Raw genomic sequence first — 47525 nt, 5'->3', positions numbered from 1 at the left:
CGGGGTCGGGAGTGGTGTATATGGGCCAGTTCAGGGTTTGATCCTTAACATTCAGCGGCTTATGTCCGCGAATACGCCCGAGCTGCTGGATGCGTGGCGCATGGTCGCGAACCGGCGCAGCTTCGAAGGCCGCCTGCCGTTGTCTGCCATGACCCGCCTGCAGGGCCTTCTGGCCGATACCGAAGGCGACGTGCGCTACACGGTGGAGTTCGACCACGATGCGTTGCGGGTCCCGTACCTGGAACTGCACATCGAGGCCGGCCTGCCGTTGGTATGCCAGCGCAGCCTGCGGCGTTTCGTGCTGCCGGTGGTACTGACGCAGCGGTTGGGTCTGGTGCGCAGCGAGGAGGAAGAGGCCGCGCTGCCGCCCGACTACGAGGCATTGCTGGTGCCGGAAGACGGCATGCTGCGCCCCGCCGACCTGGTGGAGGACGAACTGGTCCTCGCCGTGCCGGTGGTGGCGGTGGACCCGGCGTCCGACGCGGTGGAACGCGAATGGGCGGCGGACGAAGAAGAGGTGGCGAAGACCAGTCCGTTCGCGGCACTGGCCTCGCTGAAGAAGAACTAGCCGCTACGGCGGTCTGGCAACACGAACCGCAAGGTTCACCAACAGATACGAGAGCTGGAGCAATCCCATGGCTGTGCAGAAATCCCGCGTCACCCCGTCCCGTCGTGGCCAGCGTCGTTCGCACGACGCGCTGACCGCCAAGCAGCTGTCCACCGACCCGACCACGGGCGAGACGCACCTGCGCCACCACGTGACCGCCGACGGTTACTACCGCGGCAAGAAGGTCATCGCCACCAAGACCTCGGCGGTCGAGGAAGATTGATCCATGCAGCGCGCCCGCCCACTGGCCGGGCGCGCCTTCCGCATGATCGATGACAACCTGGGCCCGCGGTCGGGCCGGCAATGGGAGCGTGCATGAGCGAGCCGGGCAACAAGGGGCGCATTTACGCGCGCATCGCCGGAACGGGCAGCTATCTGCCTGAAAAGGTGCTGACCAACGAAGACTTGGCCAAGCTGGTCGACACCAGCGACGAATGGATCCAGTCCCGTACCGGCATCCGCGAACGCCACATCGCCGCCGAAGGCCAGACCGCTGGCGACCTGGGTTACCAGGCCGCGCTGCGCGCGCTCGAAGCCGCAGGCGTGGATGCCTCCGATATCGACCTGATCGTCGTCGGCACCACCACCCCCGATCTCATCTTTCCGTCCACCGCCTGCCTTATCCAGGCGCGCCTCGGTGCGACCGGCTGCGCTGCGATGGACGTCAACGCCGCCTGCTCGGGCTTCATCTACGCGCTGAGCGTGGCGGAGAAGTTCATCCGCTGCGGCGACGCCAAGACCGCGCTGGTCATCGGTACCGAAACCCTCAGCCGCATCGTCGACTGGACCGAGCGCACCACCTGCGTGCTGTTCGGCGACGGCGCCGGCGCTGCCGTGCTCAAGGCCGACACCGAGACGGGCGTGCTCAGCACGCACCTGCACGCCGACGGCAGCAAGAAGGAACTGCTGTGGAACCCGGTGGGCGTGTCGGCCGGTTTCAACAAGGACGAGCCGAACAACGGCATCCGCATCCACATGAAGGGCAACGACGTCTTCAAGTACGCCGTGAAGGCCCTGGATGGCGTGGTCGACGAGACGCTCCAGGCCAATGGTCTGGACAAGCACGACCTGGACTGGCTGATCCCGCACCAGGCCAACCTGCGCATCATCGAGGCCACGGCCAAGCGCCTGGACATGTCGATGGACCAGGTGATCGTGACGGTCGACAAGCACGGCAACACGTCGTCCGGTTCGGTGCCGCTGGCGCTGGATACGGCGATCCGCTCCGGGCGTGTCGAACGCGGCCAGTTGCTGCTGCTGGAAGCGTTCGGCGGTGGCTTCCCCTGGGGTTCCGTGCTGCTGCGTTACTGAGCCGCGCGCACGCACCTCCCGCCTGAGGAAAGGCGACGCTTCGCAGCGTCGCCTTTCGCGTTTTTGGCGACTTCATCGTGCGTTCGCGCGGTGCCCGCCATGGCGTGCGACACCTTGCCGCAGGCGCGTGCGCAATACGCCCCGGTACAGACAATCCGGCAGGTTCGCCCGTATCATCGCGGCCTGTTTTCACGCAGGGTGTCCTAGTGACTTCCACGCATCTCGCTTTCGTGTTCCCGGGCCAGGGTTCGCAGTCCGTCGGCATGCTGGCCGAACTGTCCGAGCTGCATCCGATCGTGCGCGAGACGTTCGCCGAAGCCTCCGACGGCGCGGGTGTGGACTTGTGGGCGCTGTCGCAGGGTGGCCCCGAGGAAATGCTCAACCGCACCGAATACACCCAGCCTGCGCTGCTGGCCGCCGGCATCGCCGTGTGGCGTGCATGGCAGCAGCAGGGCGGCCCCGCGCCGGCGCTGCTGGCCGGGCACAGCCTGGGCGAGTACACCGCACTGGTCGCCGCGGGTGCGCTCTCGCTGAAGGATGGCGCGCACCTGGTGCGCCTGCGCGGGCAGCTGATGCAGGACGCCGCACCGACGGGCGTCGGCGCGATGGCGGCCGTGCTGGGCGCCGAGGAGGCGCTGGTGGCCGAGGTGTGCGCCTTGGCCTCCGACAGCAAGGTGGTCGTACCGGCGAACTACAACTCGCCCGGCCAGATCGTGATCGGCGGCGACAGCGAAGCGGTCGAGCGCGCCATCGCACTGCTCACCGAGCGTGGCATCCGCAAGGTGGTGAAACTGGCCGTCAGCGTGCCGTCGCATACGCCCCTGATGCGGGAAGCGGCGAATCGACTCGCCGAGGTGATGGCGGGCCTGTCATGGCAGGCGCCGTCGCTGCCGGTGGTGCAGAACGTCGATGCGAAGGTGCACGATGGCGTGGACGCGATCCGCGACGCGCTGGTGCGCCAGCTGTACCTGCCGGTGCGCTGGACCGAATGCGTGCAGGTGTTGGCCTCGCACGGTGCCACGCGTATCGCCGAATGCGGCCCCGGCAAGGTGCTCGCGGGACTGGTCAAGCGCATCGACAAGGGCCTGGATGCGCGAGCCATCGGGGGGGTGGGCGACTTCGAAGGCGCGCTCGCCGAGTGGCGCGCCTGACCTTCGCCGCACCCGATCCCTTATCCTGATTCGCCGCGTCCGCGCGGACCGTTCCGAGGACATCACATGAGCAAGCCCCTGCAGGGTGAAGTCGCGCTGGTCACCGGCGCCAGCCGCGGCATCGGCGCCGCCATCGCCGATGAACTGGCGGCACAGGGCGCAACCGTCATCGGCACCGCGACCACGGCGTCCGGTGCGCAGGCCATCGGCGAACGCATGGCGGGCATGGGCGGCCATGGCCGCCAGCTCGACGTGACCGAAGCGGCCGCGGTGGATGCGCTGATCGACGCCATCGCCAAGGAATTCGGCGCCATCTCCATCCTGGTCAACAACGCGGGCATCACCCGCGACAACCTGCTGATGCGCATGAAGGACGAGGACTGGCAGGCCATCCTCGACACCAACCTTACCAGCGTCTACCGCACGTCCAAGGCGGTGATGCGCGGCATGATGAAGGCGCGCAAGGGCCGCATCATCAACATCGCCTCGGTGATCGGCGTGACCGGCAATGCGGGCCAGGCGACCTACGCCGCGGCCAAGGCCGGTATCATCGCGTTCTCCAAGTCGCTGGCCAAGGAAATCGGCAGCCGCGGCGTGACCGCCAACGTGGTCGCTCCCGGTTTCATCGCCACCGACATGACCAAGGACCTGCCGGAAGAGACCAAGAAGGCGCTCGGCGAGCAGATCGCGCTGGGCCGCCTGGGCGAGCCTTCCGACATCGCCCACGCGGTGGCCTTCCTTGCGGGTCCGGCGGCCGGCTACATCACCGGCGAGACCCTGCACGTCAACGGCGGCATGTACATGCCGTAAGAATTAGCTGTAAGTGGTTGATTAGGTGGCGTTTGGCGATACCTGCCCGGCGTCCCCGGTTTCCACTACACTATCCCCGGTTTGCCTTCGCCCGGCGTCGGCAGAATCCAACAAGTCACCCATCTCCGTCTGGAGCGAATCCATGAGCAGCATCGAAGAACGCGTCAAGAAAATCGTCGTCGAACAACTCGGCGTGAAGGAAGAGGAAGTCACCACCAGCGCATCGTTCGTCGATGATCTGGGCGCCGACTCGCTGGACACCGTTGAACTGGTGATGGCGCTGGAAGAAGAGTTCGAATGCGAAATTCCGGACGAGGAAGCCGAGAAGATCACTTCGGTGCAGCAGGCCATCGACTACGTCAAGGCGCACGTCAAGGCGTAAGTCCGGCGTCTGCAGCAAACCGTGTCGGGGCCGCGCATGCGGCCCCGCGCGTATCCGGCCCCCATGCGCCCGCGTAGGGCGCGGCCGCCAAGAGTCATGAGGAATCCGATATGAGCCAGCGTCGTCGCGTCGTCATCACCGGCATGGGCCTGGTGTCCCCCCTGGGCAATGACATGGCCACCAGCTGGGACGGCATCGTCAACGGGCGTTCGGGCCTGGGCCCGATCACCACCTTCGACACCGAGGGCTACAGCACGAAGATCGCGGGCGAGATCCGCGGTTTCGACCCGACCGCCTTCGTGCCGCCGAAGGACGTGAAGAAGATGGACTCCTTCATCCATTACGGCCTGGCCGCGTCGCTGATGGCGATGGAAGACGCCGGGCTGGAAGTGACGGAGGCCAATGCCGAGCGCATCGGCGCCATCATCGGCGCGGGCATCGGCGGCATCCTCGGCATCGAGGAAACCGCGGTGAAGCTGCACGAGGGCGGCCCGCGCAAGATTTCCCCGTTCTACATCCCCAGCACCATCATCAACATGCTGCCGGGCCACCTGAGCATCATGAAGGGTCTGAAAGGCCCCGGTTATTCGGCGGTCTCGGCGTGCGCCACGTCGAACCACTCCATCGGCATCGCCATGCGCACCATCCAGTACGGCGATGCCGACGTGATGATCGCCGGCGGTGCCGAGCGCGGTTCGTCGCCGACCTCGGTGGGCGGTTTCTGCGCGATGAAGGCCATGTCCACCCGCAACGACGATCCTGCACGCGCCTCGCGTCCGTGGGACAAGGACCGCGACGGCTTCGTGCTGGGCGACGGCGCCGGCATCCTGGTGCTGGAGGAATACGAACACGCCAAGGCGCGTGGCGCCCGCATCTACTGCGAGCTGGCGGGCTTCGGCGCCTCGCAGGACGCCTTCCATATGACCGCGCCCAGCGAGAACGGCGAAGGCCCGTCGCGCTGCATGCTGTCGGCGCTGAAGGACGCCGGCCTGAATGTCGACCAGGTGGAATATCTCAACGCGCACGGCACCTCCACGCCGCTGGGCGACCTGGCCGAAACGCTGGCCATGAAGCGCGCGCTGGGCGACCACGCGTACAAGATCATGGTCAGCTCCACCAAGTCGATGACCGGCCACCTGCTGGGTGCGGCGGGCGGCGCGGAAGCCATCTTCTCCGTGCTGGCCATCCACCACGGCATCATCCCGCCGACCATCAACCTGGACGAGCCGGGGGAAGGCTGCGACCTGGACTACGTGCCGCATACGGCGCGCGAGAAGAAGATCGACGTGGCGATGTCGAACGGCTTCGGCTTCGGCGGCACCAACGGCACGCTGGTGTTCAGGCGGATCTGAAGCGGTGCCGGAAAAATCGACGACGTCACCCCGGCGAAAGCCGGGGCCCAGCGTCTTACGCTTCTACTGCAGGACAAGGCACTGGGTCCGGCTTTCGCCGGGATGACGAAGCCATGATCGAAACGCGCGCTCTTCCGTCGGACACCGACCTGCTGGCCGTGCATCGGCTGGATCCGCAGCGCTATCCGGTGCTGCTGGAATCGGTCGCGTCGGGCACCGCCCAGGGCCGTTGGGACATCCTGTTGGTGGCCGATGGCACGGGGCTGCGGCTGGATGCTGACGGCGTCACCCGCGATCTGCAGGGCAACGCGGAGACCGGCGACTTCCTTGCCGCGCTCGATCGGCACTGGCTGGCCGAGCGCATGCCGCGCGAGGAGCCACGCTGGCCGTTCCGAGGCGGCTGGGCCTTGCTGCTGGCGTATGAGTTGGCGCAGCAGGTGGAGCCGGTGCTGCAATTGCCCCGTGGGGCCGCGGCGCACCCCGTCGCCCTCGCACTGCGCTGTCCCGCCGCCGTACTGCGCGATCGCAGCACCGGCGATTGCGTGGTCGTGGCGGAAGCGGGGCAGGGCGACCTGATGGCACGCACGGTGGCCGACGTGGCGGTAGCGACGCGACAGCCGGACCTGCTCATGTGGCAGCCGCCGTCACGCATCGACGAGGACGCGCCGGAGCGCTTCACCGCAGGCGTGCAGCGCATCCTCGATTACCTCCGTGCCGGCGACATCTCCCAGGTCACTCTCTCGCGCCCCTGGCATGCGCGCTTCGAGGCGGACCTGGATCCGGCCGCGCTGTACGCCCGCCTGCGCACCGCCAATCCCGCGCCGTTTGCAGGCCTGTTCGCCACGCCGGGCTGGACGGTGGTGAGTTCATCGCCCGAGAGGCTGGTCTCGGTGCGTGGCGAGGTGGTGGAGACGCGCCCGATCGCCGGCACCCGCCCGCGCTTCGAGGGCGACGACGACGCGGCACGCATCCGCGAACTCGTCGGCCACCCGAAGGAACGCGCCGAACACGTCCTGCTGATCGACCTGGAACGCAACGACCTGGGCCGCGTCTGCACCCCGGGCAGCGTGCAGGTGGACGAGCTGATGACGGTGGAGAGCTACGCGCACGTGCACCACATCGTCAGCAACGTGCGCGGTCACCTGCGTGCGGATGCGACGGCCGGCGACGTGATCCGTGCCACCTTCCCCGGGGGCACCATCACCGGCTGCCCGAAGGTGCGCTGCATGCAGATCATCGCGGAACTGGAACAGGTCCCGCGCGGCGCCTACACCGGCGCCTTCGGCTGGCTCAACCGCGACGGCGATCTGGACCTGAACATCCTGATCCGCAGTGCCGAAATCCTCGCCGAGGGAACGGGCAGCGTGGCCCGCTTCCGCACCGGGGCCGGCATCGTCGCCGATTCGGTCCCGGAAAAGGAGCTGGACGAGACCCGCGCCAAGGCCCGTGGCGTGCTGAAGGCGCTGGAAGGCTGACCCCGCGCCTACAGCCTGAGACGGCGACCGGGTATCCTGCACAACCCGCTTCAAGCACCGAGGACTACGTGGCGTCAGCTCTCAAGCGCGGTTGCCGCTTCATCGTCATCCTGTTCGCCCTGCTGCTGGCCGTGGCGGTGGGTGCCGGCCTCTGGCTGGGGCAGGGGCATCGGGGGTTCGCGGATGCGCCCATCGGCGGCACGACGGCCGATGCGACGGTGGAAGTGGCCTCGGGCGATGCCTTCCCCACGGTCCTGCGCAAGCTGCGCGAGAGTGGGGTGTCGCATGGCACCGACCTGCAGTGGCGCCTGCTGGCGCGCCAGACGAACACCGCCAGCCAGCTGAAGGTCGGCGAGTACGCCCTGGCGCCCACGCTGACCCCGCGCGAACTGCTGCAGCGCATGCGGGAGGGCCGCACGCTCCAGTACCGGTTCACGCTGGTGGAGGGCTGGAACATCCGCCAGGTCCGCGCGGCGCTGCGCAACGCCTCGCCCCTGCAGCAGAAGACCGCGCAGATGAGCGATGCCGAACTGATGGCCGCGCTGGGCCACCCCGACCAGCATCCGGAGGGACGCTTCCTGCCCGAGACCTACGTCTATACGCGCAGCGAGTCCGACCTGGACGTGCTCAAGCGTGCCTACGCCGCCATGGAGAAGGCACTGGCCGCGGCCTGGGAAGCGCGAGCGCCCGGCATCCCGCTGCAGTCGGCGGAGGAGGCGCTGATCCTGGCCTCGATCATCGAGAAGGAAACCGGCATCGCCGAGGAACGTCCCGCCATCGCCGGCGTGTTCGCGCGCCGGCTGAAGATCGGCATGCCGCTGCAGACCGATCCCACCGTCATCTACGGCATCGGCAGCGGCTACGACGGCAACATTCGCCGCCGCGACCTGACCACCGACACGCCCTACAACACGTATACCCGCAAGGGGCTGACGCCCACGCCGATCGCCATGCCCGGTGCGGATGCGCTGCGGGCGGCAGTGAATCCGGCCGACGGCGATGCGCTGTATTTCGTCGCAGTCGGCGACGGCAGCGGCCGGCACATCTTTTCGGCCACGCTCGCCGAGCACAACGCCGCCGTCGCGCGCTACCTGGTCACCCGCCGCGAGACCCTGCGCAAGGCGGAAGCGCCATGAGCGAGGCCGTGCTGACCCAGCCGCGCCTGGTCACGCTGGAAGGCGGCGAGGGCGCCGGCAAGACCAGCGCCATCGCGGCCATCCGCGACCGCCTGCAGGCGGCCGGCCACGAGGTGGTGCTGACGCGCGAACCCGGCGGTACGCCGCTGGCCGAGCGCATCCGCGAGTTGCTGCTCAATCCGCAGGACGAAGCGCTGGCGCCGGAGACCGAGCTGCTGCTGATGTTCGCCTCGCGCGCGCAGCACGTGCGCGAAGTGGTGCGCCCTGCGCTGCGTCGCGGCGCGTTCGTCGTCAGCGACCGTTTCACCGATTCCAGCTATGCCTACCAGGGCGCGGGCCGCGGCCTGGACCCCGAGTGGATCGCCGCCCTCGAGCGCCGCGCCGTGGGCGTGAAGCCGGGGCTGACCCTGCTGCTCGACCTGGACGTGCGCGAAGGCCGAGCGCGCACCGCCGGCCGCGACCTGTGGCCGGACCGGATCGAGAGCGAGCAGGACGACTTCTTCGAGCGCGTGCGCGCCGGCTTCCGCGCGCGCGCCGCTGCCGAGCCGCAACGCTTCCGCGTGATCGATGCGGCGCAGCCGCCGGCAGGCGTCGCGGCCGCGGTGGAAGCGGCCATCACCGCCTATCTGCGTACGCTGACGGACAGCGACCTGGCATGAGCACGGCGTTCTCCCCCTGGCAGCAGCGTGCGTACGACCACGCGGTCGCGGCGCTGGAGGCTGGCCGCCTCGGCCACGGCCTGCTGGTCTGCGGCCCTGCGGGGTTGGGCAAGCGCGCGGTGGTGGACCGCCTGGCGCGCCGCGTGCTGGCGCAGCAGCGCGATGCACGCGGCGAACCCGCGCCGAACGACCGCAGTGCGCACCTGATCGAGGCCGGCACCCATCCCGACCTGCAGGTGGTGTCGTTCGCGCCCACCAAGGACGGCAGCAAGCTGCGTACCGAGATCGTCATCGACCAGGTGCGCGAGGTCGCGCAGAAGCTGGCGCTGACACCGCAATACGGCCAGGCGCAGGTGGCGATCCTCGATCCCGCCGACGCCATCAACCGCGCGGCCTGCAACGCACTGCTGAAGACGCTCGAGGAACCCGCCCCGGGCCGCTATCTGTGGCTGGTCAGCGCGCAACCCGCGCGCCTGCCGGCGACGATCCGCAGCCGTTGCCAGCGCATCGAGTTCCGCCTGCCCCCGCACGATGAGGCACTCGCCTGGCTGCGGGCGCAGGGCCATGCCGAGGCCGACGCCCAGCGCGCCCTGGACGCCGCGCGCGGCCATCCCGGCCTGGCGGACGACTGGCTGCGCCACGATGGCCTGGCCCTGCGCGAAGCCGTCGCGCGGGACCTCAAGCGGCTGGAGCAGGGCGAGATCGGCGTGGTGGAGACCGCGCAGCGCTGGGCCAACGATGAACTGGCCGATGCGCGCCTGCGCCATGCCGCCGATCTTGCGCTGGAGCAGGCGGGTCGCATCGGCTTGACCGATCCGGCCCGATTGAACAAGCTGGCCACCTGGTTCGACGCCGCCAATCGTACCCGCGACCTGTTGCGGACCACGGTGCGCGCCGACCTGGCCATGGTGGAACTGCTGCTGGCGTGGGCCGGCAGCGACCGCGGGCGCGCCGTCGGCGCGCGGCGCGGCTGACCGACACGCACGGAGACGGGGAATGAATGCAGCAGGTGGACGGCAGGGCATCCTGTCACTGGCAGTGAAGGACAAGGCCGCGCTGTACAACGCCTATATGCCGTTCGTGAAGGGTGGCGGCATCTTCGTGCCCACGCCCAAGCGCTACTTCCTCGGCGACGAGGTCTTCCTGCTGCTCACGCTGCCCGAGTCCAGCGACCGCCTGCCGGTGGCCGGCAAGGTGGTCTGGGTGACGCCAGCGGGCGCCCAGGGCAACCGCGCGGCCGGCATCGGCGTGCAGTTCGCCGAGACCAGCGAAGGCGAAGCGATCAAGAACCGCATCGAGACCATGCTGGCCGGCAGCCTCAGCGGCGAGAAGCCCACGCACACCATGTGAGGCGCGTCCGCGTCGCGCGCGGACACCCGCTTTCACGCAGGCTTTCGTCCCGGCTGGCCAGCATGCAGGCCTCGTTTCCCGTGGCAGGCATTCCATGGCGCGCCCCATCTGGACCGGTACCCTGTCGTTCGGTCTGCTCAACATCCCCGTGTCGCTGATGTCCGGCGAGCGCAAGGTCGACATCAGCTTCCGTATGCTGGACTCGCGCGACAGAAAGCCCATCCGCTTCGAGCGCGTGAACGCCGAGACCGGCGAGGAAGTCCCGTGGAAGGACATCGTCAAGGCGTTCGAGTACGACAAGGGCAGTTACGTGGTGGTGGAGAAAGACGACATCGCGTCGGCCGCCCCGCAGACGCACGAGTCGGTGGAGGTGGAGGCCTTCGTCGACCGTGACGACATCGGCATCCGCTTCTACGAAAAGCCCTACATCCTGGTGCCCGGCAAGAAGGCCGAGAAGGGCTATGTGCTGCTGCGCGACACCCTGGCCAGCACCGGCAAGGTGGGCGTGGCGCGGGTGGTGATCCGCACCCGCGAATACCTGTGCGCGGTGATTCCGGAGGGTGATGCACTGGTCCTGATGATGCTGCGCTATCCGCAGGAACTGGTGGAACCGGACGAATACAAGCTGCCCGCCGGCAAGGCATCGGACTACCGCATCACCGCCAAGGAGCGCGAGATGGCCGAGAGCCTGATCGGCTCGATGTCGGCCAAGTGGGCGCCGGACGACTATCACGACGAGTTCCGCCAGCGGCTGGAAGCCATCATCAAGAAACGCATCAAGGCCCGCGGCGCCACCACGAAGATCACGGACGACGACGCGCCCGAGCGCGAGGACGCCGCCACCAACGTGGTCGATTTCATGGCGCTGCTGCAGAAGAGCCTGGACACCAAGAAGCGCACGCCGGCGAAGACGCCTGCGAAGAAGACGCCCGCGAAGAAGGCCCCGCGCAAGGCGGCCAAGGCCGCGAAGAAGGCCGCCGCGAAGAAGGCGGCGCGCAAGGCCGCGTCGCGCTGACGCATGGCGGGCGGGCGCCGCGTCGTGCCGGTGGAAGGCGTCGGCACCGGCGCCAGCGGACGCGCCTTCCTGTACGTGCTGCCCTGCGCCTACGAAGACCACGCCAAGCTGGGCATCGCCACCGATCCGCTGCGGCGCATGCAGGCGTTCTCGCCGCGCTACTACGCGTTCTTCGACCTCGACCGCGGCTGGCTGGCCGAGGCAGCCAGCGTGCGCGAGGCCCGCAGCTGGGAGACCCGTCTGAAGCGCGATCTGCACCTGCACGCCGCGCCGCCGCCGCTCATCGTGCCCGCGCGTGCGGCGGGCCGGACCGAATGGTTCCGTGGCGCGGAAACCGCTTTGAGCGCCGCACGCACTGCCCTCGAGGACGCGGGTTTCGCCCTCCATCCGCTGCGGGGCTGGGTGGCGGAGCGGCTGGCCGCGCAGCGCGAGCACCTGGGCGCGGGCGAGCAGGCCGCCATCGCACGCTACGGTCCCGTGGACGGGTGGCCGCTGGCACGGTCGGGCACGCCCTGGGCCGTGCTGCGCGACGCGCTCGATGCCTACCGGGTGCTCGAGGTGCCGCTGGACGATGCCGTTTCGCCGGCCCTGCGTGCGTGGCATGCACGCAACAGCCTGTCGCCCGGCTGACCCCGCGCGCGGCTCGGCCGCTACTTGCACGCGCTGTTGACGGCCGTGGCGTCATAACGGAGGCGAGGAGCGTCCATGAGCCTGCAGGAATACCGTCGCAAGCGCCATTTCGACCGCACTCCCGAGCCGGACGCGGACGCGCCGCGCGGGCGCGGCAAGCGACCCATCTTCGTCGTACAGCTGCACCACGCCAGCCGGCGCCATTACGACTTCCGCCTGCAGGTGGGCGACACGCTAAAGAGCTGGGCGGTGCCGAAGGGCCCCAGCTTCGATCCCGACGTGAAACGTCTGGCCGCCGAAGTCGAGGATCACCCCATCGACTACGCCCAGTTTGAAGGCGAGATACCGAAAGGGCAGTACGGCGGCGGCCATGTCGCCACCTTCGACCGCGGCCTGTGGAGCACCGATGGCGATGCCGAGGCGCAGCTGGCGAAGGGGCATCTGCGCTGCCGCATGTTCGGCGACAAGCTCAAGGGCAGCTGGCACCTGGTGCGCACGCATGTGCCGGCGCGCCAGCCGCAGTGGTTGCTGTTCAAGGAGCGCGACGCTTTCGCCGGCCCGCGCGAGGCCGACGATCTGCTCGAAGACGTCACGCCGCCACCGGACACGCGTCCCGCCCGGCGCAGGCGCGCAGCGGCGAAAGCCGGCGCACGCGCAGCATCCCGCGCCACGCAGGCCGCCGCGCCCCGTGAGCGCTGGGCGCATCGCGCTGCCCGGCTCGATGGCGCGCGCGCCACGTCGAAGCATCCGGGATTCCGCGCCCCGCAACTGGCGAAGCTCCAGCAGGAGGTGCCTGCCGGCGACGACTGGCTGCACGAAGCGAAATGGGACGGCTACCGCCTGATCGCCGAAATCCGGCGCGGCCGCGTGCGTCTGTGGTCGCGCAACGAACGCGAATGGACCAGCCAGGCGCCGGAGATCGTCAGTGCGCTCGAAGCGCTCGATCTGGACGAGGCGGTGCTCGACGGCGAACTGGTCGCCGGCGCGGGACGGCAGGAGGACTTCGGCCTGTTGCAGGCCACGCTGGCGGGCGAGAAGAACGCCACGCTGTCCTACGTCCTGTTCGACATCCTGCAGGTCGATGGCGTGGACCTGGCCGGCAGCCCTCAGTACCAGCGCAAGGCGCTGCTGGCGGAAATCCTGAAGTCTCCGCCGGACCACCTGGTCTACAGCTCGCACATCGTCGGCCGTGGCGACGAGGCATTGAAGATGGCGATCGAGAGGGGGCTGGAGGGCATCATCTCCAAGCGCGCCGACGCGCCCTATCATGCCGGCCGCGGCGCTGCCTGGCGGAAGATCAAGCAACGCGATGCCGAAGAGTTCGCCGTGGTCGGCTTCACGGCGCCGAAGGGTCGGCGTGCCGGATTGGGTGCACTGCTGCTGGCCGCACCCGACGGCGCCCGCGGCTGGCGCTATGCCGGGCGCGTCGGCACGGGCATGAGCGATGCGCTGCTCGAATCCTTGGCCAAGCAGCTGGCAAAGGGCGCGCGCGCTACGCCCACCGCCCGGGTGGACGTGGACGATCCCGAACTGCGCCGCGCGCGCTGGGTCGTGCCGCGCCTGGTCGCCGAGGTGTTCCATCATGGCCGCGGCAATCAGGGTCTGCTGCGCCAGCCCGCGCTGAAGACCCTCCGCCGTGACAAGCGGCCGGCGGACCTGCGCGAAGCACGTCCCTCTGCCGGAGATACCGCCATGCCCGCCACGCGCACGCACGCCCGCGACGCCACGATCGAGTTGACTCATCCCGGGCGCGTGGTCTTTCCGGACAGCGGCATCACCAAGCAGCAGGTGTTCGACTACTACCGTGCGATGGCGCGCTGGCTGCTGCCCGAGTTGGATGGGCGCCCGCTGTCGGTGGTGCGATGCCCGCAGGGCGCAGGGCGGCCGTGCTTCTTCCAGAAGCATCACACGGCCGGCATGGATCGGGTGGAGGCCGTGCCGCTGGAAGAGGAGGGCGGCACGCGTGCGGATTACCTGGTGGTGCGCGATGAGGCCGGTCTGCTCGAACTGGTGCAGTTCAACGCGCTGGAATTCCATCCTTGGGGGGCGCGGGCCGACGCCCCGGACCAGGCGGACCGCATCGTCTTCGATCTCGACCCGGGCCCCGACGTGGCGTGGCCGCGCGTGGTGGAGGCCGCGCGCCTGGTACGCAAACGCCTGCGTGCCCTGGGGCTCACGTCGTTCGTCCGCACCTCGGGTGGCAAGGGCCTGCACGTGGTGGTACCGCTGAAGCCTCCATGTCCCTGGCTGCAGGTGAAGGCGTTCGCACACGCCTTCGCCGACGCGATGGCCGCCTCCGATCCGCTTGCCTATGTGGCCACCGCGACCAAGAAGTTCCGCAAGGGCAGGATCTTCATCGACTACCTGCGCAATGGGCGCGGCGCCACCAGCGTGGCGTCCTTTTCGCTGCGGGCGCGCGAAGGCGCACCGGTCGCCATGCCGTTGCGCTGGGAAGAACTGGGGCGCATCAAGGGCGGCGATGCCTATACGTTGACCAGCACTCCGCGCCGCATGGGCCGGCTGCGGGCGCATCCGTGGGGCGACTATGGCCGGCGCAGGCAGGACCTGGCATCGGTCAGCAAGGCGCTCTCCGCACTGGAGGAATCACCCGTGCCGGAAAAGCGGCGCCGCAAGCGATCATGATCCGCGGCGCGTGCGCTTGAGGAAGCGGGTCGCCGCCTGTTCCCATTGCCGGGGGCCACGCGCATTCGCCGCCACGCGCTGCAGGCGGCCGTCTTCCCAGCCTTCGAACACGCGCGGGTCCACGTAGCAGCGCTCGCAGATGCGCGGGGTGTTGCCGAGGATGGCGGCGGTGTCGCGCAGGACCTGCATGCGGACCTGCCGACGGGCCGCTTCCGCCTCGGGCACCTCCGTCGTCGCCAGTGTGCGGAAGGCGTACAGCGTGGCGCCCCAGGTACGGAAATCCTTCGCGGTGAACGGGCCGCCCACACATCCTGCAGATAGGCGTTGACGTCGCCGGAACCGATGCGTTGCACGGTGTCGCCATCGCGGTACTGGAACAGCGCCTGCCCGGGCAGTTGCCGGCAACGGCGCACCAGCCGCACCAGGCGCGCATCGTCGACGCGCGCTTCCAGCGTCTTGCCGCCCTTGCCGCGGAAGGCGAAGCGTACTTCGCTGCCGGCGATGAAGCGCGCATGCACGTTGCGCAGCGTGGTGATGCCGTAGGAGCCGTTGGCCTTCTGGTAGCTGGCGTTGCCCACGCGCAGCAGGGTCTGCCCCAGCAGGGCCACCACCAGCGCCACGACCTTGCCGCGCGGAAACCCTGGCAGTGCCAGGTCTGCGCGGACGCGTCGGCGCAGGCGGGGCAGGGCGTCGGCGAAGGCGAGCAGGCGGTCGCACTTGCGTGCGCCGCGTTCGGCATGCCAGTCGCGATGGTAGCGGTACTGCTTGCGGCCGCGCGCGTCGCGGCCGGTGGCCTGCAGGTGTCGTTGGCCTGCGCGCAGATCCACACGTCGGTATAGGCCGGCGGAATGGCCAGGCGACGGATGCGCGCCAGCGTGGCGGGCGCGCGCACGGGGCGCCCACGCGCGTCCAGGTACACGAAACCGCGCCCGCGTCGCTGCCGTCGCAGGCCGGGCATCGCATCCGAGGTATGCAGCAGCCCGGCCATCGCGCCTCAGAAGTCGTCCACGAATTCCAGCACCAGACCGTACTGGCCTGCGATGTCGGCGGCAGCCTCGCGTACCAGGTCCGCGTGCGGCGACAGCACTTCGATCTCCAGGGCGCGCACATCGCCGCCGCGGTCGTCCATCAGTCCGGCGGAACTGGAATCCTCATCATCCATGTGCGGCATGAGGTCGGCCAGTTCCTCGGCCCGCTCCACGCCCTCCATGCCGTGCAGGTCGGCCAGCAGGGCATCGAATCCGGTACGCGGACCGGTGGCCCGCAGTCTGATCATGGTCATGGCGTTCCTCTGCGCGTGGCGCGTAGGGTCCGCCCCGAACTTAGGCGTGGCCGGGTCACGCTTTCGTGAAGCCGATGCCGCCGCGCCCGATGGTGTTCAGGCACGGCATGGCGTCCGACATCGCCGCGCATCGCGCTACCATCCGAACCGGCTACTGCTTCTTGTGGGGAGCAAGGATGAAGGAGATGCACGGAATGGCACGATGGCGGCTGGGCGCCCTGCTGTGCCTGATGTTGCTGTGCGTGTCGTTGCGGGCGCACACGCAGGCGCTGGTCGGCCTGCGTGTACTGCCGCATGCGGGTGCCGACACATCGTTCTCGGGGTGGCGGCATGAAGGACCGGTGCCGGCCCTGCTGACGGTCCCGCTGGAGCTGGGTGACGAGGTGTATGGCGCCACCCTGCAATTGCAGCCCGCGCAGCCGGGTGAAACCTGGCGCGTGCGCGTGCAGTACGAAACCAGCCTGGGCCTGAGCGCGGAAGGGCCGCATCTGGACCTGACCGGCTGGAAGCACTGCGTCTCCGGCTGGGAAGCGGCGGAGGCGGTGGATGCCGTCTCGTTCGTCCTGCCGACGCCGTCGGCCGAGCAGCACGCGTGCTTTCCGCCCTACACCCAGGCGGAGTTGGAGCAGGCGGTACGCGCGCACGCCACCGCTCAGGGCGACCCGTCGCGGGCGGATGACTGGATTCCGCGCATCGGCCAGGACGATGTGCTGGGCACGGTGCTGCCGTTCGTGGCGATCAGCACGGTGCGGGTGCGGGTGGAGGTGCTGCGGAAGGGCAGATGGGTGGTGGTATCGACGGTATCGTTCCTGCCGCCGATGGGGTGTTGAGACACGTTCGCGCGCTCGACGCCGCCTACGCCCGCTTCCACACGAAAGGACACGCCGCATGGGGCCGTCACGCGATCTCGGATTTCGTGTCGCAATCTCCTGCACGCACGCAAGGACTGTGAGGCGCTGCTTGGCGCGACTGCGAACCGGTTCAACAAAACGATGGATTCTTCCGAACAAGCGCCGCGAGGCTCGCCGCTGCGATCTTCACGGCGTGTCTACGTACTCCAACCTAAGCTGAAGTGGACTTGCGGCTACCGCTGAAAAGGCCGCTATATTCCGGGGCCCCAGACGAAGGAGGATTGGAATGTTTACGACCAACAAGAAGAAACACCTGGCGATGGCGCGTGTGCTCGGCGTGGCGATCGTCGCGGGCGTGGGCCTTGCCGGCTGCGCCACCTACGACGACGAGTTCGCCACCATCAACTCGCGCCTCGACCAGCTCGACACCAAGGTGCAGGGCGCTGCGCAGAGTGCCGAATCCGCCAACCAGTCCGCGCAGCAGGCCAACCAGCGTCTGGACCAGATGGAAAGCCGCGTCCGGCAGCTCGAGGAGGCACCGCGCCGCGTGCCGCGCGGTTGATCGTTCTCGCCACGTTGTGACGAACGGTTTCAACCCGGGATCCGGTGACTTCTTGTGGTCACCGGTTTCTTTGCTTTGCCCATTTATCGTTTCAAGGACCCGTCCCATCCGCATGTTCATGCACCCTGCAATCCGGAGCGCCTGTGGCGCACTGCTGTTGGCACTGGCTTTCGCGAGCAGCGATGTGGTGCGCGCCGAGGAGAGCACAGCATCCTCCGTCGCGTCCGTCGACCTGCTTCCGCCCGAACAGGACGTGTCCGAGACGGTGATCGAGCTCGCCGGTTGGGTGGTCGCCGCCAAGGACAGCGAAGGTTTTCCGTTCGCGGTCATCGACAAGGCCGCTGCGCAGATCCTGGTGTTCGGCGGCGATGGACGCCTTCGCGGTGCGGCGCCCGGTCTCTTCGGTTCGGCCATCGGCGATCACACGGCGCCGGGCATCAGCGGCCTCGCGCTTCGCGAGATTCCCGGTCGGGACCGCACGACACCCGCCGGACGCTTCGTGGGCGGTTATGGCCCGTCGATCGATGCGGGCCGCGTGCTGTGGGTGGATTACGATTCCGCAGTCTCGATCCATCCGACGGCGACCGGCGTCCCGGCCGAGAGGCGCGTCGAGCGCTTGGCCTCGCCTTCGCCGGACGACAACCGCGTCACCCATGGCTGCATCAACGTCGCACCCGAGTTCTACGAGCAGGTCATCCGCCCGACGTTCGAGCGGGGCGGGGTGTTCTACATCCTGCCGGACAAGGACTCATTGGCGGACACCTTCCCGGAGTTCGTGCGCAGTCGCGCCACCGCGCAGAGCAGCAAGGGAAGACGCGCACGGTCCGCGCGCCGCTGAAGAGCGCGTTGGCGTAACGCCTTTGGCGGTAAATTCACCTGATCCGGCCGTTGGGGCGCACAATGCGCTCCCTCATTCGATCTGGATCACGCATGGACACCGAAACCATCCTCAGCGCCGCCCTGCGGGAAGCGGGTTACGGGCCTGACGCCATCGGCTCGGCCTTGCCGAGGATCCTGCGCATCCTGGAAGCCGAGGACGTACGCATCGAAATGGGGCGCCCGCTGTCGCGCAAGGAACGCGAGTACGTGCGCCTGCAGCTCGAACTCGGGCTTGGGGTGTCCGAGATCGTGGCGGCCATGAAGAAATGAGCGGCGGCGCGACCTGCGGACGGGGAGCCTTATGAAGCCTGTCGCCGATCCGCGCTGTCGGCATGCCGGTGCCGCAGGTAGGGCAGGGCGAACAGGTACAGGCCGGTGAACAGCTGCAGGAACAGCGGTGGCAGCGGCGCGTACGTCACCCACGCCGGCGGTTCGCCCTGTGCGGCCGCGCGCCAGGCGAAGTTCAGCGCGACCGTCAGTGTGAACACGATCGAGAGCCCGCGGTGGCTCTGTCGTGAGAAGCGCGCGAGGCTCATGCCGTCTCCTTGCGCTGGCGTTCGATCATCTTCCAGCCGTTGCCGGACGGATCACGAAAGCCGGCGTCGACTTGGCCGTAGCGGCGGATGGGTTCCTGGATGAATTCCACGCCCTTCGCGCTCAGCGCCTCGTAAGCCGCACGACAGTCCTTCACCTGCAGCACTAGGGGCGGCATGGCGCCCTTCGCCACCAGTCCGTGCAAAGCATCGGCGGTGGCGGCGTCGTGCACCGGCGGGCCGGGCCGGAACAGGCCCAGCTGCAGGGTCGGTTGTTCCGGGTGCTGCACCGTCAGCCAGCGATAGTCGCCGTTGCGCACGTCCGCCTGGACGCGGAAGCCCAGCCTGTCCACGTAGAACGCCAGCGCCTCGTCCTGGTCGCGCACATAGATGCCTATTACCTCGATGCCTTCGCTCATGGAGCCTCCTCGGTCGGGGCAGCCACCTTAGTCGCGCCCGCTCGCCGGCGCTTCTCCAGAACTGCGCTCTTCAGGTCCGGACGTTCCGCCGCGCGCACCACGCACTCGGGCATGCCTCCGCGGGTGTCCAGGGCGTTGCGCGCACGCAGGCGGCATTCGCCCGGGCTTTCGCCGGTGATGTCGCGGAAGATGCGGCCGAAGGTGCCGATGCTGCGCCAGCCGGTCTGCAGCGCGATGTCGATGACGGGCGCATCGGTGTCGCGCAGCAGCGCCGCGGCGCGCTCGATGCGCCGCGTCAGCAGGTAGCGATGCGGCGGCAGTCCGAAGGCCTGTCTGAAGGCGCGGGCGAAATGCGCCGGCGAAACCGCGCTGAGCTCGGCCAGCCGGGGGATGGGCCAGTCCTGGTCGGGAGCGGCATCCATGCGGTCCTTCGCGCGCAGCAGCCGGCGCAGCAGATCAGGGCGGGGTTTCACCGTGGAGGACGCTTCGCGGGTACGGGCGGCCATTGTGCCGCGTCCACCCCGTCGAGCCGGGATGGCGATAATGGCCGGGCCCGCCGGCCCGGCATCGATGAGGTATTCGGCATGATCCTTCGCACGACGTTTCTCCTGGTGTGGCTGCTGGCCGTCGTGATGCCTGCGGCGTGGGCGGCGCCGCCCGTGCCTGCCGCCCCGGACGGTGCGGGCGTGCAGGGCCCGCTGGCGCACCTGCCAGCGCTGAAGGGCGACTATTTCCCGCTGACGGACCGCGGTTCTGGGCGCGAGCACCACATCTTCGTACGCTACCCCGAGGGCTACGACGCCGCCGCGCCGACGCGCTACCCGGTGGTGTACGTCCTGGACGGGGACAGCCTGTTCCCGCTGCTGGCGCCAACGCACCTGTTCCTGCATTACGACGAGCAGTTGCCCGAGGCGATCATCGTCGGCATCGCCTACGGCGGCTTCGACCCGGCCGTCAACTGGCGCAATACCGACTTCACCGCGCCGGGGCCGGACGCCACCCCGGAGCAGGGTGGGGCATCGGGGTTCCTGGCCTTCCTGCGCGACCAACTGGTGCCCGAAGTGGAGCGCCGCTACGCCGCCGACCCCGCACGGCGCATCCTGCTGGGGCAGTCGCGTGGCGGTTACTTCGTGCTGTGGTCGGCGCGCGAGGCGCCGGACCTGTTCTGGGGACGCATCGCCAGCAATCCGGCGCAGGGCCCGGCGCGGGAGCAGCTGTTCGCGCCGGCCTCGGCCCATGCCCGCCAGGACCTGCGGGTGGCGGTGGTCAGCGGCACCCGCGATACCGAGGCGCGCCGGCAGATCGCACGCGAGTGGGCCAGTGCCTGGTCCGCGCAGCCACCGGCGCCCTGGCAGGTGGCGCTGATCGAGATCGAAGGCGGCACGCACGCCGCCACCATCGGCGAGGCCTACCGGCGTGCGATGCGCTGGCTGTTCGAACCGGCTGGCGCGACGCCGCGCGGAAAGCCGGGACCGTAACCGCGTTCACGGTTTTGCGCCGATCGTCGGACGGTCGGGGCTCATGTAACACAATCGGCATGCACGGCCCTTACCCTGCGCGCATGGACACGTTGGCCGACATCCGGGCCGCACTGGCCGCCGCCGGGGAGCGCATCGAACGCGGAGCGCTGCGCGAGGAGCCGCGCATGTTCATGGACCGGCTGTGGCGGCAGGTGTACGACACCGCCCCCGACGACCTGCAGCCCTACGTGTGGGCGCGGCTGGCGGATTTCTCCGCGCAGCTGGGGCTGGTGGGCGAGCTGTCCGCGCATCGCAGCCCGGTACGCGCGCCGCCCGAGGTGTTCGCTCGGCGCTGACCCGCACTACGGTGTCGGCGGATCCCACAGGCGCTCGTCCACCGGGGCTTCCGACAAGCCCCGCAGCAGCGTCATCACCATCTCGTTCTCGCTGACGCCGTTCTGCCGGGCCAGTTGCTTGAACACGTCTTCGCTCATGGTGGTCAGCGGGATGAGATTGAAACGCCAGCCGCCCGGTTCGCGCTCGAACTCGAAATCGACCGGCAGCTCGGTGGCGCCGATCTTCAGCCGCGCCGCCGCGCGGTCGCCGTCCACCTGCACGGTGCCCAGCTCGCTGCGCTCCACGCCTTCGCGGCCGATCCAGCCACGATCCACCGCATGGGTGAACACCCGGCGTCCGTCCATCGCGCGCAGATCGGCGACAGGTACGCGGGCACGGATGATCAGCACCTGCAGGCACTCGGTCATGGGCAACGCTTCCAGCGCGGCACGCGGCGCAGAGAGGGCCAGTTCGCGGTAGCGCGCGTACTCGCGCAGCGTACCGGTGGTGACGTTGTCGGCGGCGCGCTCGCCCTGCTGCGCCAGCACGGCCGCCTTGTACGCCGCGAAGGTGGCACGCACGGCGGCTTCGTCGCCGGCCGCGCGCGCATCGAAAAGCGGAATGAGCAGCAGGCTCAGGATCAGCCAGCGGAGCATGGGTACATCCGGAACAAAGGGGGGCCATGGTAGGCGATGGGCGCCCGCAAGACTCACATTGGCCTCATCCGCACGGTCTCCGCGTTCTTTCACGGCATGGAAGCACGTACCATGCACGGTGCATGAAAACCGAAATCCGACCCGCGCGGCTGTCCGAAGCCGCTGAACTGTCCGCGATGATGCGGCGCACCTTCCTGGCCGCCAACGGCCATTGCAGCACACCCGAGAACGTCGCGGCGTTCGTTGCGCAGGCCTATACGCCCGAGCGACAGGCGCAGGAGATCCGCGACCCGGACACGCTCACGTTGATCGTGGAGCAGGACGGTGTGTGGGCGGGCTTCGCGCAACTGCGCTGGGGCACGCTGCCGCCGACCGACGTGGGCCTGCAACCCACGGTGGAACTGGCGCGCATCTACCTGGACGAAGCCTTCCATGGTCGTGGCATTGCGGCGGTGCTGGTCTCGCACCTGCTGGCCGCCGCACGCCTGCGCGGCTCGCGCTCGGTGTGGCTGACGGTGTGGCAGGAGTCGTCGCAGGCGATCCGCTTCTGGCGCAAGCACGGCTTCCAGATCGTCGGCCGGTCGATCTTCCACGTGGGCGACGACCCGAAGGAAGACTGGGTGATGGCGCAGGTGCTGCCGGAGGGCTGAGCCGCCGCGCGGTGGTCGTCAGGACTCCGCGCGCCTGAGCTGCAGAGTGTAGTCGCCGGGCGGCAGGCCTTCGATGTGCAGGCGCAGGTTGACCGGGCGGATGCAGGCGGGAACGGGGCGGCCGGGTTCGGTTTCCGCGACGTGTACGTTCACCGTCGCACTGAGCGTGGTGCCCTCGCGCGCGACCTGGAGGACGTCGATCGGGTCGAGGAACTCGCGCGAGGACAGCCAGATGTCCTGCTCGAAGGTCGTGCGCGAGCCTTCCACATGCGTGCGCAGGGCGGTGTCGGCCTCGCCGCCGCAGCCGCCCGCACGCTCATGGACTTCCAGCACGCCGGACAGCATGGCGGCATCCGGCGCGGCGGCGGAGGGCGCCGCCGCGAGCGCCAGGGCCAGCAGCAGGTCGGCGAAGGCCATGGTGCTCGCTTCCGGTCAGACCGTGGCCGTGCGCAGCGCCGGATTGTCCCAGCCCGGGCGCGGCGCGAAACGGTCGCCGTGGCGCGCCTGCAGCGCCTTGAGCTTTTCCAGCAGCGCGTCGGGGCCGACCGCCTTCACATGCTCGATCGGGCCGCCGCGGAACGGGGCGAAGCCGGTGCCGAAGATCACGCCGGCATCGAGCAGGTCGCTGTCGGCGACCACGCCGTCGTGCAGGCAGGCGACGGCCTCGTTGAGCAGCGGCAGGATCAGGCGGTCTTCCAGGTCGTCCGGCGCCTTGTAGTCCTGCGGGACCTCCGGCTTCACGGCTTTGCCGTTCTCCCACCTGTACAGACCCTGGCCATCCTTCTTGCCGCGCTTGCCGGGCCCTACCGTCGCCAGCGCCGCCGGCAATGTCAGGCCCAGGAACGGCGACAGCTCCGCGCCCACGCTCTGCGCCACGTCCAGGCCGACGGTATCGATCAGTTCGATCGGGCCCATCGGCATGCCGAACTTCACCGCGGCCCTGTCGATGACCGGACCGGGGATGCCTTCGGCGTAGGCGGTGGCGGCTTCCAGCATGTACGGGAACAGCACGCGGTTGACCAGGAAGCCCGGCGTGCCGGCGACCGGCACCGGGAACTTGTCCAGCGCCTTGCAGAACGCGGCCAGGCGCCTGACGTTGGCTTCGTCGAGCGCGTCGTGCTGGACGATTTCCACCAGCGGCATCAGCGCCACCGGATTGAAGTAGTGCAGGCCGGCGAACTGCGCCGGACGCTGGATGTGTTCGCGCAGTTCGGTCAGCGGGATCGACGAGGTGTTGGTGGTCAGCAGCGCGTCGGCCTTCAGGCGCGGCTCGACGGTCTGGTACAGATCGCGCTTGGCTTCGGGGTTCTCGATGATCGCCTCGATCACCAGGTCCGCCTGCGGCACGCCGTCGCCGGCCAGGTCGCCCTTCAGGCGCGCGGACACGGCGGGGCGCTTGCCCTCGGCCTTCCCCTTCTTGGGGAACAATTCCTGCGCACGCGACAACGCGCCCTCGCTGAAGCGCTGCTCGCGGTCCTGCAGGGTGACGTTGAAGCCCTTGTAGGCGGACCACGCCGCGATGTCGCCACCCATCACGCCGGCGCCGACGACGTGCACGTTCGCGATGCCGTGGTCTTTCCCGCCAAGGCCCTTCAAGCGTTCTGTCAGGAAGAAGATGCGGATCAGGTTGCGCGCGGTCGGCGTGCCCGCCAGTTTCACCACCGCCCTGCGCTCGGCATCCAGACGCGCCTGGATGCCCTTGCCGCCGGCGGTCTTCCACACGTTGATCAGCGCGTACGGCGCCGGGTAGTGCGCCTTCGGCGCCTTGCGTGCGACTTGCTTGAGCATCTGCGGCGCTAGCAGTTGGCGCGCCAGCCAGCTGTTGCTTATCCAGCCGGTGAAGCGCTGCTTGAATGCGCGCGGCGGGCGCGGGCCGATCAGCGCGACCGCGGCGTCCACCAGCACCGCCGGCTCGGCAATCTTGTCGACCAGGCCCATGGCCTTGGCCGAACTCGCCGACAGCGTGCGGCCGGTGAGCATCATGTCCATCGCCTTCGGTGCGCCCGCCAGGCGCGGCAGGCGGGCGCTGCCACCCCAGCCGGGGAAGATGCCCAGCTTCACTTCGGGCAGGCCGATGCGGGTGGACGGATCGCTGCTGGCCACGCGGGAGTCGCAGGCCAGTGAGATCTCGGTGCCGCCTCCCATGCAAAAGCCGTGGATCGCGGCCACGGTGGGGCAGGGCAGCTCGGCCAGTTTCTGGAACACCGCCTGGCCGCGGCGGATCGCATCGTTGACGGTGCCCTTGCGGTCGAACTCCTGGAATTCCTTCAGGTCCGCGCCGGCGATGAAGCCGCTGGCCTTGGCCGAGCGCAGCACCACGCCCTTGGGCGGATCGATGGAGAGGCGTTCCAGGATGTCGGCCAGTTCGATCAGCACGTCCTGCGAGAACGCATTGACGCTGGTGCCCTGGCGGTCGAAAGCCAGCACGACGATGCCGTCGGCGCGCAGCTCCGTCTGCCAGTGACTGAATCGCAGCCCATCGAAGTTCGCGGCCATGCAGGGACCATCCGTTCACGTATGGATAAGGCCGCTATCATCCCGAGGTTGTTTCATCCCCGTCAAATCCACATATCAACGAGAACGTCGTCACGGGCGTGACCGGCGGCAGGGGGATGTTCCCGCTGCTCCGGTTAAATTCTTGATAGGGCAACGGTTTGGACAAGGCGTTGAACTTTCCTCCGCTAGCGCGGTCACAGGGCACGGCCACCGCCGAGCCGACAGGAGTGCGGCCCGGCATGGCCGAAACAGATCCAACCCAGGAGCTGGACCTCGAGCTGGTCAGGCGCGTGCAACGCGGCGACAGCGCGGCCTTCGACCTGCTGGTGCGCAAGTACCAGCATCGCGTGGTGGCGCTGATCGGGCGTTACATCCATGACTGGAGCGAGTGCCAGGACGTGGCCCAGGAGACGTTCCTGCGCGCTTACCGCGCGCTGGGCAATTTCCGGGGCGATTCCCAGTTCTATACGTGGCTGCACCGTATCGCCGTGAACACCGCCAAGAACCACCTGGTCGCGCACAACCGACGTCCTCCGACGGCGGACGTGGATGCCGCCGACGCCGAGCAGTACGACATCGGCGCCCGGCTGCGCGACACCGACACCCCCGAGCGCGAACTGATGCGCCAGGAGATGGAGGCCACGGTGATGAAGGCGGTGGACGGGCTGCCGGAAGAACTGCGCACCGCGATCACCCTGCGCGAGGTGGAAGGCCTCAGCTACGAGGAGATCGCGCAGAAGATGGATTGCCCGATCGGCACGGTGCGCTCGCGCATCTTCCGGGCGCGCGAGGCCATCGACGAACAACTGCGTCCCCTGCTCGACACCGACAGTGCAACCCGGGAGCGTGCCCGCTCATGACTGCCCGCAACGAGACACCCACCATCGACAAGCTCGACATCCATCATCGCCAGCAGCTGTCCGCCCTGATGGACGGCGAGTTGCTGGCCGACGAAGCCCGCTTCCTGCTGCGACGCCTCCAGCACGACCGCGACCTGGCCGGCTGCTGGGAGCGCTGGCAGCTGTGCGGCGACGTGCTGCGTGGCCGCGCCCAAGCGCCGGCACCGGCCGGATTCGCCGAGCGCGTGGCGCTGGCGATCGCCGGCGACGCGGCCGCATCGAATGCAGCGCAGGCCGCACCGTCGGCTCCGGTCGCGCGTCCGCGCAACCTGCTGGCCCGCTGGGGCGGGGGGGCTTTGGCGGCTTCGGTGGCGCTGGTCGCCCTGTTCATGGCCCGCCAGCAGTCCCCGCAGGAAGTGCCGGTCGGCGATGGCGCCCAGGTCGCTTCCACCCAGACCACCACGCCTGCGACGGCTCCGGCATCGCCGGCCGATCCCGCTCCCGATGCCGAAGCCTACGCGGCGGCAGCCGTCGCCGTGGCCGCCACTGTGCCGCGGCGCCAGGACGCCACGCGCCGCAGTGCGACGCGCAGCCAGCAGGCGGCGCGCAGCGCCCAGCGCGTGGCACGTGCCGATGCGCCGGTGCGCGCAACCGGCAACGTCAGCGCCCAGCGCGCGCCGCTGGAAGCGATGGCGACGCTCTCGGCCGCAACTGCGCTGCCAGCGGCCAGCGATCCGTTCTCGCATCGCGCGCAGGACGCCGTCGTCGCCTCGCGTCCCTGGCCACGCTCCGCCCTGTCGGGCTATCCGTCGGCCACGGGTGCGCTGACCACCGGGTACAGCGCGGATGCGGCAGCGCGGACGTTCTATCCGTTCGAACCGCGTCCCCAGTCCGCCCCGTCGGTGGCGGTACCCGCCGACGCGCCGCGCGAATGACCTTCCGGCACCCGGTCGCACGCCGGGTGCCCTCTCAACCCCGTTTCCCCTTTCTATCGAGGCATGCATTCGATGACTCCTCACGCCCGTAACGGCCTGCTGGCCGTGTTGATGCTGACCACGCCGCTGGCCGCCTGCGCGCAGCAGGCCGAGGCGCCTGTCCCCGTGGCCGCCTCCGCGCCCGCGGTGGCGCAATCGGCCGCCCCGCAGCTGGTGACCGGTCTGCCAGACTTCACCCAACTGGTGGAACAGGTCGGGCCGGGCGTGGTGAACGTGGAGGCCACCGTCGGCTCTCGCCGCAGCGCGCAGGCCAGCGAGGAGGAAGCGGACATCCCCGAGATCTTCCGGCGCATGCTGCCGCCCGGCTTCCAGATGCCCGGCCCGGGCCAGCAGGGGCCCCAGCGGCGCGGCACCTCGATGGGCTCGGGCTTCATCATCTCCGCCGATGGCTACGTGCTGACCAACCATCATGTGGTCGACGGTGCCGACGAAGTGAAGGTGACGCTGCCCGACCGCCGCGAGCTGACGGCCAAGGTGGTCGGCAGCGACCAGCAGTACGACGTGGCCCTGCTGAAGGTGGAGGCCAAGGGCCTGCCGACGGTGCGCATCGGCAATTCCGCCGCGCTCAAGCCCGGCCAGTGGGTGGTCGCCATCGGCTCGCCGCTGGGACTGGACCATTCGGTGACCGCGGGCATCGTCAGTGCCGTGGGGCGCAGTGCCTCGCCGGAGCAGCGCTACGTGCCCTTCATCCAGACCGACGTGGCGATCAATCAGGGCAATTCGGGCGGTCCGCTGCTCAATACGCGCGGTGAGGTGGTCGGCATCAACTCACAGATCTTCTCGGTCTCCGGCGGGTACATGGGCATCAGCTTCGCCATCCCGATCGACCTGGCGATGGGTGCGGTGGAGCAGCTCAAGTCCACCGGTCGCGTGAGCCGCGGCCAGCTGGGTGTGCAGGTGGGCGCGGTCACGTCGGATGCGGTGAAGGGCTTCGGCCTTCCCGACAACCGTGGCGCGCTGGTCAACGACGTGGTCAGCGGCAGTCCGGCGGAGAAGGCTGGCATTGGCCCGGGCGATGTCATCCGGTCCGTGAACGGCCGGCCTATCAACGATTCAAGCGAACTTCCGCCCGTCATCGGCGCGATGGCGCCCGGCACCAAGGTGACCCTGGGTCTGCTGCGGGACGGGAAGTCGCGCGATGTCGCCGTCACCCTGAGCGAACTCGACGAAGGCGAAACCGCTGCGCGCGCCCTGCCGGCCACACCCGATACCCCCGCCGCACCCGCCGGCCGCAACGTGCTGGGCATCCAGACGCAGCCGCTGGACGCCGACAGCCGCAAGCGCTTGGGCCTGGAGTCCGGCGACGGCGTGCTGGTCAGCCGGGTGGAAAGCGCCGCCGCGCGCGAAGCCGGCCTGTCGCCCGGCATGGTCATCCTGCAGGTGGGTCGGAACAAGGTGAACAGCCCGGCGGCACTGGACCGCGAACTGGCGGCCGCCAAACCCGGCGACACCGTCATGCTGCTGGTGCGCAGCCGCGGCGTGACCCGCTTCGTGGCGGTGACGGTCGAAAAGGACTGACCCGCCCCGACATCCGCGCATTGCCCCGCGCCAGCGGGGCAATGCCGTTGAGGGCCGGGCCCATCCCATCCCTGGGTGAGACAGGCCGCGGCCCGGCCGTGCGATAATGTCGCGTTCTCCTGACGACGGCACAGGCCGCCGCCCCCATGTCTTCTGATTCCATGCGGAATATCCGCAACTTCTCCATCATCGCGCACGTCGACCACGGCAAGTCGACCTTGGCCGACCGCATCATCCAGCTCTGTGGCGGCCTCGAGGCCCGCGAGATGGAAGCGCAGGTGCTCGACTCCAATCCCATCGAGCGCGAGCGCGGCATCACCATCAAGGCCCAGTCCGTGTCCCTGCCGTACAAGGCCAAGGACGGGCAGGTCTACCAGCTCAACTTCATCGACACCCCCGGCCACGTCGACTTCAGTTACGAAGTCAGCCGTTCGCTGGCCGCCTGCGAAGGCGCGCTGCTGGTGGTGGACGCCGCCCAGGGCGTGGAAGCGCAGTCCGTCGCCAACTGCTACACCGCGGTGGAGCAGGGCCTGGAAGTGGTGCCGGTGCTCAACAAGATCGACCTGCCGACGGCCGACATCGAACGCGCCAAGGCCGAGATCGAGGCCGTCATCGGCATCGACGCCGACGACGCCGTCGCCGTCAGCGCCAAGACGGGCCTCAATGTCGACCTGGTGCTGGAAGCCATCGTCCAGCGCATCCCGCCGCCGACGCCGCGCGACACCGACAAGCTGCAGGCGCTGATCATCGACTCCTGGTTCGACAACTACCTGGGCGTGGTCTCGCTGGTGCGCGTGATGCAGGGCGAGATCGGCCCGAAGAGCAAGATCCTGGTGATGTCCACCGGCCGCACCCACGAGGTGGACAAGGTCGGCGTGTTCACCCCCAAGCGCAAGGAGCTGAAGAAGCTCGGCGCGGGCGAGGTGGGCTGGATCACCGCCTCGATCAAGGACGTGCACGGCGCCCCGGTGGGCGACACGCTGACCCTGGCCGGCGATCCGGCGCCGGGCCCGCTGCCCGGCTTCCAGGAAATGCAGCCGCGCGTGTTCGCCGGCCTGTTCCCGGTCAACGCAGAAGACTACCCGGCGCTGCGCGAGGCGCTGGAGAAGCTGCGCCTGAACGATGCCGCGCTGCGGTTCGAACCGGAAAGTTCGGAGGCCATGGGCTTCGGCTTCCGCTGCGGCTTCCTCGGAATGCTGCACATGGAGATCGTGCAGGAGCGTCTGGAGCGCGAGTACGACCTGGACCTGATCACCACCGCGCCTACCGTCGTGTATGAAGTCCTCAAGACCGATGGCACGGTGCTTTCGCTGGACAACCCGGCCAAACTGCCGCAGTCCAACCTGATCGACGAGGTGCGCGAACCCATCATCCGCGCGAACATCCTGACGCCCGAGACCTATATCGGCGCCATCATCAAGCTGTGCGAGGAAAAGCGCGGCGTGCAGATCGGCATCCAGTACCTGGCCAGCCAGGTGCAGATCAGCTACGAGCTGCCGATGGCCGAGGTGGTGCTGGACTTCTTCGACAAGCTGAAGTCGGTCAGCCGCGGCTACGCGTCGCTGGACTATTCGTTCCTGCGCTTCCAGCCCGGCCCGTTTGTGCGCCTGGACACGCTGATCAACGGCGACAAGGTGGACGCGCTCAGCCTGATCGTGCACCGCAGCCACGCCGACCGGCGCGGCCGCGAGCTGTGCGAGAAGATGAAGGACCTGATCCCGCGGCAGATGTTCGACGTGGCCATCCAGGCCGCGGTGGGCTCGCAGATCATCGCGCGCAGCACGGTCAAGGCCATGCGCAAGAACGTGCTGGCCAAATGCTATGGTGGCGACATCACCCGCAAGAAGAAGCTCCTCGAGAAGCAGAAAGAGGGCAAGAAGCGGATGAAGCAGGTGGGCCGCGTGGAGATTCCGCAGGAAGCCTTCCTGGCGGTGCTGCAGGTGGACAGCAAGTAATCCGGTGCAGGGACCGGCGGCGGCAGCGCCGTCGCCGGCCGGCACGTGCAATCCAAAGGACGCTCGATGAGTTTGATGACCTGGTTCGAAACGTTGCTGGTGGTGGCCACGCTGGGCAGCGGCGCGGTGTGGCTGCTGGATGCCCTGTTCTTCGCCAAGCGCCGCAAGGCCCAGGGCGGGCTGCTGGACGAGGAACCGGTGCTGGTCGACTACTCGCGCGCCTTCTTCCCGGTGCTGGCGGTGGTCCTGGTGCTGCGCAGCTTCATCGCCGAGCCGTACAAGATCCCGTCCAGCTCGATGATGCCCAACCTGCTGATCGGCGACTTCATCCTGGTCAACAAGTTCTCCTACGGCCTGCGCCTGCCGATCACCAACCAGAAGTTCGTGGCCATCGGCGAACCGGCGCGCGGCGACGTGGTGGTGTTCAAGCCGCCGCACGACCCCGAGAACAACTGGATCAAGCGGGTGATCGGCCTGCCCGGCGACAAGGTGGGCTTCCATGGCGACACCGTCTACCTGAACGGCCAGCCGCTGAAGTACGAGACCCTGGGCGAGTACGACGGCGCCGACGGGCGGGCCGAGGCGTTCGGCGCCACCCTGCTGCGCGAGGACCTGCCCGGTCGGCCGCACACCATCCTGGAAAGCGTGGGCGTGCCCCCGCCGGGGGGCGGCGAGGGGGACTGGGTGGTTCCGCCGGGCCACTATTTCGTGATGGGCGACAACCGCGACAACAGCCTGGACGGCCGTTTCTGGGACTACCATTTCCTGCCGGAGCAGAACCTGCGCGGCAAGGCGTTCCTGGTCTGGCTGAACTGCCAGGGCTGGTTCTGCAAGAATGGCTTCGATGCCTCGCGCATCGGCAACGGCATCGAGTAAGCGGTCCAACATCCACGGGGCAAGCACGGGGGAAGCACGATGAAGCGAAACCAGAGTGGCATGACGTTGTTGGGATTCCTGCTGGTACTGGTGGTGGTGGGCTTCGCCGCCTTCATCGCCATGCGGCTGTTCCCGATGTACCAGGAGTTCTACGCGGTCAAATCCTCGCTCAAGGGCGTGGCGGCCGAACCCGGCGAGTCCGACATGGACCCGGCCAAGATCCAGGACCTGTTCTTCCGCCGGCTGTACATCAACTATTCCGAGAGCGTGAAGCCTTCCCACGTGAAGATCGAGCGCATGGACGGTGGCTGGAAGATGAGCGTCAGCTACGAAGTGCGTCGTCCGCTGGTGGGCAACCTGGACGTGGTCGGCAAGTTCGACGCGTCCGAGCCGCTGACGCGGCGCGCGCCGGAATAAGGAGTTGGCGGTTGACCGCATCGGCCATGCCTTCGTCGACCAGGGCCTGCTCGCGCAGGCCCTGACGCATCGCAGCGCGGGTGCGCCGCACAACGAGCGGCTGGAGTTCCTGGGCGACGGCGTGGTCAATCTGCTGATCGCCGAGGCGCTGTTCCAGCGTTGGCCCAAGGCGGACGAAGGTGCCATGACCCGGGCACGGGCCGAACTGGTCCGCGAGGCGTCGCTGGCCACCATCGCGCGCGCGCTGCAGCTGGGCGAGCGCCTGACGATGGGCCCGGGCGAAATGAAATCCGGCGGCCACCGCCGCGATTCCATCCTGGCCGATGCGCTGGAGGCGGTGGTCGCGGCCATCTACCTGGACAGCGGCTATGAGACCTGCCGGGCCGTGGTGCTGCCGTGGTTCGAGACCGCGCTGGCGGCGCTGCCGGTCGGACGGCCGGAGAAGGACGCCAAGACCCGGCTGCAGGAATGGCTGCAGGGACGCCAGCGTCCTTTGCCCCTCTACGAACTGGTGCTGGAAAGCGGCGACGACCACGCCAAGCAGTTCGTCGCCCGGTGCACCACGCTGGATCCACCGCTGACGGCGGACGGCGAAGGCACTTCCCGTCGCAACGCCGAACAGGCCGCCGCCGCGGCCCTGCTCGAGAAGCTCGACATTTCCAGATGAGTACCCCCCGGTGAGCGATTCCCCTTCCCACCGCAGCGGCAGCGTTGCCGTGATCGGTCGCCCCAACGTGGGCAAGTCCACCCTGACCAACGCCCTGGTGGGCGCCAAGGTCAGCATCACTTCCAACCGGCCGCAGACCACCCGGCACCGCCTGCTCGGCATTGCCACGTTCGCCGCCGGCAAGGGCCGGCCGGCCGGGCAGATCGTGCTGGTCGACACCCCCGGCCTGCACAAGCAGCAGGGCAAGTTCTCGGCATCGGCCATGAGCCGGGTGATGAACCGGGCCGCGCGCGGTGCGCTGGAAGAGGTCGATGCCGCGCTGATGGTGGTCGAAGCCGGCCGCTGGGACGAAGAAGACACGCTGGCCTACAACGTGCTGCGCGACGCCGGCATCCCGGTGGTGCTGGTGGTCAACAAGGTCGATCGGCTGAAGGACAAGGCCGCGCTGCTGCCGTTCCTGGCCCAGGTGGGCCAGGAGCGCGAATTCGCCGCGGTGCATCCGGTATCGGCGCTCAAGCGCAATGGCCTGGAGGCCCTGGTCAAGGACGTGCTGGGCCTGTTGCCGGAAGCGCCGCCCGCGTTCGGCGAGGACGAGATCACCGACCGCAGCGAGCGTTTCCTCGCCGCCGAACTGGTGCGCGAGCAGCTGATGCGCCAGCTCGGTGCGGAACTGCCGTACGCCACCACGGTCGAGATCGAGCACTTCACCACCGAGGATTCGCCCAAGGGCGAACTGGCCCGCATCGGTGCGGTGATCTGGGTGGAACGCGAAAGCCAGAAGGCCAGCGTGATCGGCAAGGGCGGCGCACGCCTGAAGGACATCGGCAGCAAGGCGCGCCAGCAGATGGAGCATCTGTTCGGCCGCAAGGTCTTCCTGGAAACCTGGGTGCGCGTGCGCGAAGGCTGGTCGGACGACGAGACCGCGTTGAAGGCCTTCGGCTACGAATAAGGTGTCGCACCCCTGATGCGCATCACGGGCGAGCCCGCCTTCGTCCTGCACGCGCGCCCCTGGCGCGAGACCAGCCTGCTGGTCGAAGTGCTGGGCAACGACCACGGGCGCATCGGTCTGGTCGCACGCGGGGTGCAGGGCCCGAAGCGGCATGTGCTGCGCGCCGCGCTGCAGCCCCTGCAGTGCATCCGGCTGGACGTCGACCTGCGCGGCGAGCTGGGCCGGCTGGTCGCCGCCGAGGCGCTGGACGCTGCACCACAGCCGGCCGGGGACGCGATGCTGGCGGCGTTCTACCTCAACGAACTGGTGCTGCGCCTGGCGCCACGGCACGACCCGCTTCCTGCCCTGTTCGAAGCCTATGCGGACGCGCGCGAGGGCCTGCGGCAGCGCGAAGGCCTGGCGTGGACCCTGCGACGCTTCGAGCGCGACCTGCTGGAGGCGCTGGGCGTGGGCTTTGCGCTGGACGAGGACGCCGAGGGCGATCCCATCGATCCTGCGGCACGTTACCGGCTCGATCCCGAGCAGGGGCCGCGCCGCCTGCTCAGCGACCGCGGGCACGAAGAGCGGAGTCGGGCCGCGACCGGTCGGGCGTTGCTCGCGCTTGCCCGTGATGTGCGGCCGTCGGCGGACGACCTGGCCAGCCTGCGCCTGCCGCTGCGGTCCGTGCTGGCGCACCACCTGGGCCCGCGCGGGCTGAAGTCGTGGGAAATGATCGGCGACCTGGGCCGGCTGAAGCGCGCGGGCCCGTCGGCCGGGTAGGGCTCAGGACGCGGGCGCGAGCAGGCGGGCGCAGGCCGCAGCGAAGGCCGCGCGAAGGTCCCGATCCGCCGGCGCGGCGTGCCAGCGCGAGGCGATCGCCGCCAACGCGGTTGCACCCGCGAAACCGCAGCTGGCCTGCAGCCGATGCAACTGGGCGCGCAGCGCGGCATGGTCGCTGCGGTCGAAGGCCGCCAGGCAGGCGCTGCGGGTGGTGGGCAGTTCGGACAGGAACAGCTGCCGCACGCTGGCCACGTGCTCCGGGTTGCCGGCCAGCGCCGTCAGCGCCGCACGATCGTCCCAGTCGGCAGCGTCGCTTGGCTCGTCACTCCCGCCGCGCAGGGCAGCGCGCAGCGCATCAACCAGCGCCTGTGCCGACAGGGGTTTGATCAGGACCTCCGCGAAACCCGCCTGCAGTAGCGCGTCGCGCGTGGCTGCCGTGGCGTCGGCGGTGTGCGCCAGCGCGCTGGCGGCCGCATCGGTCTCACGCAGGTGCTGCAGCAGCCAGGTGCCGCTGCCATCCGGCAGGTTGGCGTCGATCAGCCAGGCGTCGAACGGTCCGCTCGCCGCCAGCGCCTGCGCGCAGTCCTCCGCGACATGCACCCGTGCCGGCAGTGTCGCCAGCGCGGCCGACAGGAAGGCCGCACTGATGCGATCGTCTTCCACCAAGAGGATCGACGGCATCGTACCGGGAGCGGAGTTCATGGCGGGGCTTCCTGCGGATCGGGGCCATTCTAGCCTCGGAGTGCCATTCGGCCGCCATGCGACAATACGGCCCCTTCCGACTCACGCAGCCTGACGCCACGTGGCACGCACCCGTTCCCCCCGCATCGACAAGACCCCCTTCGAAGCCATCATCACCGACCTGACCCACGACGGCCGCGGCGTCGCCCGCCGCGATGGCAAGGCGGTATTCGTGTCGGGGGCGCTGCCGGGCGAGCGCGTGATGGCCGAGCAGACCGCGAAGAACCGCCACTTCGACGAGGCCAGGACGCTGGACGTGCTGGAGGCCTCGCCCGACCGCGTGGCACCGCGCTGCCGGCATTTCGGAACCTGCGGCGGTTGCGTCCTGCAGCACATGGACGAGACGCGGCAGATCGAAGCCAAGCAGCGCGTGCTGATGGAGAACCTGGAGCGCATCGGCCATGTGTCGCCGAAGTCCGTGCTGCCGCCGTTGACCGGCGCCAGCTGGGGCTACCGCCGGAAGGGGCGTTTCTCCGTGCGCCGAGTCAACAAGAAGGACAGGACGCTGGTCGGTTTCCGTGAACAGGATCCGCGCTTCGTCGCCGACCTGTCCGAATGCCACACGGTCATTCCGGAGATCGGCGGCAAGGTGGCGCAGCTGGCCGCCCTGGTCGAAAGCCTGGACGCGCGCGAGCACATCCCGCAGATCGAATTCATCGCCGGCGACGCGGGCGAAGATTTCAGCGGCGTCGCGCTGGTGTTCCGCCACCTGCAGCCGCTGAGCGAGGGCGACCGCGCCAGGCTGGCCACATTCGGCCAGGCCAATGCTTTCGCCATTTTCCTGCAGCCGGGAGGCGTGGAAAGCGTCCACGCACTGTGGCCCGATGCACCGCAACTGGCATTCGCACTGGCGCCCTGGGACGTGTCGCTGGCGTTCCGGCCGCTGGATTTCATCCAGGTCAATGCCGCGCTCAACGAGAAGATGATCGCGCGCACGTTCGAGCTGCTCGATCCGCAACCACAGGACCGCGTGCTGGACCTGTTCTGCGGCCTGGGCAATTTCACCCTGCCGATGGCACGCCTGGTGGGCGAGGTCGTCGGCGTGGAGGGCGAGGCCGGGCTGGTAACGCGCGCCCGCGACAACGCGCAGCGCAACGGCCTGTCGAACGCGCAGTTCCATGCCGCGGACCTGACCCAGGACCAGCGCGGCACGGCGTGGATGCGTCAGGGCTTCGACAAGCTGCTGCTGGATCCGCCGCGCTCGGGTGCCATCGAAGTGCTGCAGCAGCTGCCGCTGAAACAGTTCGACCGCATCGTGTACGTCAGCTGCCACCCCGGCTCGCTGGCGCGCGATGCCGGCTACCTGGTCAACGAGCAGGGATACGCGCTGGTGTCGGCGGGCGTGATGGACATGTTCCCGCATACGGCGCACGTGGAGTCCATTGCCCTGGTCGAGAGGCGCTGATGGGCATCGAAATCGAACGCAAGTTCCTGGTCGCCGGCGACGGCTGGCGCGCGGCCGCGCACGCGGTCGTGCCCATGGCCCAGGGGTACATCAACGACATGGGCGCGATGGACCGCGGCGAGCAGAAGGCCTCGGTGCGGGTACGCATCCAGGGCGACGAAGCATTCCTCAACCTGAAGTCGCGCGAGCTGGGCCACACCCGCCAGGAATTCGACTACCGCATTCCGGTGGACGATGCGCGCGCGTTGCTGGCGCTGTGCGGCGGTGGGTTGGTGGACAAACGGCGGCATCTGGTCCGGTACGGTGGCCATCTGTGGGAAGTGGATGAGTTCCTGGGCGAGAACGCCGGCCTGGTGGTCGCCGAGATCGAACTGGATCATGCCGACGAGGCATTCGAGCGGCCGGACTGGCTGGGAAGCGAAGTGACCGACGATCCGCGCTACTACAATCTGGCGCTGGCCAGCCATCCGTACACGCGCTGGGCCAGGTGATCGCGTATCGCACGGGCGCATCCGTGCGGGAGGGTGGCGCGTAGGAGGCGGTAAACCGCTGCCACAGCCGCCATGCGCCGCAAGTCCGACCTGCCCAGCAAGCCCTGCCGCACCTGCGGTCGCCCATTCACCTGGCGCCGCAAGTGGCGCGACATCTGGGATGAGGTGGCGCATTGTTCGGAACGCTGCCGACGGCAGCGGGGCCAGCGGAAGTGACGCCCTCGGAACACGGGCGGAGCGCGCCGCCCGCCCACACGCTCCGCCTGATCCTCGGCGACCAGCTGGACCCGCAGCATCCCTGGTTCGCGCGGGTGGATCCCGGCGTCCTGCACGTGATGATGGAGATGCGGCAGGAAACCGACTACGTGCTGCACCACGCGCAGAAGATCCTGGCGATCTTCGCGGCCATGCGTGCCTTCGCCGCCCGCCTGCGCGCGCAGGGTCACCGGGTCCGCTATGTCGCCATCGACGACCCCAGCAACCGCCAACGGCTGACGGAGAACCTGGACGCGCTGCTCGCGCTCCACGGCGCCTCTACGTTCGCCTACCAGCCCGCCGACGAGTGGCGACTGGACACGCAATTGCGCGACTGGGCGGCCACGCTCCCCATCGCGGTGGAACGCGCGGCGGACGCGCACTTCCTCGCCGCGCGCGACGAGGCGGGTCGGCTGTTCGGTGCACGCCGGCAATGGCGCATGGAAACCTTCTACCGCCACATGCGACGCCGGCTGGGCGTGTTGCTGGAACCCGACGGGACGCCGGCCGGTGGACGCTGGAACTTCGACCAGGACAACCGTGCCGCCTGGCCCGGCACGCCGCCTGCGCCCGCGGACTGGCGCAGGCCACACGATCACCGCGCCCTGTGGCACACCATCGAGGCCGCGGGCGTGGCCAGCTTCGGCGCTCCGCAGGCCGATGCGCTGCGCTGGCCGCTGGACCGCGACGAGGCGCTGGCCGATCTGGACGCCTTCGTCGAACAGGCATTGCCCCGGTTCGGCCAGTACCAGGATGCGATGAACACCCAGGCGCCGCGCCTGTTCCACTCGCTGCTCTCGTTCGCCCTGAACACGAAGATGCTGCGTCCGGCCGAGGTGATCGCGCGCGCCGAGGCGGCATGGCGCGCGGGACATGCGCCGCTGCCCGCGGTGGAGGGCTTCATCCGCCAGATCCTGGGGTGGCGCGAATACGTACGTGGCGTGTACTGGGCGAAGATGCCCGGCTACGTGGCGCTCAATCACTTCGGCCACGACACGCCGTTGCCGGACTGGTTCTGGACCGGCCGCGTGCGCATGCGCTGCCTGGCCGATGCCATCGGACAGTCCTTGGCGCAGGCGCATGCGCACCACATCCAGCGCCTGATGGTGATCGGCAATTTCTCGCTGCTGGCCGGCCTGGACCCGCAGGCTTTGCATCGCTGGTACCTGGGCGTGTACATCGATGCGTTCGAGTGGGTGGAGCTGCCCAACACGCTGGGAATGAGCCAGTTCGCCGATGGCGGACGGCTGGCCAGCAAGCCCTACGTCAGTGGCAGCGCCTATCTGCATCGCATGAGCGACTACTGCAACGGTTGTCCTTACGACCGCCGGCAGCGCACGGGCGCGCGCGCCTGTCCGTTCAATGCCCTGTACTGGGACTTCCTGGACCGGCACCAGGTCGTCCTGCAAAGCAATCCCCGCATGGCGCTGGCCTACCGCCAGCTGGCGCGGATGGACGGCGCCGTGCGCGAGGCGCTGTCGGCGCAGGCCCGGCAGGCCCGCGGCACGCTGGGAGCCCTGTGAGGCCGCACGCCGGCGCTGGCGCGTGAAAGCCCGCATCTGACGGCCGCGCGGGCTTCTGCGACAATGCGGGCTCCGCGCCCCTTGGCGCCGCTTCGAGGCTTTCCCCGCAATGCTCGTCATCGGCATCGCCGGCACCGAACTCACCGCGCAGGAGCGCGACTGGCTGCAGCACGACGCCGTGGCCGGCGTCATCCTGTTCACCCGCAACTTCGCCTCGCGTAGCCCGGTGGCCGAGCTGTCGCAGGCCATCCGCGCTGCCGCGCCGCGCCCGCAGCTGGTCTGCGTGGACCAGGAAGGCGGGCGCGTGCAGCGCTTCCGCGACGGCTACAGCGATCTGCCGGCCCTGGAGGGCTTCGGCAAGCTGTATGCGCAGGATCCGACGCTGGCCCTGCAGCGTGCCGAAGAGCACGCCTGGCTGATGGCCAGCGAGATCATCGCCAGCGGCGTGGACTTGAGCTTCGCCCCGGTCGTGGACCTGGCCCGCGGCAACCGCGCGATCGGCAACCGTGCGTTCGACGCCGATCCCCAGGTGGTCGCCGACTTCACGCGCGCCTACGTGCGCGGCATGCACAGCGCCGGCATGGCGGCCACGCTGAAGCATTTCCCCGGCCACGGCACCGTGCTGGAAGACACCCATTTCGACGATGCCGTCGATCCGCGCCCGCTCGACGTGTTGCGTGCCGAGGACCTGGTGCCGTTCGTGGCGGGCATCGAGGCCAAGGCCGACGCCGTGATGATGGGGCACGTCAAATACCCCGCCGTCGCCCCGGAGCCGGCCGGCTATTCGCCGTTCTGGATCCAGAAGATCCTGCGCGAGGAAATGGGTTTCCGCGGCGTGGTGTTCTCCGACGACATCGGCATGGCCGCGGCGTTCTCCGCTGGTGGCGTGAAGCAGCGCATCCACGACCATCTGGATGCGGGCTGCGATGTGGTGCTGGTCTGCTCGCCCAAGCTGGTCGAGGAATCGCTGAAGGCGGTGGAAGGCCGCGCGCTGAATACCGCCGCCGTTCTCGGCGTGCTGGGTCGCGGTGCGCTGGGATGGGATGGGTTGATCGCGGATGCGCGCTACGGCCAGACGCAGTCGCGCGTGATCGAAAGTCTGAAAGGAGTGGCTTGATGGAATCGCTGGGCAATCCGCGGCCGAAGCTGGCCGATGCGCTGGCCAACGCCGACCTGCTGGTCGATCGCGCGACGATCGACCGGACCATCGCGCAGATGGCCGCGCCCATCGCGCGCGACTACGCCGGTGAGGTGCCGGTCTACCTGACCATCATGCACGGTGCGCTGCCGTTCGCCGGCCAGCTGGCGCTGGAACTCGGCGCGCGCGGCCTGAACCTGGAGTTCGACTACCTGCACGCCACCCGTTACCGCGGCGAGACCACCGGCGGCGAACTGGTGTGGAAGCACCGACCGGTGACCGCGCTGTACGGCCGCCGCGTGCTGCTGGTGGACGACATCCTGGACGAAGGCCATACGCTGCTGGCGGTGAAGCAGTGGTGCCTGGAGCAGGGCGCCACCGACGTGCGGATCGCCGCGCTGACCACCAAGCAGCACGACCGCTGCGTGGAGGGCATCAGTGCCGATTACGTGGGCATGCAGGTCCCCGACCGCTATGTGTTCGGTTTCGGCATGGACTACCACGAGCAGGGACGCAACCTGCCGGGCATCTACGCGCTGAAGGACTGAGCCATGGCCGACATCGCGCTTGCCGTCATCGGCGGCACCGGCGTCTACCGGCTGGCCGACCTGCAGGACGTGGAGACGCGGGTGCTGGACACGCGCTTCGGCGCGCCTTCCGGACCGGTCCGCATCGGCACGCTCGAAGGCCGGCGCGTGGCGTTCCTGGCCCGTCATGGCGAGGGGCATTCGGTACCCCCGCACCAGGTCAACTACCGCGCCAACCTGCAGGTCCTGAAGGACATCGGCGCCACCCGCGTGCTGGCGCTCAACACCGTGGGCGGCATCACCGATGCCTACGGCCCGCGCGTGCTGGCCTGTCCCGACCAGCTGATCGACTACACCTGGGGCCGTATCTCGACGATCTGCGAAGAACCGGGCAGCGACGTTCTGCATGTCGATTTCGGTGATCCCTACACGCATTTACTTCGCCGGCAGGTGGTGGACGCGGCGCGCGCCTGCGGCGTGGAACTGGTCGATGGCGGCTGCTATGGCGCCACCCAGGGGCCGCGGCTGGAGACGCGTGCGGAGATCCGCCGGATGCGGCGCGACGGCTGCGATCTGGTCGGCATGACAGGCATGCCGGAGGCGGGCCTGGCCCGCGAAATGGGCCTGGAATACGCATGCCTGGCCATCGTCGCCAACTGGGCGGCGGGCTGCGGAGCGGACGAGGAGATCACCATGGATGAGGTGCTGGCGAACGTCGCTGCGGCCTCGGCCGGTATCCCCGCCCTGATCGCCGCGGTGGCGCGCGGGTGATTGTCAACGCGCGCGAGCCTTTGCATACTCGACCGGTGTGACCTCCCGTCACACACACCACCCGCATCCAGAAAAGGAAATACAAGCGCTATGCCGTACGGTACCGTGAAATGGTTCAACGATGCCAAGGGCTTCGGATTCATCGCGCCAGAAGATGGCAGCGCCGATGTCTTTGCGCACCACACCGCCATCAATGCCAAGGGCTTCCGCAGCCTGCAGGAAGGCCAGCGCGTCAGCTACGAGCTGACCCAGGGCCCGAAGGGCGCACAGGCGTCCAACATCACGCCGGCCGCCTGATCCAAGACGATTTTCTTGAACCCCGCTCCGGCGGGGTTTTTTAACGCCTGCATTCCGGACCCCTGCGCCGGCGCTACAGAGAAGCCGTCTGAGTGAAACCGCTGCACATCGCCATCGTCGGTTACGGCACTGCCGGCCAGGCCGCCGCGCTGCTGCTCGCGCGCGACGGACACCGGGTGGAGGTCTTCGAACGTGCGCCGGAACCGGGTCCGGTCGGCGCGGGTTTCCTGCTGCAGCCGACCGGCCTGCAGGTGCTGTGGGAACTGGGCCTGTTGCCCGAGGTGATGACGCATGGCCGACGGGTCAATCGCCTGTACGGCGAAACGCCGTGCGGTCGCGCCGTGATGGACATGCGGTACAGCGGTCTGGATGCGCGCCTGTTCGGCCTGGGCATGCAGCGTGGCGCGTTGTTCACGCTGCTGGCGGATGCGTGGGTGGGGCAGGGTGTGCTCCACCCCGGCCACGCGATCGACGCCATCAGCGACGACACCCGCCGCATTCGTGATCCGCACGGCCGCTGGCACGGTCCGTTCGACCTGGTGGTCGCAGCGGACGGATCGGCCTCGCGCCTGCGTGGCGCCACCGGCGCGGTGAAGCGCGAGGCGGTGTATCCGTGGGGCGCGCTTTGGCGTCTGCTGCCGCAGGGCGACTGGGCGTGGGGCGACGAACTGCGGCAACGCTACGTCGCCGCGCGCAAGATGATCGGCCTGCTGCCGGTAGGTACGCGCCCCGGCGACGACACGCCGCGTCTGAGCTTCTTCTGGAGTCTGCCCGTTGCCGACTTCGATGGCTGGCGTGCGCGCGGACTGCCGGCATGGCGCGACGAGATCGCCCGTCTGTGGCCCGAGGCGGACGCCCGTCTGGCCGATACGGTCGACCCGGACCAGTTGGCGCGCGCGAGCTATCGCGACGTCACCCTGCGTCACTGGCATCGTGATCGTCTGGTCGTGCTGGGCGACGCCGCACACGGCATGAGCCCGCAGCTGGGGCAGGGCGTCAACATGGCGCTGATGGACGCGATGGCCCTGCGCGACGCACTGCGCCTGCAGGCCGATGTCGCGCCGGCCCTGCAGGCCTACCAGCGACAGCGGCAGGCCCATGTCGGCGTCTACCAGTTCTGGAGCCGCTGGCTGACACCGATCTTCCAGTCCGATCTCGACTGGGTCGCGCATGCGCGCGATGTCGCCTTCCTGCCTGCGGGCCGCCTGCCCGGCGGGCGCGGCCACATGCTGCGCGTGCTCAGCGGCATCCAGCACGGTTTCCTCGGTACGCTGGCGCTGAAGCCGGACTTCATGCGGGCGCTCGACGGCATCCGGGCTCCCGCATCGGGAAAGATGTAACCCGCGCTGCGAGAAGCGCGCACGTTCGCCACGGGGAGCGAGGTGCGGGTGCCGGCCGCAGGCGTCGCGGAATTGCGCGAGAATCGGCCGGACGCGCAGCGGGAGCCGGTGATGGACGACCTACCTTCTTTCGAAACCCATCGGGTCGACAACCAGCCGCCTCCGTTCGAGCCGCGCGACCTGTGGGCGGACGACCTGGCGCTGCGCGAGGCGGTCGCGCGCGAGGGCGCTTCCGCCTTCGCATCGCGGCTCGCGGCTTACGGGGCACTGGCCGGCGATGAACTCTATCGGCTGGGCTTCGACGCCAATCGCGACCGGCCGCGCCTGCGCACCCACGATCGCCATGGCCGGCGCATCGACACGGTCGAATTCCATCCCGCCTACCATCGCCTGATGGAGGCCGCGAAGGCGCATGGGGTGGCGGGGCTGTCGTGGCACGAACCCGGACCTGGCGCGCACGTCGCGCGCGCGGCGCTGAGCTACCTGCATCACCAGGCCGAAGCCGGCACCAGCTGCCCCCTGACGATGACGCATGCCGCAGTGCCGGTCCTGCAGCGCGAGCCGCGTCTGGCGCACTGGGCGGCAAAGGCCGCCGCACCGCACTACGATCCGCGCGACATTCCCATCGCCGACAAGGCCGGCATCACCCTGGGCATGGGCATGACCGAGAAGCAGGGCGGGTCCGACGTGCGCGCCAACACCACCACGGCCACGCCGCGTGGCGATGCCTATGTACTGGTCGGGCACAAATGGTTCTTCTCCGCGCCGATGTGCGACGGCTTCCTGGTGCTGGCGCAGGCGCCGGCAGGGCTGAGCTGCTTCCTGATGCCCCGGCGCCTGGACGATGGGGACCGGAACGCATTCCGGCTGATGCGGCTGAAGGACAAGCTGGGCGACGGGTCGAACGCCTCCAGCGCGGTCGAGCTCACCGGCGCGCATGCCTGGCGCGTCGGCGAGGAGGGCCGGGGCGTGGCGACCATCATCGAGATGGTCATGCTGACGCGCCTGGACTGCATGCTGGGCTCGGCGGCGGAGATGCGCATGGCGCTGGCGCAGGCATTGCACCATGCGCACCATCGCCGCGCGTTCGGCAAGCCCTTGGTCGCGCATGCCCTAATGCGCAACGTGCTGGCGGACCTGGCGCTGGAGGCGGAGGCGGCGCTGGTGTTCGCGCTGCGCGTGGCGCGCGCGGTGGACGCAGCCCCGCACGACGCGGATGAGGCGGCATTCGCCCGCATCGCCACCGCCGCCGGCAAGTACTGGATCTGCAAGCGCGCCCCGGCCTTCGTCAACGAGGCGCAGGAGTGCCTGGGCGGCGCAGGGTACGTGGAGGAATCCATCCTACCGCGGCTGTACCGGCAGGCGCCGCTCAACTCGATCTGGGAAGGCAGCGGCAACATCCAGTGCCTCGACGTGCTGCGCGCGCTGGCGCGCGAACCCGGCGTGCTCGATGCAATCGACCGCGAACTCGCGTCCGCTGCGGGGATGGATGCGGCTTACGACGCCTTTGTCGACAGGCTGCGTGCGGCGTTGGCATCCACCGGAGAGGCCGGTGCACGCCTGCTGGTCGAGCGCCTGGCATTGGCGCTGCAGGCCGCGGTGCTGCTGCGCGCGGGCAGCCCCGTGGCGCCGTTGTTCGTGCGCAGCCGGCTGGCGGGCGAACATGGCCTGGCGTTCGGGACGCTACCGGAAGACGCTGAAGTGGAGCCCGTGCTCGCACGGGCATGGCCGGCATTAGACGCTGGCTGCCCGTCCTGCTGACCGCCTTGGGCATCACGGCGCAGGCGCAGGCGCCCGGCGAGCCATCGCCTCCACTGCTGCCTGCCGCCCAGCAAGCGGATGCGATCCATGTGTACAAGGCGCAGCGCCGCATGGACCTGCGGCGCGGCGACCAGGTGATCGCCACCTACCGCATCGTGCTGGGCGGCGTCCCGATCGGGCACAAGCGCGAGCAGGGCGACCAGCGTACGCCGGAGGGCCACTACCGGATCACCTACCGCAATGCACGCAGCCGCTTCCACCTGTCGCTGCGCATTTCCTACCCCGACGAAACCGACCGCCGGCAGGCGCTGGCGCGGGGCGTCGATCCCGGCGGCGACATCATGATCCACGGTGCCACGCCGTCCGGTTCGCGCGTCGACTGGCCGGAGGGCTGCATCGCCGTGACCAACGACGAGATGGATGCGATCTGGCAGCGCGTTCCCGTCGGAACGCCGATCCGCATCATGCCCTGAGAGCGTTCAGCGCGGCGCGGAGCGGGAGGCGAGGGCGCGCGAGCCGGTGATGATCAGGCGGACCATTTCCGACAGCTGGTCGATCAGTTCGGGATCCTTCGCCCGCGGCAGGTCCATGGCGGTGGCGCCCATCGCGAACACCAGCCGGGTGATCGCCTTGGAGACGATCGCGGGCTCGTGGAGCGGGGCGTTGTCGCGTGCGGCCAGCCGCACCAGATCCAGGCACAGTTCCTCTTCGAAGAACTGCAGCTCGCGTTCCACCGCGTGCTTGAACGCGTCCGAGCCCACGTTGCCTTCCCGCAGCAGCACGTGGAGCAGCTTGTCGTCGGCGCGCAGCTGTTCGATGAAGGCTTCCACCGAACCGCGCACCACGCTGCGGTCGGTGCTGGCTGCGCGATGGCGCGCCTCGCCGATGATCTTGCGCAGCGAACGGCCCGCCAGGTCGATCAGGGCCACCGCCAGTTCGTCCATGTCGCGGAACTGGCGATAGAAGCTGTTCGGCGCGATGCCGGCTTCGCGGGCGACCTCGCGCAGGCTGAGCGTGGAGACGCTGCGATGGGGGCCGACCAGTTTCAGGGCGGCCGCCAACAGATCCTCACGCGAAATCGAGGCCTTGCGGCCGGGGCCGTGGTCGTCGGGGGGCAGCGGTTGCGGGGATGAGGTCACGCGGGCGGGCCCGACATACGGAGTGGTAGGGCCATCATAGCCCCGTAAATTAATATACAAGTGTATACACATGCGTCTTTCCGCGGGTATAGTGGGGCCATGAACGCCCAGATCCGTGCACCGGCCCGCCGGCCCGGTCCCCTGAAACGCCTGATCCGTCCGCTGGTCAAGCCGGACGTGTTCGATTTCTGGGCCTCGCGGCTGCATCGCACCTGGACCTGGGAGCGCCCGCTGGCGCGGCTGGTGGCGCGCGAAGCCGCCTCGGCCGACGCCGTGACCCTGCTGTTCAAGCCCAACCGCCACTGGGCCGGCCACCGCGCCGGCCAGCATGTGAACCTGGGTATCGAGATCGACGGCGTCCGCTTGACCCGCAGCTACAGCCTGACCGCGCCGCCGCGTGCCGACGGGCTGCTGCCGATCACCGTCAAGGCGATCGAAGGCGGCAAGGTGAGCCGTCACCTGTGCCATGACGCCCGCATGGGCGACATCGTCGACCTGGGCCAGGCGTTCGGTGAAATGACGCTGCCCGCGTCGCCGCGTGGCGCCTTCCTCCTGCTGGCCGCCGGCAGCGGGATCACTCCGTTGATGGCCCTGGTGCGCGAACTTGCCAGTCAGGGCATGCCGGCCGAGACGACGCTGCTGTACTGGGTGCGCCGGCGTGGGGAGGCCTGCTTCGTGGACGAACTGCGCGCGCTCGCCGCCGCCCATCCCCGCTTCCGTTTCCGCCTGCTGCTCACGCGCGAGGCCGCGCAGGCCATGGACGAGGCCGAAGGCCGGATCGACGACGCGCTGCTGGATGCGCATGCCGGTGACCTGTCCGCACGGCAGGTGATGGCCTGTGGTCCGGGCGGGTTCGTCGAAACTGCGCGCAGCCTGCTGGCATCGCGCGTGGCGACGTTCCAGGCCGAAGCCTTCACCGCGCCGCCGGTGCTGATGGTGGACGAAGGCGAAGTCGACATCCGCCTGCAACGCAGCGGGCGCACGCTGCGGGTGCCGCGCGGCGAATCCCTGCTCGTGGCGCTGGAGCAGCAGGGCCTGAAACCGCCGTCCGGCTGTCGCATGGGCATCTGCAACACCTGCGCCTGCGGCAAGTCGGCCGGCAGCACGCGCCCCCTGCCCAGCGGCGAACTCCTCCACGAACCCACCCAGGCGCTGAAGCTGTGCATCCACAGCGCCGCCACCGACCTCGAGCTGGATCTGTAATGGCCACCCCTGCGACTTCCTCCCGCAACCGCGCGCTGAGCGCGGAAGAACTGGACCGCTTCGGCGCTGAACTCGACGCGTTGCGCGCCCGCACGCTGGCGACCCTCGGCGCGCGCGATGCGCGCTACATCCGCAACGTGGTGAAGGCGGTGCGCTACAGCAACCTGATCGGGCGCGCGCTGCTGTTCGCGGCGGCGATCGCCGGCGGCCTGTGGCTGGCCGACAGCGCGGTCGGCTGGCTGTTCTGGGTGCTGTGGGCGCTGGGTGCGCTGTCGCTCGGCCTGGGCAAGATCCTGGAGAACATGGAGCTGGGCCACAACGTCATCCACGGCCAGTACGACTGGCTGGGCGATCCGCAGCTCAACGGCAAGAGCTACGACTGGGACATCGTCGGCACCGCGGACAACTGGCGGTACACGCACAACTTCCGCCACCACACCTACACCAACGTGCGCGGGCTGGACGACGACATCGGCTACGGCCTGCTGCGCATCTTCCCCGAGCAGAAGTGGAAGCCGTTCTACCTGGCGCAGCCGGTCATCGCGGTGGTGTTCGCGCTGCTGTTCCAGTGGGGCATCGCCATCCAGAACCTCAAGCTGGGCCGCTGGTGGCACGGCAAGATGAGCAGCCGGCAACTGCGCGTCACATCGGCGCCGGTGGTGCGCAAGATGGGCAGGCAACTGGCCAAGGACTACGTGATCTACCCCGCGCTGGCCGGCCCGTTCTTCCTGCCCGTGCTGCTGGGCAACCTGGTCGCCAACGGCCTGCGCAACGTGTGGACCTACGTGATCATCTTCTGCGGCCACTTCACCGCCAACGCCGAGACGTTCCCGAAGGAATGCGTCAAGAACGAATCGCGCGGCCACTGGTACCTGCGCCAGCTGCGTGGTTCGTCCAACCTGCGCGGCGGCTTCCTGATGAACGTGATGTCGGGCAACCTGAGCCACCAGATCGAACACCACTTCTTCCCGGACGTGCCGGCCAACCGTTACGCGGAAATGGCCAAGGAAGTGCGCGCCATCTGCGCGCGCTACGGCCAGCATTACAACACCGGCACGCTGCTCACCCAGTTCGGTCAGGTGTGCTGGCGGATCGTGCGGCACGCCTTCCCCAGCCGGCCGCCGAAGTTCGCCCCGCTGCGGCACGCCGACGCCACCGCGTGAGGCGCGCAGGCGCGCGCGCCTAGCTGTGTAAACCCACCACGTTGTTCAGTGGGATTCGGGTGATGGGTGGCCTGTAGCCAAGGCTGGCATGTGGTCGATGCCAGTTGTAGTGATGAAGCCAGCCCTGCAGCGCGTGGGCTCGCTGTTCGGA

The 47525-nt window shown here is 69.0% G+C and carries 54 protein-coding genes and 2 pseudogenes; 45 read left to right on the top strand and 11 right to left on the bottom strand.

Annotated elements, in window-relative coordinates; translation table 11 throughout:
* Positions 1–61 precede the first annotated feature (61 nt).
* The 15 genes from CSC76_RS11920 to ligD all read left to right on the top strand — a co-directional run bounded on the left by CSC76_RS11920 (position 62) and on the right by ligD (position 14521).
* On the top strand, positions 62–568 hold the full coding sequence (locus CSC76_RS11920) for a YceD family protein (RefSeq protein ID WP_162110225.1): 507 nt from the start codon (positions 62–64) through the stop codon (positions 566–568).
* Between the two features lie 67 nt (positions 569–635).
* The gene (gene rpmF, locus CSC76_RS11915) at positions 636–830 is read left to right on the top strand and encodes a 50S ribosomal protein L32 (RefSeq protein ID WP_056880637.1); all 195 of its coding nucleotides are present in this window, start codon (positions 636–638) and stop codon (positions 828–830) included.
* Positions 831–922: 92 nt separating this feature from the next.
* The gene (locus tag CSC76_RS11910; protein WP_162110224.1) at positions 923–1918 is read left to right on the top strand and encodes a beta-ketoacyl-ACP synthase III; all 996 of its coding nucleotides are present in this window, start codon (positions 923–925) and stop codon (positions 1916–1918) included.
* 206 nt (positions 1919–2124) lie between these two features.
* Positions 2125–3069, top strand: a complete 945-nt coding sequence (gene fabD / locus CSC76_RS11905) for an ACP S-malonyltransferase (protein WP_162110223.1) — start codon at positions 2125–2127, stop codon at positions 3067–3069.
* Between the two features lie 66 nt (positions 3070–3135).
* A complete protein-coding gene (gene fabG, locus CSC76_RS11900; protein ID WP_162110222.1) occupies positions 3136–3879 on the top strand; it encodes a 3-oxoacyl-ACP reductase FabG in 744 nt (247 codons plus the stop codon).
* Positions 3880–4021: 142 nt separating this feature from the next.
* Positions 4022–4261: an acyl carrier protein gene (gene acpP / locus CSC76_RS11895; protein ID WP_014161144.1), complete on the top strand. Its 240-nt coding sequence runs from the start codon at positions 4022–4024 to the stop codon at positions 4259–4261.
* A 110-nt stretch (positions 4262–4371) separates the two neighbouring features.
* On the top strand, positions 4372–5613 hold the full coding sequence (fabF, locus tag CSC76_RS11890) for a beta-ketoacyl-ACP synthase II (RefSeq protein WP_162110221.1): 1242 nt from the start codon (positions 4372–4374) through the stop codon (positions 5611–5613).
* 113 nt (positions 5614–5726) lie between these two features.
* The gene (locus tag CSC76_RS11885; RefSeq protein WP_162110220.1) at positions 5727–7088 is read left to right on the top strand and encodes an aminodeoxychorismate synthase component I; all 1362 of its coding nucleotides are present in this window, start codon (positions 5727–5729) and stop codon (positions 7086–7088) included.
* A gap of 68 nt (positions 7089–7156) precedes the next feature.
* Positions 7157–8224, top strand: coding sequence for an endolytic transglycosylase MltG (mltG, locus tag CSC76_RS11880; RefSeq protein WP_162110219.1), 1068 nt, complete (start codon positions 7157–7159; stop codon positions 8222–8224).
* A complete protein-coding gene (gene tmk / locus CSC76_RS11875; protein ID WP_162110218.1) occupies positions 8221–8883 on the top strand; it encodes a dTMP kinase in 663 nt (220 codons plus the stop codon). Before mltG ends, tmk begins: the two co-directional genes overlap by 4 nt.
* Positions 8880–9857 (top strand): DNA polymerase III subunit delta', encoded by a 978-nt coding sequence (locus CSC76_RS11870; RefSeq protein WP_162110217.1) that lies wholly within the window; start codon positions 8880–8882, stop codon positions 9855–9857. Before tmk ends, CSC76_RS11870 begins: the two co-directional genes overlap by 4 nt.
* A gap of 22 nt (positions 9858–9879) precedes the next feature.
* Complete coding sequence (locus tag CSC76_RS11865; RefSeq protein WP_162110216.1) at positions 9880–10233, top strand: PilZ domain-containing protein; 354 nt, start codon at positions 9880–9882, stop codon at positions 10231–10233.
* Between the two features lie 94 nt (positions 10234–10327).
* Positions 10328–11248: a non-homologous end joining protein Ku gene (gene ku, locus CSC76_RS11860; protein ID WP_162110215.1), complete on the top strand. Its 921-nt coding sequence runs from the start codon at positions 10328–10330 to the stop codon at positions 11246–11248.
* A 3-nt stretch (positions 11249–11251) separates the two neighbouring features.
* The gene (locus CSC76_RS11855) at positions 11252–11878 is read left to right on the top strand and encodes a GIY-YIG nuclease family protein (RefSeq protein ID WP_162110214.1); all 627 of its coding nucleotides are present in this window, start codon (positions 11252–11254) and stop codon (positions 11876–11878) included.
* Positions 11879–11953: 75 nt separating this feature from the next.
* Positions 11954–14521 (top strand): DNA ligase D, encoded by a 2568-nt coding sequence (gene ligD, locus CSC76_RS11850; RefSeq protein WP_162110213.1) that lies wholly within the window; start codon positions 11954–11956, stop codon positions 14519–14521.
* Here the strand turns inward: ligD and CSC76_RS11845 are convergent.
* Together CSC76_RS11845 and CSC76_RS11840 are read right to left on the bottom strand one after the other, a co-directional pair.
* Positions 14516–15509 (bottom strand): annotated as a pseudogene (locus CSC76_RS11845) (DNA topoisomerase IB). The gene ligD and the pseudogene CSC76_RS11845 sit on opposite strands and share 6 nt — an antisense overlap.
* Positions 15510–15515: 6 nt before the next feature.
* Positions 15516–15803 carry a hypothetical protein gene (locus tag CSC76_RS11840; RefSeq protein ID WP_162110212.1) on the bottom strand — a complete coding sequence of 96 codons (288 nt, stop codon included), beginning with the start codon at positions 15801–15803 and terminating at the stop codon, positions 15516–15518.
* Between the two features lie 194 nt (positions 15804–15997).
* Between CSC76_RS11840 and CSC76_RS11835 the strand changes: the two genes are divergently transcribed.
* From CSC76_RS11835 to CSC76_RS11820, 4 genes are all read left to right on the top strand, one after another.
* Positions 15998–16633, top strand: coding sequence for a hypothetical protein (locus tag CSC76_RS11835; protein WP_162110211.1), 636 nt, complete (start codon positions 15998–16000; stop codon positions 16631–16633).
* A 307-nt stretch (positions 16634–16940) separates the two neighbouring features.
* A complete protein-coding gene (locus CSC76_RS11830; RefSeq protein WP_162110210.1) occupies positions 16941–17216 on the top strand; it encodes a hypothetical protein in 276 nt (91 codons plus the stop codon).
* Positions 17217–17328: 112 nt separating this feature from the next.
* Positions 17329–18054 (top strand): hypothetical protein, encoded by a 726-nt coding sequence (locus tag CSC76_RS11825; protein WP_379606225.1) that lies wholly within the window; start codon positions 17329–17331, stop codon positions 18052–18054.
* A gap of 92 nt (positions 18055–18146) precedes the next feature.
* Positions 18147–18365 (top strand): polyprenyl synthetase, encoded by a 219-nt coding sequence (locus CSC76_RS11820; RefSeq protein WP_162110209.1) that lies wholly within the window; start codon positions 18147–18149, stop codon positions 18363–18365.
* A 29-nt stretch (positions 18366–18394) separates the two neighbouring features.
* Here CSC76_RS11820 and CSC76_RS11815 read toward each other — a convergent pair whose 3' ends face one another.
* From CSC76_RS11815 to CSC76_RS11805, 3 genes are read right to left on the bottom strand one after another with little or no spacing between them, the layout of a single operon-like run.
* On the bottom strand, positions 18395–18631 hold the full coding sequence (locus CSC76_RS11815) for a hypothetical protein (RefSeq protein ID WP_162110208.1): 237 nt from the start codon (positions 18629–18631) through the stop codon (positions 18395–18397).
* Positions 18628–19047, bottom strand: coding sequence for a VOC family protein (locus tag CSC76_RS11810; protein ID WP_162110207.1), 420 nt, complete (start codon positions 19045–19047; stop codon positions 18628–18630). The genes CSC76_RS11815 and CSC76_RS11810 overlap by 4 nt, the downstream gene beginning before the upstream one ends.
* Positions 19044–19520: a helix-turn-helix transcriptional regulator gene (locus CSC76_RS11805; RefSeq protein WP_162110229.1), complete on the bottom strand. Its 477-nt coding sequence runs from the start codon at positions 19518–19520 to the stop codon at positions 19044–19046. The genes CSC76_RS11810 and CSC76_RS11805 overlap by 4 nt, the downstream gene beginning before the upstream one ends.
* 111 nt (positions 19521–19631) lie before the next feature.
* Between CSC76_RS11805 and CSC76_RS11800 the strand changes: the two genes are divergently transcribed.
* On the top strand, positions 19632–20525 hold the full coding sequence (locus tag CSC76_RS11800; RefSeq protein ID WP_162110206.1) for an alpha/beta hydrolase: 894 nt from the start codon (positions 19632–19634) through the stop codon (positions 20523–20525).
* A 59-nt stretch (positions 20526–20584) separates the two neighbouring features.
* Complete coding sequence (locus CSC76_RS11795; RefSeq protein WP_162110205.1) at positions 20585–20863, top strand: hypothetical protein; 279 nt, start codon at positions 20585–20587, stop codon at positions 20861–20863.
* 6 nt (positions 20864–20869) lie between these two features.
* On the opposite strand, the gene CSC76_RS11790 is transcribed toward CSC76_RS11795, so the two are convergent.
* Positions 20870–21499, bottom strand: a complete 630-nt coding sequence (locus CSC76_RS11790; protein WP_162110204.1) for a hypothetical protein — start codon at positions 21497–21499, stop codon at positions 20870–20872.
* A 122-nt stretch (positions 21500–21621) separates the two neighbouring features.
* On the opposite strand from CSC76_RS11790, the gene CSC76_RS11785 reads away from it, so the two are divergent.
* Positions 21622–22149 carry a GNAT family N-acetyltransferase gene (locus CSC76_RS11785; RefSeq protein ID WP_162110203.1) on the top strand — a complete coding sequence of 176 codons (528 nt, stop codon included), beginning with the start codon at positions 21622–21624 and terminating at the stop codon, positions 22147–22149.
* Between the two features lie 18 nt (positions 22150–22167).
* Here CSC76_RS11785 and CSC76_RS11780 read toward each other — a convergent pair whose 3' ends face one another.
* A complete protein-coding gene (locus tag CSC76_RS11780; protein ID WP_162110202.1) occupies positions 22168–22566 on the bottom strand; it encodes a hypothetical protein in 399 nt (132 codons plus the stop codon).
* 15 nt (positions 22567–22581) lie between these two features.
* The gene (locus CSC76_RS11775) at positions 22582–24645 is read right to left on the bottom strand and encodes a 3-hydroxyacyl-CoA dehydrogenase NAD-binding domain-containing protein (RefSeq protein ID WP_162110201.1); all 2064 of its coding nucleotides are present in this window, start codon (positions 24643–24645) and stop codon (positions 22582–22584) included.
* A 239-nt stretch (positions 24646–24884) separates the two neighbouring features.
* Here CSC76_RS11775 and rpoE point away from each other — a divergent pair, with 239 nt between their 5' ends.
* The 9 genes from rpoE to recO all read left to right on the top strand — a co-directional run bounded on the left by rpoE (position 24885) and on the right by recO (position 33620).
* The gene (gene rpoE / locus CSC76_RS11770) at positions 24885–25505 is read left to right on the top strand and encodes an RNA polymerase sigma factor RpoE (RefSeq protein WP_162110200.1); all 621 of its coding nucleotides are present in this window, start codon (positions 24885–24887) and stop codon (positions 25503–25505) included.
* Positions 25502–26419 (top strand): sigma-E factor negative regulatory protein, encoded by a 918-nt coding sequence (locus CSC76_RS11765; protein ID WP_162110199.1) that lies wholly within the window; start codon positions 25502–25504, stop codon positions 26417–26419. The genes rpoE and CSC76_RS11765 overlap by 4 nt, the downstream gene beginning before the upstream one ends.
* 72 nt (positions 26420–26491) lie before the next feature.
* A complete protein-coding gene (locus tag CSC76_RS11760) occupies positions 26492–27997 on the top strand; it encodes a DegQ family serine endoprotease (protein ID WP_162110198.1) in 1506 nt (501 codons plus the stop codon).
* Between the two features lie 146 nt (positions 27998–28143).
* Entirely contained in the window at positions 28144–29952 is a 1809-nt protein-coding gene (lepA, locus tag CSC76_RS11755; RefSeq protein ID WP_238394956.1) for a translation elongation factor 4, read from the top strand.
* A gap of 75 nt (positions 29953–30027) precedes the next feature.
* Positions 30028–30828, top strand: coding sequence for a signal peptidase I (gene lepB, locus CSC76_RS11750; protein WP_162110197.1), 801 nt, complete (start codon positions 30028–30030; stop codon positions 30826–30828).
* A 39-nt stretch (positions 30829–30867) separates the two neighbouring features.
* Positions 30868–31245, top strand: a complete 378-nt coding sequence (locus CSC76_RS11745) for a DUF4845 domain-containing protein (RefSeq protein ID WP_162110196.1) — start codon at positions 30868–30870, stop codon at positions 31243–31245.
* A 4-nt stretch (positions 31246–31249) separates the two neighbouring features.
* A complete protein-coding gene (rnc, locus tag CSC76_RS11740) occupies positions 31250–31912 on the top strand; it encodes a ribonuclease III (protein ID WP_162110195.1) in 663 nt (220 codons plus the stop codon).
* Positions 31913–31922: 10 nt separating this feature from the next.
* The gene (gene era / locus CSC76_RS11735) at positions 31923–32861 is read left to right on the top strand and encodes a GTPase Era (protein ID WP_162110194.1); all 939 of its coding nucleotides are present in this window, start codon (positions 31923–31925) and stop codon (positions 32859–32861) included.
* 15 nt (positions 32862–32876) lie between these two features.
* Positions 32877–33620: a DNA repair protein RecO gene (gene recO / locus CSC76_RS11730; RefSeq protein WP_162110193.1), complete on the top strand. Its 744-nt coding sequence runs from the start codon at positions 32877–32879 to the stop codon at positions 33618–33620.
* 3 nt (positions 33621–33623) lie between these two features.
* On the opposite strand, the gene CSC76_RS11725 is transcribed toward recO, so the two are convergent.
* The gene (locus tag CSC76_RS11725) at positions 33624–34322 is read right to left on the bottom strand and encodes a response regulator (protein WP_162110192.1); all 699 of its coding nucleotides are present in this window, start codon (positions 34320–34322) and stop codon (positions 33624–33626) included.
* 100 nt (positions 34323–34422) lie between these two features.
* Here CSC76_RS11725 and rlmD point away from each other — a divergent pair, with 100 nt between their 5' ends.
* From rlmD to CSC76_RS11670, 11 genes are all read left to right on the top strand, one after another.
* Complete coding sequence (gene rlmD / locus CSC76_RS11720; RefSeq protein WP_162110191.1) at positions 34423–35766, top strand: 23S rRNA (uracil(1939)-C(5))-methyltransferase RlmD; 1344 nt, start codon at positions 34423–34425, stop codon at positions 35764–35766.
* A complete protein-coding gene (locus tag CSC76_RS11715) occupies positions 35766–36257 on the top strand; it encodes a CYTH domain-containing protein (protein WP_162110190.1) in 492 nt (163 codons plus the stop codon). Before rlmD ends, CSC76_RS11715 begins: the two co-directional genes overlap by 1 nt.
* A gap of 72 nt (positions 36258–36329) precedes the next feature.
* The gene (locus CSC76_RS11710; protein WP_162110189.1) at positions 36330–36473 is read left to right on the top strand and encodes a DUF2256 domain-containing protein; all 144 of its coding nucleotides are present in this window, start codon (positions 36330–36332) and stop codon (positions 36471–36473) included.
* A complete protein-coding gene (locus CSC76_RS11705; RefSeq protein ID WP_238394955.1) occupies positions 36470–38035 on the top strand; it encodes a cryptochrome/photolyase family protein in 1566 nt (521 codons plus the stop codon). Before CSC76_RS11710 ends, CSC76_RS11705 begins: the two co-directional genes overlap by 4 nt.
* Before the next feature lie 109 nt (positions 38036–38144).
* On the top strand, positions 38145–39152 hold the full coding sequence (gene nagZ / locus CSC76_RS11700) for a beta-N-acetylhexosaminidase (protein ID WP_162110188.1): 1008 nt from the start codon (positions 38145–38147) through the stop codon (positions 39150–39152).
* Positions 39152–39721, top strand: coding sequence for a hypoxanthine-guanine phosphoribosyltransferase (locus tag CSC76_RS11695; protein WP_162110187.1), 570 nt, complete (start codon positions 39152–39154; stop codon positions 39719–39721). Before nagZ ends, CSC76_RS11695 begins: the two co-directional genes overlap by 1 nt.
* A gap of 3 nt (positions 39722–39724) precedes the next feature.
* Positions 39725–40471: an S-methyl-5'-thioinosine phosphorylase gene (locus CSC76_RS11690; protein WP_162110186.1), complete on the top strand. Its 747-nt coding sequence runs from the start codon at positions 39725–39727 to the stop codon at positions 40469–40471.
* Between the two features lie 90 nt (positions 40472–40561).
* The gene (locus CSC76_RS11685) at positions 40562–40768 is read left to right on the top strand and encodes a cold-shock protein (protein WP_162110185.1); all 207 of its coding nucleotides are present in this window, start codon (positions 40562–40564) and stop codon (positions 40766–40768) included.
* A 92-nt stretch (positions 40769–40860) separates the two neighbouring features.
* Positions 40861–42108: an FAD-dependent oxidoreductase gene (locus CSC76_RS11680; protein WP_238394954.1), complete on the top strand. Its 1248-nt coding sequence runs from the start codon at positions 40861–40863 to the stop codon at positions 42106–42108.
* 111 nt (positions 42109–42219) lie between these two features.
* On the top strand, positions 42220–43869 hold the full coding sequence (locus CSC76_RS11675; RefSeq protein ID WP_162110184.1) for an acyl-CoA dehydrogenase family protein: 1650 nt from the start codon (positions 42220–42222) through the stop codon (positions 43867–43869).
* Positions 43833–44342, top strand: coding sequence for a L,D-transpeptidase family protein (locus tag CSC76_RS11670; protein WP_162110183.1), 510 nt, complete (start codon positions 43833–43835; stop codon positions 44340–44342). Before CSC76_RS11675 ends, CSC76_RS11670 begins: the two co-directional genes overlap by 37 nt.
* A gap of 6 nt (positions 44343–44348) precedes the next feature.
* Here the strand turns inward: CSC76_RS11670 and fabR are convergent, their stop codons facing one another.
* A complete protein-coding gene (gene fabR / locus CSC76_RS11665) occupies positions 44349–45008 on the bottom strand; it encodes an HTH-type transcriptional repressor FabR (protein WP_379606219.1) in 660 nt (219 codons plus the stop codon).
* A gap of 99 nt (positions 45009–45107) precedes the next feature.
* On the opposite strand from fabR, the gene CSC76_RS11660 reads away from it, so the two are divergent.
* The 3 genes and pseudogenes from CSC76_RS11660 to CSC76_RS11655 all read left to right on the top strand — a co-directional run bounded on the left by CSC76_RS11660 (position 45108) and on the right by CSC76_RS11655 (position 47374).
* On the top strand, positions 45108–46211 hold the full coding sequence (locus tag CSC76_RS11660) for a ferredoxin reductase (RefSeq protein WP_162110181.1): 1104 nt from the start codon (positions 45108–45110) through the stop codon (positions 46209–46211).
* A pseudogene (locus tag CSC76_RS19415) lies at positions 46211–46409 on the top strand (acyl-CoA desaturase); the annotation flags it as partial. The gene CSC76_RS11660 and the pseudogene CSC76_RS19415, both read left to right, overlap by 1 nt.
* Positions 46410–46459: 50 nt before the next feature.
* Entirely contained in the window at positions 46460–47374 is a 915-nt protein-coding gene (locus CSC76_RS11655; RefSeq protein WP_374501279.1) for a fatty acid desaturase family protein, read from the top strand.
* A gap of 19 nt (positions 47375–47393) precedes the next feature.
* Here the strand turns inward: CSC76_RS11655 and CSC76_RS11650 are convergent.
* Positions 47394–47525: integrase core domain-containing protein (locus CSC76_RS11650; protein WP_162110179.1), on the bottom strand; the 132-nt coding region annotated here is incomplete at its 5' end.

This window comes from Pseudoxanthomonas mexicana, assembly GCF_010093385.1.
Lineage (GTDB): Bacteria > Pseudomonadota > Gammaproteobacteria > Xanthomonadales > Xanthomonadaceae > Pseudoxanthomonas_A > Pseudoxanthomonas_A mexicana.
This window is presented reverse-complemented; position numbering and strand designations above follow the sequence as displayed.

Coding starts and splice junctions, on each gene's coding strand:
- CSC76_RS11920 (WP_162110225.1), top strand. CDS start 62: ATGTCCGCGAATACGCCCGAGCTGCTGGATGCGTGGCGCATGGTCGCG.
- rpmF (WP_056880637.1), top strand. CDS start 636: ATGGCTGTGCAGAAATCCCGCGTCACCCCGTCCCGTCGTGGCCAGCGT.
- CSC76_RS11910 (WP_162110224.1), top strand. CDS start 923: ATGAGCGAGCCGGGCAACAAGGGGCGCATTTACGCGCGCATCGCCGGA.
- fabG (WP_162110222.1), top strand. CDS start 3,136: ATGAGCAAGCCCCTGCAGGGTGAAGTCGCGCTGGTCACCGGCGCCAGC.
- acpP (WP_014161144.1), top strand. CDS start 4,022: ATGAGCAGCATCGAAGAACGCGTCAAGAAAATCGTCGTCGAACAACTC.
- fabF (WP_162110221.1), top strand. CDS start 4,372: ATGAGCCAGCGTCGTCGCGTCGTCATCACCGGCATGGGCCTGGTGTCC.
- CSC76_RS11885 (WP_162110220.1), top strand. CDS start 5,727: ATGATCGAAACGCGCGCTCTTCCGTCGGACACCGACCTGCTGGCCGTG.
- tmk (WP_162110218.1), top strand. CDS start 8,221: ATGAGCGAGGCCGTGCTGACCCAGCCGCGCCTGGTCACGCTGGAAGGC.
- CSC76_RS11870 (WP_162110217.1), top strand. CDS start 8,880: ATGAGCACGGCGTTCTCCCCCTGGCAGCAGCGTGCGTACGACCACGCG.
- CSC76_RS11865 (WP_162110216.1), top strand. CDS start 9,880: ATGAATGCAGCAGGTGGACGGCAGGGCATCCTGTCACTGGCAGTGAAG.
- ku (WP_162110215.1), top strand. CDS start 10,328: ATGGCGCGCCCCATCTGGACCGGTACCCTGTCGTTCGGTCTGCTCAAC.
- CSC76_RS11855 (WP_162110214.1), top strand. CDS start 11,252: ATGGCGGGCGGGCGCCGCGTCGTGCCGGTGGAAGGCGTCGGCACCGGC.
- ligD (WP_162110213.1), top strand. CDS start 11,954: ATGAGCCTGCAGGAATACCGTCGCAAGCGCCATTTCGACCGCACTCCC.
- CSC76_RS11840 (WP_162110212.1), bottom strand. CDS start 15,803: ATGACCATGATCAGACTGCGGGCCACCGGTCCGCGTACCGGATTCGAT.
- CSC76_RS11835 (WP_162110211.1), top strand. CDS start 15,998: ATGGCACGATGGCGGCTGGGCGCCCTGCTGTGCCTGATGTTGCTGTGC.
- CSC76_RS11830 (WP_162110210.1), top strand. CDS start 16,941: ATGTTTACGACCAACAAGAAGAAACACCTGGCGATGGCGCGTGTGCTC.
- CSC76_RS11825 (WP_379606225.1), top strand. CDS start 17,329: ATGTTCATGCACCCTGCAATCCGGAGCGCCTGTGGCGCACTGCTGTTG.
- CSC76_RS11820 (WP_162110209.1), top strand. CDS start 18,147: ATGGACACCGAAACCATCCTCAGCGCCGCCCTGCGGGAAGCGGGTTAC.
- CSC76_RS11815 (WP_162110208.1), bottom strand. CDS start 18,631: ATGAGCCTCGCGCGCTTCTCACGACAGAGCCACCGCGGGCTCTCGATC.
- CSC76_RS11810 (WP_162110207.1), bottom strand. CDS start 19,047: ATGAGCGAAGGCATCGAGGTAATAGGCATCTATGTGCGCGACCAGGAC.
- CSC76_RS11800 (WP_162110206.1), top strand. CDS start 19,632: ATGATCCTTCGCACGACGTTTCTCCTGGTGTGGCTGCTGGCCGTCGTG.
- CSC76_RS11795 (WP_162110205.1), top strand. CDS start 20,585: ATGCACGGCCCTTACCCTGCGCGCATGGACACGTTGGCCGACATCCGG.
- CSC76_RS11790 (WP_162110204.1), bottom strand. CDS start 21,499: ATGCTCCGCTGGCTGATCCTGAGCCTGCTGCTCATTCCGCTTTTCGAT.
- CSC76_RS11785 (WP_162110203.1), top strand. CDS start 21,622: ATGAAAACCGAAATCCGACCCGCGCGGCTGTCCGAAGCCGCTGAACTG.
- CSC76_RS11780 (WP_162110202.1), bottom strand. CDS start 22,566: ATGGCCTTCGCCGACCTGCTGCTGGCCCTGGCGCTCGCGGCGGCGCCC.
- CSC76_RS11775 (WP_162110201.1), bottom strand. CDS start 24,645: ATGGCCGCGAACTTCGATGGGCTGCGATTCAGTCACTGGCAGACGGAG.
- rpoE (WP_162110200.1), top strand. CDS start 24,885: ATGGCCGAAACAGATCCAACCCAGGAGCTGGACCTCGAGCTGGTCAGG.
- CSC76_RS11765 (WP_162110199.1), top strand. CDS start 25,502: ATGACTGCCCGCAACGAGACACCCACCATCGACAAGCTCGACATCCAT.
- CSC76_RS11760 (WP_162110198.1), top strand. CDS start 26,492: ATGACTCCTCACGCCCGTAACGGCCTGCTGGCCGTGTTGATGCTGACC.
- lepA (WP_238394956.1), top strand. CDS start 28,144: ATGTCTTCTGATTCCATGCGGAATATCCGCAACTTCTCCATCATCGCG.
- lepB (WP_162110197.1), top strand. CDS start 30,028: ATGACCTGGTTCGAAACGTTGCTGGTGGTGGCCACGCTGGGCAGCGGC.
- CSC76_RS11745 (WP_162110196.1), top strand. CDS start 30,868: ATGAAGCGAAACCAGAGTGGCATGACGTTGTTGGGATTCCTGCTGGTA.
- recO (WP_162110193.1), top strand. CDS start 32,877: ATGCGCATCACGGGCGAGCCCGCCTTCGTCCTGCACGCGCGCCCCTGG.
- CSC76_RS11725 (WP_162110192.1), bottom strand. CDS start 34,322: ATGAACTCCGCTCCCGGTACGATGCCGTCGATCCTCTTGGTGGAAGAC.
- CSC76_RS11715 (WP_162110190.1), top strand. CDS start 35,766: ATGGGCATCGAAATCGAACGCAAGTTCCTGGTCGCCGGCGACGGCTGG.
- CSC76_RS11710 (WP_162110189.1), top strand. CDS start 36,330: ATGCGCCGCAAGTCCGACCTGCCCAGCAAGCCCTGCCGCACCTGCGGT.
- nagZ (WP_162110188.1), top strand. CDS start 38,145: ATGCTCGTCATCGGCATCGCCGGCACCGAACTCACCGCGCAGGAGCGC.
- CSC76_RS11695 (WP_162110187.1), top strand. CDS start 39,152: ATGGAATCGCTGGGCAATCCGCGGCCGAAGCTGGCCGATGCGCTGGCC.
- CSC76_RS11690 (WP_162110186.1), top strand. CDS start 39,725: ATGGCCGACATCGCGCTTGCCGTCATCGGCGGCACCGGCGTCTACCGG.
- CSC76_RS11685 (WP_162110185.1), top strand. CDS start 40,562: ATGCCGTACGGTACCGTGAAATGGTTCAACGATGCCAAGGGCTTCGGA.
- CSC76_RS11675 (WP_162110184.1), top strand. CDS start 42,220: ATGGACGACCTACCTTCTTTCGAAACCCATCGGGTCGACAACCAGCCG.
- CSC76_RS11670 (WP_162110183.1), top strand. CDS start 43,833: ATGGCCGGCATTAGACGCTGGCTGCCCGTCCTGCTGACCGCCTTGGGC.
- CSC76_RS11660 (WP_162110181.1), top strand. CDS start 45,108: ATGAACGCCCAGATCCGTGCACCGGCCCGCCGGCCCGGTCCCCTGAAA.